At 43.2% G+C, this 57,671-nt stretch carries 44 protein-coding genes and 1 pseudogene (1 of these 45 running past the window's edge); 17 read left to right on the plus strand and 28 right to left on the minus strand.

Annotation, left to right across the window (positions count from 1 at the left end; genetic code table 11):
- Positions 1-29: 29 nt before the first annotated feature.
- Positions 30-263 (plus strand): annotated as a pseudogene (locus tag HY58_RS19490) (hypothetical protein); the annotation flags it as partial.
- A 50-nt stretch (positions 264-313) separates the two neighbouring features.
- On the opposite strand, the gene HY58_RS09610 reads toward HY58_RS19490, so the two are convergent.
- The 4 genes from HY58_RS09610 to HY58_RS09625 form a co-directional block, all read right to left on the minus strand.
- The gene (locus HY58_RS09610; protein ID WP_039131216.1) at positions 314-661 is read right to left on the minus strand and encodes a hypothetical protein; all 348 of its coding nucleotides are present in this window, start codon (positions 659-661) and stop codon (positions 314-316) included.
- A 2-nt stretch (positions 662-663) separates the two neighbouring features.
- Entirely contained in the window at positions 664-2,730 is a 2,067-nt protein-coding gene (locus HY58_RS18850) for an RHS repeat-associated core domain-containing protein (protein ID WP_052323998.1), read from the minus strand.
- A gap of 245 nt (positions 2,731-2,975) precedes the next feature.
- Positions 2,976-4,493, minus strand: coding sequence for a sulfatase (locus tag HY58_RS09620; protein WP_039131218.1), 1,518 nt, complete (start codon positions 4,491-4,493; stop codon positions 2,976-2,978).
- 623 nt (positions 4,494-5,116) lie between these two features.
- Positions 5,117-6,148, minus strand: a complete 1,032-nt coding sequence (locus HY58_RS09625; RefSeq protein WP_039131221.1) for an AI-2E family transporter — start codon at positions 6,146-6,148, stop codon at positions 5,117-5,119.
- A gap of 140 nt (positions 6,149-6,288) precedes the next feature.
- On the opposite strand from HY58_RS09625, the gene HY58_RS09630 reads away from it, so the two are divergent.
- The 4 genes from HY58_RS09630 to HY58_RS09645 all read left to right on the plus strand — a co-directional run bounded on the left by HY58_RS09630 (position 6,289) and on the right by HY58_RS09645 (position 9,723).
- On the plus strand, positions 6,289-6,969 hold the full coding sequence (locus HY58_RS09630; RefSeq protein WP_039131224.1) for a response regulator transcription factor: 681 nt from the start codon (positions 6,289-6,291) through the stop codon (positions 6,967-6,969).
- Positions 6,966-8,234 carry a HAMP domain-containing sensor histidine kinase gene (locus HY58_RS09635; RefSeq protein WP_039131226.1) on the plus strand — a complete coding sequence of 423 codons (1,269 nt, stop codon included), beginning with the start codon at positions 6,966-6,968 and terminating at the stop codon, positions 8,232-8,234. The genes HY58_RS09630 and HY58_RS09635 overlap by 4 nt, the downstream gene beginning before the upstream one ends.
- A 113-nt stretch (positions 8,235-8,347) precedes the next feature.
- Positions 8,348-8,809 (plus strand): PepSY-like domain-containing protein, encoded by a 462-nt coding sequence (locus tag HY58_RS09640; RefSeq protein WP_052323999.1) that lies wholly within the window; start codon positions 8,348-8,350, stop codon positions 8,807-8,809.
- A gap of 104 nt (positions 8,810-8,913) precedes the next feature.
- Positions 8,914-9,723 carry a phosphatase PAP2 family protein gene (locus tag HY58_RS09645; RefSeq protein ID WP_039131228.1) on the plus strand — a complete coding sequence of 270 codons (810 nt, stop codon included), beginning with the start codon at positions 8,914-8,916 and terminating at the stop codon, positions 9,721-9,723.
- Positions 9,724-9,871: 148 nt separating this feature from the next.
- Here HY58_RS09645 and HY58_RS09650 read toward each other — a convergent pair whose 3' ends face one another.
- From HY58_RS09650 to HY58_RS09670, 5 genes are all read right to left on the minus strand, one after another.
- Positions 9,872-10,963, minus strand: coding sequence for an efflux RND transporter periplasmic adaptor subunit (locus tag HY58_RS09650; RefSeq protein ID WP_039131231.1), 1,092 nt, complete (start codon positions 10,961-10,963; stop codon positions 9,872-9,874).
- A complete protein-coding gene (locus HY58_RS09655; RefSeq protein WP_039131233.1) occupies positions 10,963-14,169 on the minus strand; it encodes an efflux RND transporter permease subunit in 3,207 nt (1,068 codons plus the stop codon). The genes HY58_RS09650 and HY58_RS09655 overlap by 1 nt, the downstream gene beginning before the upstream one ends.
- Before the next feature lies 1 nt (position 14,170).
- Entirely contained in the window at positions 14,171-15,550 is a 1,380-nt protein-coding gene (locus HY58_RS09660; RefSeq protein WP_039131235.1) for a TolC family protein, read from the minus strand.
- Positions 15,551-15,637: 87 nt separating this feature from the next.
- A complete protein-coding gene (locus HY58_RS09665; protein WP_156123645.1) occupies positions 15,638-16,132 on the minus strand; it encodes a hypothetical protein in 495 nt (164 codons plus the stop codon).
- A 223-nt stretch (positions 16,133-16,355) separates the two neighbouring features.
- Entirely contained in the window at positions 16,356-17,282 is a 927-nt protein-coding gene (locus HY58_RS09670; RefSeq protein WP_216593791.1) for an MBL fold metallo-hydrolase, read from the minus strand.
- A gap of 349 nt (positions 17,283-17,631) precedes the next feature.
- On the opposite strand from HY58_RS09670, the gene HY58_RS09675 reads away from it, so the two are divergent.
- Together HY58_RS09675 and HY58_RS09680 are read left to right on the plus strand one after the other, a co-directional pair.
- Positions 17,632-18,021, plus strand: a complete 390-nt coding sequence (locus HY58_RS09675; RefSeq protein WP_039131241.1) for a hypothetical protein — start codon at positions 17,632-17,634, stop codon at positions 18,019-18,021.
- The gene (locus tag HY58_RS09680) at positions 18,018-19,022 is read left to right on the plus strand and encodes a sugar kinase (RefSeq protein ID WP_039131243.1); all 1,005 of its coding nucleotides are present in this window, start codon (positions 18,018-18,020) and stop codon (positions 19,020-19,022) included. The genes HY58_RS09675 and HY58_RS09680 overlap by 4 nt, the downstream gene beginning before the upstream one ends.
- A gap of 54 nt (positions 19,023-19,076) precedes the next feature.
- Here HY58_RS09680 and HY58_RS09685 read toward each other — a convergent pair whose 3' ends face one another.
- From HY58_RS09685 to HY58_RS09710, 6 genes are all read right to left on the minus strand, one after another.
- Entirely contained in the window at positions 19,077-19,589 is a 513-nt protein-coding gene (locus HY58_RS09685) for an SgcJ/EcaC family oxidoreductase (protein ID WP_039131246.1), read from the minus strand.
- Positions 19,590-19,999: 410 nt separating this feature from the next.
- Positions 20,000-21,241 (minus strand): dicarboxylate/amino acid:cation symporter, encoded by a 1,242-nt coding sequence (locus HY58_RS09690; RefSeq protein ID WP_039131248.1) that lies wholly within the window; start codon positions 21,239-21,241, stop codon positions 20,000-20,002.
- A gap of 66 nt (positions 21,242-21,307) precedes the next feature.
- Positions 21,308-22,762, minus strand: coding sequence for a trypsin-like peptidase domain-containing protein (locus HY58_RS09695; protein WP_039131251.1), 1,455 nt, complete (start codon positions 22,760-22,762; stop codon positions 21,308-21,310).
- A gap of 62 nt (positions 22,763-22,824) precedes the next feature.
- Entirely contained in the window at positions 22,825-23,820 is a 996-nt protein-coding gene (gene mgrA, locus HY58_RS09700; RefSeq protein ID WP_039131255.1) for an L-glyceraldehyde 3-phosphate reductase, read from the minus strand.
- 10 nt (positions 23,821-23,830) lie between these two features.
- Positions 23,831-25,249, minus strand: a complete 1,419-nt coding sequence (locus HY58_RS09705; protein ID WP_039131963.1) for a Gfo/Idh/MocA family protein — start codon at positions 25,247-25,249, stop codon at positions 23,831-23,833.
- Positions 25,250-25,311: 62 nt separating this feature from the next.
- Complete coding sequence (locus HY58_RS09710; RefSeq protein WP_039131257.1) at positions 25,312-25,500, minus strand: hypothetical protein; 189 nt, start codon at positions 25,498-25,500, stop codon at positions 25,312-25,314.
- A gap of 40 nt (positions 25,501-25,540) precedes the next feature.
- Here HY58_RS09710 and HY58_RS09715 point away from each other — a divergent pair, with 40 nt between their 5' ends.
- Both HY58_RS09715 and HY58_RS09720 read left to right on the plus strand, forming a co-directional pair.
- A complete protein-coding gene (locus HY58_RS09715; protein WP_039131260.1) occupies positions 25,541-26,332 on the plus strand; it encodes a HipA family kinase in 792 nt (263 codons plus the stop codon).
- Positions 26,310-26,693 (plus strand): DUF3037 domain-containing protein, encoded by a 384-nt coding sequence (locus HY58_RS09720; protein ID WP_039131262.1) that lies wholly within the window; start codon positions 26,310-26,312, stop codon positions 26,691-26,693. Before HY58_RS09715 ends, HY58_RS09720 begins: the two co-directional genes overlap by 23 nt.
- A gap of 4 nt (positions 26,694-26,697) precedes the next feature.
- Here HY58_RS09720 and HY58_RS09725 read toward each other — a convergent pair whose 3' ends face one another.
- Both HY58_RS09725 and HY58_RS09730 read right to left on the minus strand, forming a co-directional pair.
- The gene (locus HY58_RS09725) at positions 26,698-27,324 is read right to left on the minus strand and encodes a dienelactone hydrolase family protein (RefSeq protein WP_039131265.1); all 627 of its coding nucleotides are present in this window, start codon (positions 27,322-27,324) and stop codon (positions 26,698-26,700) included.
- Between the two features lie 11 nt (positions 27,325-27,335).
- The gene (locus HY58_RS09730) at positions 27,336-27,665 is read right to left on the minus strand and encodes a hypothetical protein (protein WP_039131267.1); all 330 of its coding nucleotides are present in this window, start codon (positions 27,663-27,665) and stop codon (positions 27,336-27,338) included.
- 208 nt (positions 27,666-27,873) lie between these two features.
- Here HY58_RS09730 and HY58_RS09735 point away from each other — a divergent pair, with 208 nt between their 5' ends.
- Both HY58_RS09735 and HY58_RS09740 read left to right on the plus strand, forming a co-directional pair.
- Complete coding sequence (locus HY58_RS09735; RefSeq protein WP_039131270.1) at positions 27,874-28,554, plus strand: type 1 glutamine amidotransferase domain-containing protein; 681 nt, start codon at positions 27,874-27,876, stop codon at positions 28,552-28,554.
- Between the two features lie 220 nt (positions 28,555-28,774).
- Positions 28,775-29,542, plus strand: coding sequence for a murein L,D-transpeptidase catalytic domain family protein (locus tag HY58_RS09740; RefSeq protein ID WP_052324000.1), 768 nt, complete (start codon positions 28,775-28,777; stop codon positions 29,540-29,542).
- A 3-nt stretch (positions 29,543-29,545) separates the two neighbouring features.
- On the opposite strand, the gene HY58_RS09745 is transcribed toward HY58_RS09740, so the two are convergent.
- From HY58_RS09745 to HY58_RS09765, 5 genes are all read right to left on the minus strand, one after another.
- On the minus strand, positions 29,546-31,054 hold the full coding sequence (locus tag HY58_RS09745) for a VCBS repeat-containing protein (protein WP_052324001.1): 1,509 nt from the start codon (positions 31,052-31,054) through the stop codon (positions 29,546-29,548).
- Positions 31,051-32,385, minus strand: coding sequence for a vanadium-dependent haloperoxidase (locus HY58_RS09750; protein WP_039131272.1), 1,335 nt, complete (start codon positions 32,383-32,385; stop codon positions 31,051-31,053). The genes HY58_RS09745 and HY58_RS09750 overlap by 4 nt, the downstream gene beginning before the upstream one ends.
- Before the next feature lie 12 nt (positions 32,386-32,397).
- Complete coding sequence (locus HY58_RS09755) at positions 32,398-35,967, minus strand: VCBS repeat-containing protein (protein ID WP_039131969.1); 3,570 nt, start codon at positions 35,965-35,967, stop codon at positions 32,398-32,400.
- Between the two features lie 120 nt (positions 35,968-36,087).
- The gene (locus HY58_RS09760) at positions 36,088-37,833 is read right to left on the minus strand and encodes a RagB/SusD family nutrient uptake outer membrane protein (protein WP_039131274.1); all 1,746 of its coding nucleotides are present in this window, start codon (positions 37,831-37,833) and stop codon (positions 36,088-36,090) included.
- Positions 37,834-37,864: 31 nt separating this feature from the next.
- Positions 37,865-41,059, minus strand: a complete 3,195-nt coding sequence (locus tag HY58_RS09765; protein WP_072037608.1) for a TonB-dependent receptor — start codon at positions 41,057-41,059, stop codon at positions 37,865-37,867.
- A 223-nt stretch (positions 41,060-41,282) separates the two neighbouring features.
- On the opposite strand from HY58_RS09765, the gene HY58_RS09770 reads away from it, so the two are divergent.
- The 4 genes from HY58_RS09770 to HY58_RS09785 are packed head-to-tail and all read left to right on the plus strand — an operon-like array spanning position 41,283 to position 47,365.
- Positions 41,283-42,257: a Gfo/Idh/MocA family protein gene (locus tag HY58_RS09770; protein ID WP_039131280.1), complete on the plus strand. Its 975-nt coding sequence runs from the start codon at positions 41,283-41,285 to the stop codon at positions 42,255-42,257.
- A 5-nt stretch (positions 42,258-42,262) separates the two neighbouring features.
- Entirely contained in the window at positions 42,263-43,672 is a 1,410-nt protein-coding gene (locus tag HY58_RS09775; RefSeq protein ID WP_052324005.1) for a sugar transferase, read from the plus strand.
- A gap of 26 nt (positions 43,673-43,698) precedes the next feature.
- Positions 43,699-46,425, plus strand: a complete 2,727-nt coding sequence (locus tag HY58_RS18855) for a M1 family metallopeptidase (protein WP_156123646.1) — start codon at positions 43,699-43,701, stop codon at positions 46,423-46,425.
- A gap of 1 nt (position 46,426) precedes the next feature.
- Positions 46,427-47,365: a GNAT family N-acetyltransferase gene (locus tag HY58_RS09785; RefSeq protein ID WP_156123647.1), complete on the plus strand. Its 939-nt coding sequence runs from the start codon at positions 46,427-46,429 to the stop codon at positions 47,363-47,365.
- On the opposite strand, the gene HY58_RS09790 is transcribed toward HY58_RS09785, so the two are convergent.
- A complete protein-coding gene (locus HY58_RS09790) occupies positions 47,360-48,040 on the minus strand; it encodes a 2-C-methyl-D-erythritol 4-phosphate cytidylyltransferase (protein ID WP_039131283.1) in 681 nt (226 codons plus the stop codon). The two genes, HY58_RS09785 and HY58_RS09790, sit on opposite strands and share 6 nt — an antisense overlap.
- Positions 48,041-48,073: 33 nt before the next feature.
- Between HY58_RS09790 and HY58_RS09795 the strand changes: the two genes are divergently transcribed.
- A complete protein-coding gene (locus HY58_RS09795; protein WP_039131285.1) occupies positions 48,074-48,646 on the plus strand; it encodes a DUF4230 domain-containing protein in 573 nt (190 codons plus the stop codon).
- Positions 48,643-49,272, plus strand: a complete 630-nt coding sequence (locus HY58_RS09800) for a DUF4230 domain-containing protein (RefSeq protein WP_039131287.1) — start codon at positions 48,643-48,645, stop codon at positions 49,270-49,272. The genes HY58_RS09795 and HY58_RS09800 overlap by 4 nt, the downstream gene beginning before the upstream one ends.
- Positions 49,273-49,276: 4 nt before the next feature.
- Here HY58_RS09800 and HY58_RS09805 read toward each other — a convergent pair whose 3' ends face one another.
- The 5 genes from HY58_RS09805 to HY58_RS09825 form a co-directional block, all read right to left on the minus strand.
- Positions 49,277-50,266 carry a bifunctional heptose 7-phosphate kinase/heptose 1-phosphate adenyltransferase gene (locus HY58_RS09805; protein ID WP_039131290.1) on the minus strand — a complete coding sequence of 330 codons (990 nt, stop codon included), beginning with the start codon at positions 50,264-50,266 and terminating at the stop codon, positions 49,277-49,279.
- On the minus strand, positions 50,266-51,729 hold the full coding sequence (locus tag HY58_RS09810; RefSeq protein ID WP_039131292.1) for an APC family permease: 1,464 nt from the start codon (positions 51,727-51,729) through the stop codon (positions 50,266-50,268). The genes HY58_RS09805 and HY58_RS09810 overlap by 1 nt, the downstream gene beginning before the upstream one ends.
- Positions 51,730-51,785: 56 nt before the next feature.
- Positions 51,786-52,376: an OmpH family outer membrane protein gene (locus HY58_RS09815; protein ID WP_039131295.1), complete on the minus strand. Its 591-nt coding sequence runs from the start codon at positions 52,374-52,376 to the stop codon at positions 51,786-51,788.
- A 157-nt stretch (positions 52,377-52,533) separates the two neighbouring features.
- Entirely contained in the window at positions 52,534-56,823 is a 4,290-nt protein-coding gene (gene rpoC, locus HY58_RS09820; protein WP_039131298.1) for a DNA-directed RNA polymerase subunit beta', read from the minus strand.
- A gap of 199 nt (positions 56,824-57,022) precedes the next feature.
- On the minus strand, positions 57,023-57,671 hold the end of the coding sequence (locus HY58_RS09825) for a hypothetical protein (RefSeq protein WP_039131973.1). Its footprint extends 908 nt past the window's final position; the window shows 649 of its 1,557 coding nt (coding positions 909-1,557); its start codon lies off the right edge, out of view — the gene reads right to left on this strand; the stop codon is at positions 57,023-57,025.

The raw sequence follows: 57,671 nt of genomic DNA on the forward strand, positions 1-57,671 counted from the left end.
AACTTTGACCGTAATATCCACTCTCCTTAACCACGCTGGAAAAGATTGCCAAAGCTCTTGGCGTGAAGCTCTCCGATTTGTTTGATACGGATGATAAAATGGCGGATGTAAATTCTATTGACGGCTCGCTGATGGAAAAAGTAAAAATGATTGAAGCCCTGAGCGAAGATGAAAAGAAAACCGTCTTTTCTATCGTGGATGCCTTTACTGGCAAGAAAAAATTAAAGGATGCTCTTGCTAATGTGCTGACAGATGCTAAATAAAAAACGCCAAGCTGTAAGCCTGGCGTTTTGCTATTTGAGTTCTTTGCAACTTATTTAAACGCTGTATAAATCAAGAAAACAATAAAGGCTACTGTAATAACGCTGTAAACGCCTGCCGTCCATAAAGCTATACTATTAGCATTATCTTCTTTAACTACTCCAAACAAAAACCGCTTATTGATGTAAAACATTAACAGCATTAATAATGCAGCTTCAACCAAAAGGATTATAGTTTGTGCTGTTGCTAATCCTCCTAAATCTTCTCTTAGCTTTCCATCACGCCATTTCAAACTATCAGGAATTACAAAGCTGTTTAGATATGTATTAGCAAAGAACAAAAATGCAATAGTTCCTATTTGATAAATGACATTGTATAATCCATATAAAATGTAACTCATAATTAATTCCCTCCCTTGTCTTTGTCTTCTCTCGGAAGCGGTCCTGCTGGTTTAGCAGTTCCAAGTTTATTAAATTCATCAAGGGTATATTGCTTTCCGCCCATTGTTACATTTTGGAAAACGCCTTTATAATTGATACCGATAATTAAATCAACCGTAGCTGCTTGCTTCTTATCTGCATTGACTAAATTCCCTGCACTACCGTAAGCTGCTGCACCTGCAAGCAATAATGTATTTCCGGCATTGTCTTGTATCAATCCTTCTGTTGCAGGGAATTGTTTACTTGATAAATCCAAAGCGACAAAAAGCTGATTGGTTTTTAAATTCTCTGTAATGGAAATTGCTGAACTTACTTCAATGTTGGGTGCTGCACCGGCAAAGAAAGGATTAGAACCCTCAAAGTTGGCAGATATACCAGCGGTTGCACTTCCAAATGAATTTTTACCGAATGATGCAGATGCCCCGCCTCTGTCCGTTGCGGTTAAACTCATCCCATTCCAAATAGTAGGGTCACTTGTTGGCGTACCCCATGAGAACATCTGTTTACTTGGGTCTACTGTGAAGTTTTGTTTTATCCTTGATGTGGCACTCATACTTGTTGAGAAACCTCTATTATCATCATGGAAGCCTGTACCCTTAAATGCCCCCGGTGGTGCAAATGCTCTTATGTGGAATGTATAAGGGAAGCGTCCGTCATCATCAATAAACATAATAGGGTTACAAGCAAACGCAGCGTATGGCGACCATGATGGAAGTTTATGTGCTAACGGGTCAACAGTGTGCCACCTTCCTATTTGAGGGTCATAGTTCCTTGCTCCAAAGTCATACATTTCCAGTCCGGTATTATCACTGAACTCATTTGATTGAAGTTCTTTACCACCAAACTTGTACTTATTTGTAAGTGAGCCTGCGCTTTTTGAACTAATGCCAGCCATAACTAAACCGTATGGGTAATAATGGGTTTCTTCCAGTATCGGCCCCGGCTTATGCACCACCTGCAAATTATCAAAGAACACATCGAGATTGCTCTCATTGCTAACATACACAAAGATATACCCATTTTTGGGCACGGTTATATTTTGCATTTGTGCCGCATCAATGTTCCAATGGTCTTTTACTACACCACTGCTGCCCACCCTGCTAAAGTTACCACCCACATACTTAAATTGTTCATCCAAGAATATATAGTTGATATAGGCTTTGGGTATAGTAGTGGTTTCGCCATTTGTTCCCCTGAAAAACGAAGCAGGAACCAAACCCACATTCCAACTCTCTAACTGAACTGCCGTAACTCCTTTTGCACCGATGGCATTGGCAGGCGCCCCTAACAGGTTTATCATTAAAGTCGTGAGATCGAGTAAAGTTGAATTCGCATTATTGACCGTGCCGGTATTTAAAAAATAAGATTTGCCAAAAATATCGATCTTATCGCCTGCCATTACTTTGATAATAAACTCCAACCCTGTTTTATTGGTTGTGGCATTAAGCTTGTACAACTTAGTGCTACCTGCTGTCTGCACAGGCGCAACCCCGGCCGGATAATTGGGATTGGGTGAGGCCGGAGGTATATTATTGTGATTATAATATAATTTAGTATTTGCCACTGTTTCTGTTGACCAGGATAATATCGATAATTCATCAAACACTTTGGTATTGTCGATATTATAAAATTGTTTCTCCCAATTTATCATACTATTGGCCTGAGCAGTACCTGTAGCGCTATACGAGCCTTCGAGTGTAGCCGCCGGATAGTAAATAGTTTTTTGTTCCTCCGTTAATAGCGTCCTTACATTTCCCAAATGATCTCTGAGCATGTAATCATATGTTAACCCGGTTAAGGTATTGGGGTTTGCTCCATTATCATACAATCCCCGTATCCTACCTTCTTCGTGTCCGATGAACTGTAATTTAACCTTGTTGCCTGCTGCATCATAGGTATAGGTTATCGTTCCTTTGCCGGTAACGGTTATAACTTGTGGCAGGTTCAGGTGATTGTAGGTAATGCTGCTGCCATCCTGAAAGTCGCCCAACTTGCCATTATCTGTAGTCGGCGTAACTCCATCAAACACTTTCAGCAATTTATTGCTGTTTGTATTATAGGTGTAGGTCAGTTGGTCGATAACAGATTTTTATTGATTGAAATTAGCAGGGTTTCAAAATGGTCAGTTAGTTAATGGTATTCAAATATGATCGTAAATCTTTTATTATCATATACTACATAATACTTATTTATTAACCTAAAATCCACATTCTAAAATCATATAAACTGCTCGCCATTCAACAGTTCTTCTTATAACTAATAATTCGATTTCCCTTATAATACATCGGGCAGCGCAACAGGTTTACCGTTGTTTTTAAATGACGGTAGTGGTGCATTCCATTTCCGCAATTTGTCTGACAACAACAGGGAAAGTTTTTTCACCAGCAACGGGTATTGCCCGGAAAGATCATTCTGTTCGCCAATATCGGAATGCAGGTTATATAGCTCTTTCGTTCCGGTTTTCATATTATAGATCATTTTCCAACTGCCCTGGCGAATGGCTGAATGGTAATTAACGCCGGGGGCTTCTTCCGGTATCCATTTATTGGGGAAATGCCATATCAAGGACCTTGCAGTATCTCTATAGGTACTAGTTTTCAAAACAGGCACAAAACTTCTCCCATCTATCGCTTGAATGGTTTTATATTTCTTAATACCTGCCATCTCCAGTATGGTTGGAAAAAAATCTTCAATGATCACATATTGATGAGCTACAGTTCCTGGTTTTACTTTGCCCGGCCATTTTACCAGCATAGGTTCACGGATTCCTCCCTCGTACACTGAACCCTTGCCTCCCATCAAAGGAAGGTTATGTGTGAAGGGTTGTCCGCTCCGGGGGGGCATACTGAATCCACCATTATCACTCATAAAAATGATGATAGTATTCTTATCAATTTTTTTCTCTTTTAAATAATTCATGATATCGCCAAGGCTTTTATCCATGCCTTCTATTAAAGCGGCATATTCTGCTTCTTTTTGAGGCAGCCCTGCATCAAGATATTTCTTAATAAATCGTTTATCGGCAGTATAGGGGACGTGCACGGCATAATGTGCCATGTATAAAAAAAACGGTTGTCTTTTTTTTACCGGAACACTTATTGCCTTTAATGCTTCAATGGTCAAAGCTTCCGTTAAAAAGGTGTCACTGCCATGATAAGCTTCTAAACCTGGAACACCCCATGGTTCAGTATGTTCACCTTTTTTATTACCATAGTTTTCTTCGCCCAAATAACTGCCAGGGCCTCCTGCAGCATGACCAGCAATATTAATATCGAAACCAATATTGATTGGGTCGGCAGCAGGTGTTTCCATGGCAGCGAAATGTGCTTTGCCGCAATGAATGTTATAATAGCCTGCGTCTTTCAACATTATGGGAAGCGCTGTAGCATTCACCGTTCTATCAATACCGGCAACCGGCGATAATCCATTTACATTCCAGGCTGGCGGCTGAAGAATACTATCAGGATAATCTACAGATTGATCTTTTCTTAAGGTCCAGTTGGTAACCGCATGATTAGCTGCATTCATTCCCGTCATTAAACTTACACGACTGGGGCTGCATACCGGTGTGGCATAGGCATTGGTAAATTTTATGCCATCCACCGCCAGCCTTTCCATGTTGGGCGTATGGTAACGCTTGTTGAGGTCTGTAACCTTTGTCCAGAATGGAACGGAACAATCCTGCCAACCCATATCATCAACCAGAAAAACAATGATATTGGGTCGTTGCTTTTGTGCAATACCGTTCAATACATAGAGACAAAGCAAAAGGAATAATATTATTTTTTTCATGATATAATTTAGGATCAGTAAAAAACCAGAATATTCATTAACAGATGCATTAATACATGCCTAATGCAACCTTAGATTTAATAGACATGATTTTGTTCCAGTTAAGTTCATTTTGCAAGAATACACAAAGAAAAATGAAGCGCCTCCCAACTTCCTCGGCAAATGACAAATTTCCGGAAAGCGAATAAGTATGCCCGTTGGTGCGTAGTGGTTCGACAATCGTTCGACAATCGTTCGAGCATCCTTCGAAGAGGGTCCGGAAGGGCCCGGCATTTCATCATCTTCATATTTAAAGGCAATTGAAACTCCTGATAATTTCTCATGTTCTGGATATTTGGTTATGTACAATTATACATCGCCAGGGCCAGGGTTTCCAAATCTAACTGGACTAACAGTCTTCTGGTATGGACGAACGCCGTTTTTGCTGCACGAAGCATCAGTTGGTGCTGTCAAGGAAGATCTTCCCACTTAGTCAATAAGCCCTTCCACTTGCTCATTGCTGCAACCTCCACGGCACATGCATCTTCGGCTTCTCATGCAGTTTTGCTTTAAGCAAATGGCCGGCTATGCTCAAACTCATAGCATCCTTAGGACTTACCCGATAGTTTCTGGAACGCCTTCTGTCATTCCTCTCCTGTTGTTATTTTTTCAAGTTTGTCCTTCACATATAATTCCTGTACCAGAACAATTATAGTAGCCAGTATTGGTGTGGCAATAAATAATCCCCCCATGCCTGCAAAGAAGCCGAGCATTACCTGCCATAAAAGCAATAAGGCCGGCGGAATGGACAACATTTTCTTTTGAATAAGCGGGGTTACCAAATAGCTTTCAATTATTTGAATTCCGAAATACAAGATGGTGACATACAATGCCATATTTGGTCCTTCCATAAGTGCTATCAATACAGCTGGCGCCAATGCCAGGTAGGGCCCGATATTAGGTACAAAGGCAAACAAGAATGCAATGAGTGCTAAGGCCCAGGGCAAAGGCATACCCAGAAGCATAAGGCCTACACCGGTAGCTACTCCTACCATGGCCATTGAAATGAATTTAGCGATAAGCCAGGAGCTAAGGGTGTGATAACATTTGATCAAGACTTCGTTCATGCGTTCTCTGCTGTCAACCGGAAATAGCAGGGTAAATCCTTCGCGGTAGGTTTTAGGATCAACTGCAAAGAAGATTCCGGCAACAACAATTATCGCAACATTTGCCACCATTCCGAGTGTTGTTGAAAAAGCATCCCCTATTCTTTTAAACGCATCTTTGCTACTCATTACCTTAGCAGGATCTTCAGGGATTTCATCAAGCAATGTTTTACCTAAATCATTCCCTTTCATCCTCTCTTTGAATAAATCTATTGACTCCGGTAACACTTGCCGCATTTCATCAACCTGCTTTGAGAGTGAGGGCCCCAAAAGCCAAACAACCAGTGCAATAAGGGCAGCCATAACTACTAAAACTATAGTAATTCCTATCTCATATTTTATTTTCCATCTCCTCTCCATCCCATTGGCTCCATAACTAATCAGAACAGCGAACAGAATACTCGCAAAAACCAGAAAAATGAAGTCGAGCGCATAGCCCACCAGAAAGAACGCTGACACCATTAATAAAATAATAAATACTCTTCCCGTAAATGTTCTCGTACCAAGCATATTAATCTCATTTTATTTATTGAAAATGATTTATTCAATTTAATCCGCGTATTGTTAAAATAACACCCATCAACAAAAGCTAAATCCTAAATCTTCAGTATCCCTTCAGTATCGTATATTTATTTTAATAAACATTTCACATGAAGATATTGATAGTTGAAGATGAGAACGAGCTTAGTAAAAGTATTGTAACATATCTAAAACAGGAAAATTACATATGTGAAATTGCGGCTGATGTAAAAACAGCTATTGATAAAACTGAGTCATACGATTATGATTGTATATTATTGGATATTACACTCCCTGATGGAAATGGACTTAATATATTGAAAGAATTAAAAGCCAATAACAAAACAGACGGAGTTATAATTATTTCAGCCAAAAACTCAATTGACGACCGTATAAGCGGTCTCAATCTTGGAGCTGATGATTACCTGTCAAAACCATTTCATCTTTCAGAATTAAGTGCAAGAATTGCAGCAATTATTCGCAGGCGCAGATTCGATGGTAAAAATATAATTGAGTTGAATGAGCTGATAATTGATATGCTTGCTAAAACAGTTTCTGTAAATACAATGGGTATCGATCTTACCCGAAAAGAGTACGATCTCCTTCTTTACCTGGTATCGAATAAAAACAGGGTTGTTTCAAAAAATGCCATTGCTGAACACCTTTCAGGGGAAGAAGCTGATGTTTTCGATAATTATGATTTTATTTATGCTCATCTGAAGAATTTAAAGAAAAAGCTTGTAAAAGCCGGTTGTACTGATTATATAAAATCAGTTTATGGAATGGGCTATAAGTTTAGTATTCAAATATGAAACTTCTTAGCAAATCACTCAGGGGATATTTAGTATATTCTATAATAGTTCTGCTGATATCAATTCCTGCATTCTACTATCAAATAAACGCTATCGTAGCAGAAGATGTAGATGAAGACCTGATGGCCCGAAGAGACAGTATGATTCCAAAAATGGAAAATGCGATTGCCAACAATTCATTGGAAATGTTGCTGGCTTTTGAACAGGACTTCCACCTTGAGTCTGTCCTATCCTTACAAAGAGATACACTCTATACCATTATGGAGTATAATGATGTTTCGAAGGAAAATACTCCGCACCGAATAATGGAAAGTTCCGTTATGATAAACGGGAAGCCTTACAGATTAAAGTTAAAAAATTCCCTGCTGGATAATGATAATATAATTGCCAGCATTGTTCTGGTACAGTCTGTACTTATGGTAATTATAATTGCAGGCATTTTGATAATCACTCATTATATGTCTAAAAGAGTCTGGCGACCATTTTACGCAACTTTAAGAAAGCTTCGTGAGTATAAAATTGAAACAGAAAAAAGCATTGAAATTGAAAAGACAGACGTAGATGAGTTTTCCGATTTAAATCAAACTATAAATAATTTAACCGATCGTAGTCACCGTGTTTATCTTTCACAAAAAGAATTTACAGAAAATGCCTCACATGAAATGCAAACGCCCCTGGCGGTTTTTCATAGCAAAGTTGAATTACTGATGCAAACTAGTCCACTCACCAATGAACAAGCCGAGTTGATTACGGCACTTTCACAGGCTGCCCAGCGTATGAAGCGGTTAAATAAAATGCTATTATTACTTGCAAAAATTGAAAATAATCAGTTTACAGAAATTGAAATCATCAATATTGACCTCACTTTGCAAAAAATCGTTAAACAATATGGAAACGCGTTAAGCCAGAAAAATATATCATTACATACAAGGATACTATCAGATAATTCGATTGAAGCTAATCAAATATTAATAGACATTCTGATGGGCAATTTACTTTCAAATGCTATAAGACACAACATGACAGGCGGAGAAATAAACATAATAATTGATAATTCCGGATTTGTTATAACTAATACTGGCAGAGTTGCAGCCCTTGATGCTTCCCGCTTATTTCAGCGTTTTCAAAAACAATCTACAGACCTTAACAGCCTGGGGCTTGGACTTGAAATGACTAAAAGAATATGTAATCTGTATAATGCAAAAATCCATTACTCATTTGATGATGGAAAGCATTCCTTCAGGGTAAATTTTAAAGACTTCTGAATAGGGTACATTTCATAGCATTTTATATTCTTTAACAAAGAAGCTGATAATTATTCAGAATTACTTCAGAATGTTATTGCAAGTTTATACAATTATTCAAAAAAAAATATACTATGAGAAAGAACGCAATTATTCTGATGGCAATGGTTTCTATTACCACCCCAAATTTTGCCCCTACAAAAGAAAAAATATCTGATCACGAAAAGTATGAAAAAAAAGAACAGGGCATACCCTGGGTTGTAAAACAGGCATTCAACAAGCAATATCCAACTGCAACTGCCCGATGGGAAAAAGAAGATGGGAAATATGAGGCAAACTTTAATTATCTCAACCATAAAATGAGTGTTTCATTTGAAGAAAATGGCAACCTGATTGAAAGCGAGGTTGAAATCAAGAATGCAGAATTGCCTTCCTCTGCCCTGAAATATATAGATGATCATTTTAAAGGCGCCACTATTAAAGAATCTGCAAAAATAACCAAAGTCAATGGTGAAATAAATTATGAAGCAGAGGTGAAAGGAAAAGATTTGATTTTTGATGCTTCTGGTAAATTCCTTAAAGAAATAGAAGATTAGATTTTCATATTAAATTAATAGATAAGGTTTTCTATTCTAATCAGCTATAATTCAGATTATTTTCAGTTTTTAGGTACAGGTTTACATAATACATTTTAATATTTATGCAAGTCACTAAATCCTTTATCCTATTATTCGGAATATTGATTTTCTTAACATCCTTTTTAAAGGCACAGGTAACTGATTCTGTTCTTATCCCAAATAAAATTACCATAAGCCTACAGCCAAAAATTCACTGGCAGCTTGCGGAACAAAATAAACCATTCAATATAAAACCCTATATCATTCCGGGCTTAATGGTAGCATATGGATTTTCAGCTATAGAAAATGATGGATTAAAGGAAATGAATGCAGAAATAAAAGATGAAATGTATGCTGAGCATCCTCACAACAAACTTCGTATAGATGATTACCTCCAATTTGCTCCGGCCGTAATTGTATTTGGAATTGATGCTACAGGCATAAAGGCTAAACATAATTTAAGGGATAGAACCATGTTATTCCTTATGTCAAATATTATAACAAATGCATCTGTTTTTTCTATAAAGAACCTTTCGCATCAGCTACGACCTGATGGCTCCGCCTACACCTCATTTCCGTCGGGACATACGGCTGAAGCCTTTGCTAATGCAGAATTTTTACGACAGGAATACAAAAATGTTTCTCCCTGGTATGGCGTGGCCGGATATGCGATAGCTGCCACAACTGGCTATTTAAGACTTTATAACAACAAACACTGGATCAGTGATGTAGTAGCGGGTGCAGGTGTAGGCATTGCATCAACCAGGCTCGCTTATTGGTTATATCCCAAAATACAACACATACTTTTTAAGGATACACCAATGAATACTTTGATATTGCCATCTTACCAAAATGGCAGTGTTGGCCTCGGAATGTTTCACCGTTTCCGGTGAAACTTAAAAAACAATGCTTTATTTTCCTGTTTTAACCATACTATATCCACAAGGCACTAGTATATTAGTGGCGCTGATCGGAGCCAATGATTTTAGGTTTGCCATGATTAATAAGATTTTACACCTTATCTGCCAGTTACACAAAGATTTATTTTCCGGTAATTTTCGTTCCGTCTTTAATTTCTTCCGAGCCTTTTAACAGGATGCGGTCTCCGGCACTAAGCTCTCCGAAAACTTCGGTGAGGCTGTCTTTTACCGCACCTGTTTGCACTGGCGTTCGTTTTGCTGCACCGTTTTCATTTTTAATAACAAACGCGCCGGCCTGTGACTGCAGCACACTAGCGGAAGGCACCCATAAAGTGGGCTGTGACCTCATCAACTGGATTTTCGCTTTGGCATACTGCCCGGAGCGAAGTTCACTGTCTGTATTGGGCAAATCGAATTCAGCAATCAACGAACGGGAAGCCTCATCCAGCGCACCGCTGTTGCGTGATAAAGTGGCCGTAAACGTTTTATCAGGAATATCCACCACAGTGAATTGCGCTTTTGTATCGGGTGGTAATGACCGGGCCTGCTTTTCCGGTATTGCCACCGTGAGGCGTAATTTGCTTTGTTGCGATAACTGGAATAGCGGCTCGCCATTCACGCTGCTTTCTCCAACCAGAGCCCCTTCTGATATGAACCGCCCGGTAATGATACCGCTAAACGGCGCTGTAATCCGCAGATAGTTTTGCATCTGGCCGGATGCCGATGCCTGAGAACGGCTGCTGTTGTAAGCAGCGCTGTCACCCAGGTATTGGGCATAGGCTTTTTCCAGCTCAATGGTAGCAACGGCGCCGTTTTTCTTTGCCGCTTCTTTCAGGCGATTATAGGCTTGTTTGCTAAACAAAAACTTTTGATATGAAGTGCCGGAAGAAGACCGTATAGCGGCGTATTGCTGGCCTACCTCCGGTGCCTCCAGTTGCGCCAATAGTTGCCCTTTGCGTACAAAGCTGCCACGGTCAACATATAGCTTTTTTACAAAACCTTTTACCTTGGAATAGATGTTTACCTGCTCAAACGGCTTTAGCTCGCCAGGAAGTGTGATGGTGAACTGTGGCTGTTGTTGCTGAACAGTTGCCAGCTTAAAAGACGACTGTTTTTTTTCGGTGACAGAAATTTTACTTTCCATTTTTTCATCGGAACAGCTTTGCATGATGATCAGGGGTGCAGCCAACAGGAAATAGATTTTTATTCGCATCAGATGTTGATTTTAGAAGGTTTTGAATAAGTTGAAAACTGTTCGCCGGCAAAACGGCTATTTAGGTCATCGGGGTCAAGCGATACACTTAGCAGGCTTGCATTTTTGCGAAAGGCAACAAAGAGGTGCGGCAACACCAGGAGGGTGGTTAAGGTGGACATGAGCAGGCCGCCAATTACAGCCTGGCCTAGTGGAGCCACCTGTTCACCACCTTCGCCGAAACCTGCGGCCATGGGCACCATACCGGCAATCATAGCCAGTGCAGTCATGATAATTGGGCGCAACCTTGAGGAGGCTGCGAGGTATGCCGAAATGCCTGCATCAAGCTTGTTCCTGAAGCGGCTTTTCTCAGCATGATCAACCATGAGGAAGGCATTGGAAACCGATACGCCGACTGACATGATGATGCCCATATACGACTGCAGGTTGAGGGTGCTGCCGAAGGCCAGCAGCATCCACAAACTTCCGGCAATCACCGCTGGCACCACAGTGAGCACCAAACCCGATACAGCAAAGGATTGATAGTAAGCCGCCAGCATCAAAAAGATGACGACGATTGCAATTGCCAGCCCCTTTTGCAAGCCATCCAGTGTATCGGACAACAATTGCAACTGTCCCGGAATAGAAGTGATTATGCCTTTAGGTTTTTCGCCTGCTTCTATCATTGCCTGTTGCACTGCCTTTGCGGCAGCACCCAAATCTTTATTGTGCAGATTAGCGGCTACGGTAACATAGCGGTTGGCCCCCTGGCGGTTCACTTGTGCCGGTTCAGTACCAAAGGAAAGGCGGGCAACGTCATCCAGAATAGGCCGCACCTGCCCGGATTTTAGCGTTAGCATTTTCAAGTCATCCAGTACCTGCATGCTTGCTTCCGGCACCTGCACCTGCACCTGGAAAACCAGACCCGATTTGGGATCACGCCAAAGCGATTTGTTGATAAAACGGGTGGACGAAGTGGCCACTGTAAGCGCCTGTGTTACATCCTGCATAGTGAGGCCAAATTGGGCGGCTCTATCCCGGTCCACATCAATTTGCACGGTGGGGTAATTCACCGGCTCTTCCACCCGGATGTCGCGGAAAAATAAATGCTTTTTCAGTGCTGCCTCGATTCTTTTTGCATACGCTTCGGCAGCAGGCAACTGCGGCGCTGACACCCGGATCTGCACCGGCGTATTGGTTCCCTGGCTTATGATCTTCTCCATCAGTTCTATGGGTTCAAATGAAATCTGCAACTCCGGCAATTGCTCTTTTACTCTTTTACGAATATTCTCTTTGAGGTGGTCTACAGAAGTGGAAAGAGCTTTTTTGTTGACAGATACCTGCAGTACTGCTTCCTGCGAACTACTGGTGAATAAGAATATGGGGTTGATGGCTGTACCCGAAGGCTGGGTCCCTACGAAAGCCGATGTAATACTAACACCGTAATCACCCGCTTCTTTTGCAATAATGTCGGTTACCTGATGCAGGTAATTTTCTGTTTTTTCAATGCGGCTGCCGGAAGGAGCAACGATACGCACCTGTAAATCACCCGCGCCGCTAGATGGCATAATATCCGTGCCGATCAATAAAAATCCAATACTTGTTAAGCCAATCACAATGGCCGCATACACGCCTACCACCCATTTGCGCCTTTGTTGAAGCCGGCGGGTAAGCAGCAGGTATCGTTTTTTGAACTTTTCAAAGCGGGTGAGCCGTGGCCTGTCATTTCCATCTACGTGATGCGTATGAAGCTTTATTTTCATCAGCCAGTTGGCCAGCACCGGTACAAATGTTTGGGAGAAAATGAATGAGGCAATCATAGAGAACCCGACGGCCAGCGACAGAGGCAGGAACATGTCCTTCGGTATACCCGTCATAATGAAAGAGGGAATAAGCACTGAAAGGATACACAATAGAATGAGCAGTTTGGGAATAGAAATTTCCAGCAACGCATCCAATATGGAACGTGATTTTGTTTTGCCCTTTTCAAAATGCTGGTGAATATTTTCAATCGTTACTGTAGCCTCATCTACCAAAATACCAATGGCCAGGGCAAGGCCGCTCAGCGTCATGATATTAATGGTTTGCCCAAATGCGTAGAGCAATAATACCGCTGATAGAATGGAGATGGGAATGGTAAGTACTACAATCAATGCACCACGTTTATCACCCAAAAAAAGCAGTACCATCAGGCCCGTAAGAATGGCGCCTAAGATGCCTTCATGTACCAGGTTGCTGATGGAGCGTTTGATATAAACTGACTGATCAAAAATATAATCAATCTTCACATCATCGGGCAGGCTCGCCTTTAGCTGCTGCATGGAGGCTTTTAAATTTTCCACCACTTTCAGCGTTGAGGCATCAGCTTTTTTTATCACGGGCAAATACACCGACCGCTTTCCATTAACAACTGCATAACCCGTCGTTATATCTGCGGCATCTTCCACAGTGGCAATGTCTTTAATGAACACCATTCCGTTTTCATTCACCCGAACCGGAAGGTTCAAAAACTCTTCAGGGCCTTTCGCCATAGAGTTAACAGGGCTCATGTAATTTTTATCACCCATCCTGATATTGCCAGCCGGTGAGGGGAGGTTGTTTTTTGCCACGGCTGTCATCACTTCTTCTACTGACAGGCCCAGAGACTGCATCAGGTCGGGATTAACCTTGATGACGATTGAACGGATATTGCCACCGAAAGGTGCAGGAGCGGTGATGCCAGGAATGGTGACAAACATGGGGCGGATGCGGGTAAGTACCAGGTTTTGAATTTCACCAATGGATCGCTTATCACTTTCAAAAACCAGTTGCCCAATAGGTAAAGAACTGCCGTCAAAACGAACCACCTGCGGAGGAACTGAACCCGGGGGCAAAAAGCCCATGGCACGGGAAACCTGGGTAGACACATCGGCTGCGGCTTGTGCCATATCAGCATCTGCGTAAAAACTAAGCTTCATAAGCGTAAAGCCCTGGATGCTTTTAAATTCAATATCCTTTACACCGCTGACAAAGACCAGAACTTTTTGAAATTCGTTAGCCATAAAACCGTCCATGTAAGAAGGTGTCAGGCCACCGTAGGGCATTGCTATGTAAATAGCGGGACTTTCAATTTTAGGAAAGATGTCAACATTAATTTTCCGAACCACCAGAAAAGAAAAATATCCAATAGCCAATACCACAACAATAATGGCAACCGGCTTGCGAAGCGCTAAGCGAATAATGTTCATTTTAGTTATGGTTTATAGCATTTAGAATAAAAGAAGGGTTACCCAAAGCTTCGCTTTGGTCAATGAGCTCATTCCACCACGAAGCAATAGAGGTTATGTAATTGCTTTCGGCATCCTGCAATGATTTTTGCAATTGCAGCAGTTCAATTAGATTTATTAAACCATTTTCGTAGCGTACCGTATACAGGTCATAAGCCTGTTGTGCGGAGGTATAAGCTAATCGCGCATCGGCTAACTTTTGCTGTTGCTGTTTCCATCTGGCAACTGCAGTAGCGTACAAGGTATTGAGTTGGAGTTGCCCCTCCTGGTAATTTGACTTGGCCGCCGCGAGTTCGCGGCTGGCAATCATTTGTTTTATCTTGTTTTGAAAAAGCGATGAAAGGTTCCAGGTAATACCTACGCCCACCAGATAACTGCCGGTATTGTTGCTCCAGAGTGCACCTATATTTTTATTAATGTTTCCATCGGCCTCAATGCCCGAGCCACGCACACCCGTACCGGCCAGCAAACCAACAGAAGGATAAACATCTTTTTTTACAGCTTCGAGTTGCGCATGAGAAACGCCAATTGCCGCCTTTAAATAATTGAGATAGGGATGCTGCTCAGATTTGTTTTCCATTATAGTTCTCTCAGATGTAAAACGCCTGTACAAGCTTGTGTCTATGGAAAAATCAGCAGTATCTTCTCCAATCAGTGAAGCCAGTTGCAGCAGCGAGGTTTCCAGCAACGCTTGCTGGTCGTTGATCTTGTTTTGAGATTGAAGTAAGGCTGACTTAATTAACAGCGTATCGGCACCGGGACGCAAACCTGCACCCGACTGACTTTCCAACAATTGAAGCAATCCTGATAGTCGTTTAACATCAGCCTTCAAAATGTTAAGAAGTGCGGCACTTTGCAGTACGGCAAAATATTTTCGGGTAGCCATTGATTGTACCCGGAATTCTTCAAGCGACAAAACAGCCCCGCTTAACCCTATTCCTGAATCAGCAACCGCAACCCTTTTCTGAATTCTCCCAAACTGCATAAAATCCCATTGCAGTAATGCCGATGTATAAAGATTTGGACCGATTGCAGATCCAACACCATTTTTGTTGCTGCCGCTGCTGTTGTAAATACCAGGTAAAGGGAAAAATGAGCCAGGTACAGTTTGGTAGGTACCATAGCTTTGTTGCCCCTGAACATGTATTTCGGGCAATGCCTGTTGCTGTACCAGTTTTTTATTTAGTTTTTGTTGCTCCAGCAATTCTTTTTTGGCAGACAGTGAAGGATATTGCAATGATTTCTGCAACACTTCTTCCAGTGAATACACTTTTTGTTGTGCCTGCATATACTTGGCAGCCAGGATAAAGACCGCTACAGACAACCATATTTTAGGTTTCATTTTTTTCTTTCAGTATAAATTAATAGACAAACCCGTTTCAGCTAAATGCTGAAGCCGTTACAGTTATATATTAAAGGGAAAGAAAAATCAAATCAGCAGGCGCTGTTGTTGAAGGAAGATGGGAAGAGCAGATAGGTGAAATAATTTGCAATCAGCAAAAACACTTGCGGTGCCGCATAGATAATAGTGAATGGCAAAGCCCTCACCAGCAGTAGCTGCTGGTAAGTTAAAAGAGGTGAGCAGATTTTGTTGGCTTGCCTTTTCGCTTACAATCACCTGTTCCGTTACTGTAGCACAGGCATCAGTGCTAATGCTGGTAGTCGATTTTATATGCCTGTTACTCTCTTGTTTTGACCCAGCCAAAGATGATGTTTTAAAGTTGGCCTGCAAAACCCGTTTTAGTGGACAGGAGACGCACAATAGCAATACAGCCATAACAAATATACCCGCAAGAGAAAACCTGCAGTGGGTGAAATATTTTTTATAACTGACTTTATTCATGGTTTGCAAAGAAATTGAAATAATTAAATTTAATAAAACGGCAGAGACAAATTTGTTGTTAAAAAAATTATTTACAGTCACACATGTAATGCAATAGTTTTTCCATAATATATTTCTATCCTCCAATCAGAAACTTCTTGTCAGAAAAACAACGGTCATCACTAAATGCTATGCTGAAAAATATATTCGGGATGAGGGTTGACAAGTTGTAAAGCGGCATGGAACTGTACTGGACTTGTCCAAAAGAAAAAAGGGTGAATTTTGCTGGCAATTGGAAAGTAAAACAGCAAATATCCCAGTCCATTTATTTTTGCTTAAGCTTCTTTAAAGTGAATGGCTCTCCAGGGGCAAGCACATATATACGTCCAGGGTTAACAATGCTCTTCCTGAGTTTTTCGGGATCTGCATTAAATGGACTAAAATCCGGTGAATCAACAGAACCCCAGTGATTTAACAATAATGGCGTATTAGGATACGCATTTGCAATTTTCACAGCCCCTTCAAAAGTAAAATGCCATTCACTATCGGAAAAATCAAAAAGGATCGCATCTGGTGCAGGGTAGTTTAAGTGTTCGGGCAGTAAACGGGAATCGCCCTGGGCCCAAATATTACCATCAGGTGTTTCAATCCAGAACCCACAGGCATCTTCATTTGCAAACCACCGGGTACTCATTCCAGGATAGTGATTTTGATAAGCATGATCAGCAGTCGTAAGTTTTACCCTGACCGGACCTACATTAAAACTATCACCAATATTGTGACCAACTGATGTAAATCCTTCACTTTTCATAAGTGAATCCACATAACGGGTTGAGTGGAAGACTTTAGTAACAGGTTTCAGATCCCTATTAGTTGGCACGCTGTAATGGTCATTATCGGCATGTGTTATAAGTACGGCGTCAAGTTTAGGTACATCTTTTGGTGCAATTGGAAACTTGATCATTACAGGCATATCAAATCCACCGAGTAAGGGATCAACCATTAATGTGGTTCCCCTGCTATTGATAAAATATCCTGCCATACCCAACCAGCGTAATGTAGTATGGTCGGAGGGGCCGAATGCTTTGGAATCAAAGGGTTTTGTTGCTGGTGCTTTAGCCTGGTACTTTTTAGCCTTACTTGTCTTTGCTGTGTCGGTCTGTGCCTGCAGCGTATTCATTGCTGAGAAGAAAAAAAAGGAAAATGTCGCAATGAAAATGATTCTTATGTATTTCTTCATATGACTGTTCATATATTCTGATTAAAGTGAAACACTAGTTGGATTTGCAACTAAGATATTACAAAGATCAGGCTGAATGCGGACATATGCTTATACGAAATACTGATTCTCTTACCATTTTTACTGTCCCGCGTTATTCATTCAAAAACTGATAGCATCAGGCGCAAAAAAATTCCATTCGTGACAGTCCACCTGGGTTTTACCTTACTCGCGAAAGGGTTTTTCCAGGGTTTCGACAGGGTTTTTAAGGACTCCCAAGGCACTCTCAAAGGACTCTGGCAAGGGTCCGTCTTTTTAATAATGCTTAAAATCACGAGTATTGCATAGCATTGTTAACTATCTTAAATAAAAAGATCAGAGGATGCCCATTAGTACACAGATTGCCTGGTTGTTTCTGTTAGCTATTCCAATTGCCTGTGTGGCCTGGACGGTTACGCATGAAGAAGTGTTTAAAGAACCCAGGGAATATTGCAAAAGAAAAAGTGATGCGTGTAAATCTCTTTTAGAAAGAAAATTCTTTTACCTCTTTACCTGCGAATACTGTTTCAGTCATTATGTTACCATTCTATTTCTGATCATTACTGAATACAAATTATTATTCACCGACTGGAGAGGCTACCTGATCGCCGGCTTTGCCCTTGTATGGATCGCCAATATTTATATGAGTATTTTCATCTGGTTGCGGCAGGATGTTAAGAAAGTAAAAACAGAAATCGAAGTGATGGAAAATGAAACAAAATCCGGGGAATGAAAAAAGTGTTTTGTTTCGGTGAATTGCTGATGCGGTTATCCCCTTCACCAAAAGGGAAATGGATCCATGACGCCTCCATGCCGGTTTATATTGGTGGGGCTGAACTCAATGTGGCGAATGCACTTGCCAAATGGAATATACCCGTGAAATATTTTACCGCCCTGCCGGATAATTTCCTGAGCAGGGAAATTGTGGAAGATCTCACCAACAAAAACATCGATTGTTCTGCTATCCACTATTCAGGCAACCGCATCGGAACCTATTATCTAACCCAGGGTGCCGATCTGAAAAATGCCGCACTGGTATATGACAGGGCTGGTTCCTCCTTCGCTGATCTAAAACCGGGAATGATCAATTGGGACAGCATCCTGGATGATTGCCAATGGTTTCATTTTTCAGCTATTAGTCCGGCCCTTAATGATAATATTGCGGCCCTCTGCAAAGAAGCCCTTGAAGTTGCCAGCGCAAAGCGACTCACCATTTCTGTGGACCTGAATTACCGCTCCAAATTATGGCAGTATGGAAAACGGCCGGTAGAAATCATGCCCGCATTAGTTAAACATGCTCATCTCATCATGGGAAATATCTGGTCGGCAGAATCATTACTGGGTATTGAATCTCCACTAAAGGGAAGTGATGGCGCAACCCGTTTTGCACTGATCAATACTGCAGAACAGAGTATGGTTGCTCTGCAGCAGCAATTCCCCCAGGCAAAAACATCGGCTTTAACTTTCAGGATGGATTCATCCTACTGGGCCATCATGCAACACGAGCAGGCGCAGTATATTTCAAAAGAATTTGCACTTGCCGGTGTGATCGAAAAGGCGGGCAGTGGCGACTGCTTTATGGCTGGCTTGATCTATGGAATGCTTTACGATAACGAGCCTGCACAAACGATAAATTTCGCTGCCGCTGCAGCCGCTGGAAAATTATATGAAAAAGGCGATGCTACTCATCAAAGCATCCAAGATGTAGCCAATCGTGTTCAGGAAACAGCATGAAACAGTTGAAGAAAAAACTGGCCAACCCAAGATGAGCTGGCCAATTCTACTTTATCATTTCGGCTTTGCATCATCATTATAGATATCCCTGATGCATACATATTTTCCATCGCGCTTTTCCCAGATGGCCATATACTTTCCTGTATTGATCACTTTTCCCGAGGCATCCTTTGTAGTTGATTTTCCAACTTCGGTGATATAGTTTCCTTCTCCAAATACTTCCACCACATCATAACTTACAGTAGCTCCCTTGGCTCTTTTGGCCAGACCTTCCCCAATATCTTTCCGGATGGCTTCCTTGCCCTGGATCATGGAATTATTATTCCTCAAACTGACCGCATCATCAGCATAGAAAGCAGCAATTGCATTGGTGTCGCGGGCATTGTCGGCCGCAGCCCAGGCTGTTTCAAGATTCTGGATATCTGTTTTAACGGATGCAAGATCAACCTTTGCAGGTTGCTCTACTTCTACCACCGCCTCCGTTTTATCGGCAGCCGTTTCGTTATTACATCCAATAACCAAACCCGATAAGGCGATGCAAACTGTCAGCAATTTTAATTGTTTCATTTTTTTTTGTTTTTAAGTGACTAAGCATGAAATATTTACATGAATAAAATCAGGTTATTGCCATCCATGCCCGAATGTCAAAAAATGCCAAACCATCAGGAATTTCCCCGGCTACGTAGAGAGCAATAAAATGGAAATACCGTAAAAGGTATTTTAGTCCGTTTACCAGTAGGGTATAAAACAAGAATGCTTAAAGAGGGTAAGAGGAATTAAAGATGTATTTTAAATATACTCAGGATTATTCAGTATTTACCAATTTTTATACTGGATTCCGGAAAATGGAGATTTTTTTAGGTGTAGCCCTTACTGGGACTGGCTTTCGAAGTATGTTTCGAATATGCTTCGAATATAGTTTGGCGACCGTGGCCCGGCTATAAGGCGGGGTAAAGATTGGATGGAAAACGCGGTTGCTAACCTATCTCCTTATTGGCAACTGTCATATCAATTTCATTCTCCCATTTTGCCACTACAATGGTTGCTACGGCATTGCCGATGATATTGGTGATGGCCCGGCCCTCGCTCATGAACCGGTCAATGCCGAGGATCAACGCAATGGAGGCAACAGGAATATGGCCCACCACCGGCAGGGTTGCCGCCAGTGTTATAAAGCCACTGCCGGTTACGCCTGCTGCCCCTTTGGAAGTGAGGAGCAATACCAGCAGCAATGTTACCTGCTGACCAATGTCCATAGGCGTATTGGTTGCCTGCGCTAAAAAAACGGCAGCCATGGTCAGGTAAATGGATGTGCCGTCGAGATTGAATGAATAACCTGTTGGAACCACGAGCCCCACTACCGGTTCTGAACAACCGATGTTCTCCAGTTTTTTTATTAGTCCGGGTAATGCCGATTCAGATGAAGAGGTACCAAGTACTATCAGTAATTCTTCTTTGATAAAAGCGAGTAAGCGGAAAAGATTAAAGCCTGCATATTTGAGGATGCCCCCCAATATGAAAATGATAAAAATGATGCAAGTGATATAGAATGCTATCATCAGTTGCCCAAGTGATGCCAGTGAACCAACTCCATATTTTCCTATGGTAAAGCTCATGGCGCCAAGTGCTCCCAGCGGAGCCAGCTTCATGATGATCTTCAGCAATGCGAATAGTCCATACTCCAGCGATTGTATTCCCTGTAACAATGGCCTTGCCCTGTCGCCGATCTTTGAAAGAGCGAGGCCCAGCAAAACAGAAAAGAACAGTACCTGCAGGAGGTCGCTGTTAGAAAGCGCATTCACAATATTGTCGGGGATGATATGCAGAATGAAATCCACCACCGACCGGCTCTTCCCTTCTTTTACATAGTCCTGGATAAGCGTGTTATCAAGCGAAGCGGCATCGATATTCATCCCCTTGCCTGGTTGGAGAATATTGATCACTACGAGTCCGATGATCAATGCCAGGGTTGTAACCACTTCAAAATAAAGGATAGCTTTCACGCCCACCCTTCCCACTTTCTTGGTATCCTGCATACCCGAGATACCGGTAACGATGGTACAGAATATCACAGGGGCGATCATCATCTTTATCAGCTTGATAAAGCCATCACCAAGGGGCTTGAGCGCTGTTGCAAGGGAGGGATAGAAATGTCCAAGCAATATACCGATCACTATGGCGATGATCACCTGAACATAGAGAACCTTGAGATACTTCATGCTTTGCAGATAGTTAGCTCTACAAGATAATAGCTCTGCTGCTAACGGTTAAATATTTTATGGGGATCAGGTTCCGAAGGAGAAACTGAATGCAACCCATGATCCGTCGGGAGCAATGCCGAGAATGCGCATGCGGGTATTGGGATTGGCAAGCATTGCCTCTTCAATATCTGCCGTGCTGTTCACTTCCCTGCCATTCACCTGGGCAATGATGGTACCGGCCGGGATGCCGAGTTTATCAAAAAAAGCATCCTTATCAACCCGGGTAACAACCACGCCGGCATTGAGTCCGAACCGTTCTTTTAGTACCCTTGATATGGGTGTGAAGGAAGCGCCGAGTTTGTTATAGATCTCCCTGAGCTTTTCATCATTAACACCAGCAGGTGCTTTTCTCTCGCCCTGCAATATCACTTTGATCTTTTGCTTATTACCATTTCGCAGGTAGGCCAGGTCAATCGTATCGCCGGGCCGGTGCCGGGCTATCTGCTCAGAGAATTCTGCCGAAGAAAATAGGTCATTGCCATTAACCTGCTGGATGATATCACCCTCTTCCAATCCCGCCCCTGCGGCGGCACTGCCTTCCATGATACCAGTTATCAATACCCCGGATACCGAGCCGGGCTTAATGCCCATTTGTTTCATCCACTGGCTCTCGTCGGCAGGCGCGGGAAATGCAACGCCCAGCACCCCACGCTTTACCACGCCAAATTCTGTGAGGTCGTCGAGTATCTTTTTTGCCAGGTTAACAGGTATTGCAAAGGCGTATCCGGCATAACTACCGGTGCGGGTAGCAATGGCTGTATTGATCCCTATTAATTCACCTTCCCTGTTTACAAGGGCACCGCCGCTATTACCCGTATTGATGGCCGCATCGGTCTGGATAAATGATTCCACGGCAGTACTGCCAAGGTGATCATTAGGCGATACTGAAGTATTTTCTATCACGCCAATGCTCCTTCCCTTGGCACTGATGATACCGGCGGTAATGGTTGTATTCAGTGAGAAAGGATATCCTATCGCCAGCACCCACTCACCTACTTCCACTTCATCGGAATTGCCCGATTTCACATAGGGAAGATCCCTGGCATCTACCTTGAGCAGGGCCAGATCGGTATCGGGATCTGTTCCTACAAGTTTTGCTTCAAATTCGCGGCGGTCAGGAAACACCACCAATATGCGCAATGCATTTTCCACCACATGTCCATTGGTGGCAATATAACCGTCGGGAGATACGCAAACGCCTGATCCGGATCCATTGCCCCAGGCTTTTTCGGCAGAGGGTGATCCGAGTATTGCATCCACTGAAAAACGTGGGGCTGCCGATGGACCAAGAACAGTTTTGATATGTACCACACCCGGAACTGCATTCCTTGATGCCTGAACAAAAGAGGGATATGAATCCTGCGCCGCAGGTTGGGCAAGCGGGGGTGGATTGTTTTTTTGTCCCAGCTTGTAGGAGAGCCAGGCAATCAATGCCATTGCCACCAGGATGACCGGAATAAAAACTGCATTTCTCTTCATGTTCCCAAAAATACTCAAAATCGGTTCCAACTAGCGATTTACCGGCCTGGCTAAGCCAAGCTTTAACGAAGTATATCATTGATCTGGCTGATCTCATCCGCTGAAAACTGGTAGTTTTCAAGGCAGCGTATTGAATCGTCGATCTGTTCGGGGCGGCTGGCACCTATCAATACGGAGGTGATCCTTGGATCTTTCGCAACCCAGGAGAGGGCCATCTGGGCCAGACTTTGTCCGCGCCTCCCCGCCAGTTCATTTAGTTTCGCCGCCTTTTGGATCAGCTCGTCGGTAATAGCGTTTTCTTCCATGGCGCCATTGCCAAGGTGGCGGGCCGCTCTTGAAGTTTCAGGTATGCCTTTGAGGTATTTATTGGTGAGTAGTCCCTGTGCAAGGGGTGAAAATGGAATACAGCCAATCTGTTCTTCTCCCAGCACATCGAGGAGGCCATCTTCTATCCACCGGTCAAACATATTGTATTTGGGCTGGTGGATGAGGCAGGGCGTTCCAAGCTGCTTCAGGATCTTTGCTGCTTTGCGGGTTTCCTCGGCGCTGTAACTGGAGATACCCACATAAAGGGCCTTGCCCTGGCGAACGATGAGGTCGAGCGCACCCATGGTTTCTTCCATTGGGGTGGAGGGATCGGGACGGTGGTGATAGAATATATCAACATAATCGAGCCCCATTCTTTTCAGGCTTTGGTCGAGGCTGGCAACCAGGTACTTCTTTGAGCCAAGATCGCCATAGGGCCCGGGCCACATAGGCCATCCGGCCTTGGAGGAAATGATGAGTTCGTCGCGGTGGTCACGAAAATCCGTTTTCAGTATCCTGCCAAAATTCTCTTCTGCTGAGCCTGGGGGCTGACCATAATTATTGGCGAGATCAAAATGGGTGATGCCAAGGTCAAATGCCCTTCTTAATATTGCCCTGCAATTTTCGATAGGGTCAATATCTCCGAAGTTATGCCAGAGTCCAAGAGAGAGCGCGGGAAGCTTTAAGCCACTGTTTCCACAACGGCGGTATTCCATGGAATCATACCGCGATGGAGAGGGAGTATAGGACATAGATAGTCAGTTATTTTTTTTGAGAGGGGTTTTTGATCTTCATGTTAACCGGATCCCAATGTATGATCTTCTGTTCAAAATAGCTATCGTTACAGGCAAGGCAGGGAGCCGCTGCCCTGAAGCCAAATACGCCATCTTCAACAACCGTTTTTCCTGTTCTTACGGCATCAAAGAAATTGGTGAAATGTTCCACATGATCATTATAACCGGGAGGAGCTTTATATTCTATATCGGGCTTGGTGGGTGTTTTCTGGTCTTCTGCGCTATAGCGATTATTATATGACTGTCTTAATCGTTCCTGCATGGCTTTAGGATAGGTTTCCAATGCATCCCATCCACCAATACCTGGAGCCTTTGGCATGAGGCTGTGGCGGATGATAAGACTATTACCTCTGATCTCCATTGCCCCTTCCTCCCCTATCATTTTTACTGACCCTGTATCACCACTTCCACTAATGAAATTCACACGCAGACTCATCTGGAAAGGATCATGTGCTTCGCTTTTTGGATAATCCATGATGGCCGCCATAACATCTGGCACATCCCGACCATCTTTCCAATGACTTAGCTGTCCGGAGGAAAAGATCTTTTCCGGTCCAAGCGATCCGGTGATCACATGAAGTTTTGATAAGAGGTGAACATAAAGATCGCCGGCCACACCAGTTCCGAAATCGCGGTAGTTACGCCACCAGAAAAACTTCTTCGCATCATAGGGGATCTTTTTAGTGCCGGCGATATATTTATCCCAGCTAACCGTTTCAGGGGATGCATCATCAGGCATGGTATATTGCCAGGCCCCGAGTGCACTCTGGCGGTCAAAAGAGGCTTCCACCATATTCAGTTTTCCTATGGCACCGGCCTTATATAATTCAGCGGCCTTGGCAGCAACAATACTACTCACCCCCTGGCTGCCGATCTGTAACACTTTACCGCTTGCCTTTTGCGCAGCTATCATGGGAAGTCCCTCGCTGATACGATGCACCATGGGTTTTTCGCAGTAAACAGCTTTACCGCTCTTTAGTGCATCAGTTGTTATTCTTGCATGCCAGTTATCACTGGTGGCAACAATAACGGCATCAATATCTTTCCTGCTGATGATATCGCGGTAATCGGAACTGACAATAAGTTTATCGCCATAGAGTTCTTTGGCGCGGGCAAGCCGACCCGTGTAGAGATCACAAACAGCAACCAGTTCAACGCCGGGAACCTTGAGTGCAGAGGCAAGGTTTCTGAATCCCATGATACCCATCCCGATCACGCCAATACGAATGGTATCATTAGGAGAAAAAGGTCGGTTAAAAGGAAGAATCCTTTCTTCTATGGGTTCATTGGCAAGAGAGCTAAAACCACTTGCAGCCAGCAATAAAGCGGAGCCGCTCATCGATTGAAGAAATTTCCGGCGGGAGGATTGCTTTTTATTTTCAGCCATAATTTTCCTTTGTGCTTTATCATTAAAGATAAGCACGCAGGGGAAAAAAGGCCAGGAAAAAATCATAGTCCTTTGTCCGGTGCCGGCACTTCAGCGGGAGGCTCATTATAAGGCTCCTCTTCAGGTATCATATCAGGCTCCTCTTCCGGAATCATGGGTTCTTCTTCAGGCTCCTCCGGTGGTGCAACTTCCGGGAACTTTTCAGGCCGCGGTAACTGGTCAGGTTCATCGGGCTGTATTCTCTTTGGCATAAACGGATTTTATATTGAAATTAAACTCTATTTTCCGATCATGAATCAGGAGAATCTCAGAACCGTTGCCGTAACGCGTTATGTCATGCCTTTGCGCGAAGGCGGGTCGCTGCCGGCCATTGCAGAAGCGGATGATGATTTTCTGTATGTGCTTAAGTTCCGCGGGGCGGGCCAGGGCGTGAAGGCACTTATTGCCGAACTGATCGGTGGAGAAATTGCAAGGGCATTGGGATTTAAAGTCCCGGAGATCGTGTTCGCAACACTCGATGAAGCATTCGGACGCACAGAGCCAGATGAAGAGATACAAGACCTGCTGAAAGCAAGCGTGGGACTAAACCTCGGCCTCCACTATCTTTCCGGTGCCATATCATTTGACCCGGCTGTGAATAATGTTGATCCATTGCTGGCATCGCGGATCGTATGGCTTGATTGCCTGCTGACCAATGTTGACCGAACGGCAAGAAATACCAATATGCTGATGTGGAATAAAGAGCTATGGTTGATAGATCATGGCGCTGCGCTTTACTTTCACCACTCCTGGCAAAACTGGGAACAACAATCGGTGAGGCCCTTCCAGCATATAAAAGATCATGTGCTGATATCTTACGCAACAGAACTGGAAAAAGTAAATAATGAATTCCGTTCCAAATTAAATCCGCCTCTCATTGAATCGATCATATCATTGCTACCGGAGGAATGGCTATTCGGTTGGTCAGATAGTGAAAGCCCGGCGGAGATACGCCGGGTGTATGCAGAATTTTTAAACAGGAGGATAGCTAACTCAGAAATTTTTGTAAAAGAAGCACAGCATGCAAGAGAATCATTTGTTTGAATATGCCATTGTTCGGGTAGTGCCAAAAGTGGAGAGGGAAGAATTCATCAACGTGGGTGTGATCCTCTATTGCCCTTCCAAAAAATTTCTTGGATGCCTCTTCACGCTGAATGAATCAAAGCTGAACATGATGAATTGCCAATTGGATATGGAGGAACTGAAACAACACCTGAATGCCTTTGAAAAAATCTGCATGGGGGCAAAAGATGGCGGTCCAATTGCGAGGCTTGATCTGCCATCAAGATTCCGTTGGCTCACGGCAACAAGAAGTACGGTATTGCAATCATCAAAAGTGCATCCGGGACTGTCACCCGACCCGGCCAGGATGCTGGATCATTTGCATAGGCAACTGGTACTGTGAAATGCTAAAGATATTTCGTGAACCATCTTGCTGCCAATGCTGAAACCTTTTCCATGGCACCTTCTTCTTCAAAGAGATGGGTAGCCTTATGAACGATCTCCAGTTTACAGGGGCAGTGCAAATTTTGGAGTGCTAATTCATTCAGATCGATCACCACTTCATCATTACCACCCACAATCAGTAGTACCGGTACATTTACTTTGTCAAGAATATTTATTGCGAGGTCGGGCCTTCCACCCCTGCACACAACCGTTTTGATGAGCGGGTTAGAAGCTGCTGCATATAATGCGGAAGCAGCGCCTGTACTTGCACCAAAAAAACCAAAATTCAATCCCCTTGCATAAGGCTGTTGAGCGAGCCATTGTGTAACAGCATCAAGTCGGCTGCTGAGCAATGGAATATTGAACCGGTTATCGCGATCCATGTCTTCTTCCGGAGTGAGCAGATCAAATAATAAAGTTCCAAAATGAAAACTGTTGAGAAAGGAAGCGACCATTGTATTCCGGGGACTGCGCCTGCTGCTTCCGCTTCCGTGTGAGAATATGACAATGCCTTTAGGATCATCAGGAATAAAAATATTACCTATCAGATGAAGATCACCAACAGGGATTATAATTTCTTCTGCTAACACTTCAGATGAATTTAGATTTCAATGGAAGTTGTAAGTTCATCGGGAAGTTCATTTTTCAGCAATGCCTGGTTTACTACTTTTGAATGCAGGTCGCCAATAACTTCCCTTGCCGCTTCTTCGAAAGAAGATGACACACGTCTTGAGAATAAATTATCAGAATAGATGGTGAGCCGGATCTCGCAGATCTTATTTTCAAGAGATGCAGGATCGTCAATACGGAAGTTGATCTCTGCCCGCGATATATTTTTATTAAGATTGGATAGATGCATTATCTCTTTCTCCAGTTCCAGGAGGAATTTCTCGTCCACTTTCTGGTAGGGACTATGAATTTCGATGGTCATATGGCTGGTATTACTATCTGATAAAACTAATTCCAGTTGCCTGAATGGATTATGACGATACTCATCATTTCAAATGATTGTATTCATTCCGGTAATATTATCCAAACATAAAGCATCAAGCTTTGTTGTTCGATTATTGCAATTCAACCTTATTGCAGATTTTCAGCCCATCTTGTTGAAAATTTTAACATAGTTAAAACGATTAATCATGAAAGTATTATTTGTATTGACCTCCCACAGTGAACTGGGTAATACCGGCAAAAAAACCGGCTTCTGGATTGAAGAATTCGCGGCTCCTTATTACACGTTGCAGGATGCGGGCGTTGAGATAGAACTTGCCTCGCCAAAGGGTGGACAACCTCCTATTGACCCTAAGAGTGATGAGCCCGAAAGCCAGACGCCTGCTACCATCCGCTTCAAGGAAGACAAACCATTACAGGAGAAGCTGGCAAATACAAAAAAGATAACAGAGGTTTCGGCCGATGATTTTGATGCGGTATTCTATCCGGGTGGTCATGGACCATTATGGGATCTTAGCACAGATGCGGATAGTATCAAACTGATCGAATCATTCTGGCGTGCAGGCAAGCCCGTTTCTGCGGTTTGTCACGCGCCTGCTGTGCTTTTGCATGTAAAAGAGAAAAATGGTGAGCCACTTGTAAAAGGAAAGCATGTTACAGGCTTTACCAATTCAGAAGAAGCCGCAGTGCAGCTTACGGATGTTGTGCCCTTCCTGCTGGAAGATGCATTAAAAGAGAAGGGGGGACTATATTCGAGTAAGGCCGACTGGGCTTCTCATATTGTAACGGATGGTTTACTGATAACTGGGCAGAACCCTGCTTCTTCAGAAGCAGTGGCGGAACAGTTAATGGTACTGTTAAATAAATAAAAAAATCTCAACAGAAATTACGGGATATGCTGTGTGAATGCTGATTTCATACAGTATATCCCGTATAAATATACCTGCATCAGGTAATTTTCGCCCCGATATGGGAAGCTCCAAAAAATATACAAAATCCATGCACGATTTTTGTTCTAATGGCAACCATCTGCTATACCTCATCGTCTAACAGCAGAATAAAATAAATCAGCTATTGAATAAGAATCCAATGAACTACCGTTATTCAGGCATATTCTTCGCCTTGTTTGCCACAGCAATCTTAAGCTTCGCAGGTATCAGAAGTGCATCTGGTGCAAGAGAAAGCAATCCGGGTTATATGATCAATAAGAATAGCATACCTGCAACAGATAGTAATATAACCGAATCGGCTACCGCAGAAATATCATCATCCATGATGATGTATGAGAGTCTGGGCCTTGCTGAAATTGGTCTTGGTATAGAAGCCTTTGAACTTGCGCTAAAAGGTTATGAAAAACTGAAAATGGCTGGTAAGCTGGAACGTGATCAATTGTTGACGATTGCAGATTTCAGTCAGCCCAGCACACAGAAAAGACTTTATATAATTGATTTCAACAAGCAGCAACTCCTTTTCAACACCTATGTTGCACATGGCCGCAATTCAGGCAAGGAGCAGGCTGTTCATTATTCCAACACGATGTCTTCCTATAAAAGCAGTCCGGGTTTTTATCTCACTGAAGAAACCTATTACGGAAGCAATGGATATTCCTTAAGATTAGAGGGACTGGAGAAAGGGATCAATGATAATGCTGACAAAAGAGCCATTGTAATGCATGGTGCAGATTATGTAAGCGAGCGGTTGATAAGAAGCCAGGGATTTCTTGGCAGAAGCCAGGGTTGTCCGGCAGTGCCTGTTAAGCTTGCAAGGCCCATCATAAATACTATAAAAGATGGCAGTTTACTCTTCATTTATGCGCCGGTGAATTTTTATGCGCAACGTTCCACACTGATAAACTAATTATCAATATTTGTTTTGAAGCATGATAAGGGAAGAAGCATTTCCTTTATCATGCTTCATTGCTTTTTGCTGCCTGATACCGGCTCCGAAATCAGCGTTTCCGATCACGATATCTGGCATAGCATCCCCATTAAAATCACCTGTATCCATTGAGATCCAGTTGCCTTCTGAAACTTCCCTGAATGAAAAGGGATTGAAAACATTTTGTCCGCTATTCATCCATAAGATGAATCCTTCTGCCGGAATGGATTCATGATCAGGGAAAAAAGATATGGATGCGATATCCAGGTCTCCATCTTTATCGAAATCAACCGCCATTGCTTTTCCGGCGCCGTTCATGGGAAGAAATAGTGCCTCTTCAAATTTATTCTGCTTATTGTTGAGATAAACCCTGATGCCATGATAGGCTTTGAGGATAGGGGGATAGTCACCATTATCACCATTGGTAGCGAGAATATCCGCATAACCATCCCCGTTCATATCCACCATTTCGAAATAATTAGACCCATAGGTGGGTGGAAAATGCAATAAACGTTCTTCCAGAAACTTTCCTCCACCCTGGTTCTTAAATAAAAATATCCCTTCGTCACCTTGAGCCATCATCGCAATAATATCTTTGAGGCCATCATTATTAATGTCGCGGATTTCTGTTCTGATAGCGCCTGGAAGTGGGCGGAGAATATGTTTCCTGAACCCGCCTTCATCCAGATTTTCAAACCAACTCAATTGGCCTGTGATATTACCAAATTCACAGATAACAATGTCTTCCCTGCCATCATTATTAAGATCTGCGTAGCTGGCATGAACCGGCCGTTGCAGGCTGTCTAAGAGGATGGTTGATTTTCCGGAATTTTTATCAATGGAAAGTAACTGTCCGATTTTGAGGTCAGAGGGTTGCAGTACGCCCATGGTGAGCACCATCAGTTTTTTCTCTTTTATTACGAGGTTTGATATACCTACCCCTACAGGAAAGGAGTCTACTGTAGTAAAAGTTGGATCTGAAACATAAAGTTGTTGGGAGAGACCATCACCAAAGAAGACACTCTTGCTTAAGGTATCGATCTTTACCATGGTGGTAACCGGCTGACTATTACTGAAAGCAGGGATAGTTGTATGGAAGCCCTCCATTCCGATATGTATAGAAGGGGATTTATTTTCTCTGGGCAAAGGTTCAGCGGGTGATTGAGCAAGGTAATAATGGGTGATCTTATTCCATTCTTCCAGCGTCATCAGATCTGTTTTACCGGTGCCCACATAATGATTCATACCAAGGTGGCGAAAGCCCACAAGCTCCCCCATTTTGGGTAAAACATAATTGGCCCAGGTGGTTTTGTTCAACCATTCAGCTTCGGGAACGAGGTGGCAGGAAACACAGTGTTTTTTGGCAAGTGCATGACCTTCCCGCGCCTGCCCGTCAACATATTTTCTTTGATCTTTACCGGTACAAAAGCTTAGCCAGGCGACAAAAATAAAAACAAGGGTGGATACAATTACAAGTTTCCGTGTGATCATTTAGACTGGTTGGTTTTCTGCAAGATATAATTACCCACCCATAGTCCCTGTTTTGTACCTTCTTCAACACCTGAGCGATAATGTATTCCTCCATAAACCCTGCTAATAGAAGCTTCAGTGGCAGCATCCAGGAAGGAGTTAAAATCTTTTTCCATGCCTATATATTCTTTATCACTGTCATCATGAAAGGAAAAATTATCGCCCAACAATCCGGTGAGGATGGTTGCTGCTGATGCCGATATTACACTATGTCCGCTGGGGTATTCGGGGAAGGGAGGTGTTTGCAGAAAGGGCACCCATTTCTCATCAATAATTTCATTGATGACTGTAACCGGACGAACAACTTCGGAATGAAATTTCTCTTCCCAGCAGGAGATGAAACCTTCCATTAATCCTACTGCGGTAAGTGCCAGTATCCTTGCGGTGAACACTTCATCTGCTTTTGCTTTTTTTGCTGCAATGGAAGCGATTCCCATCCAATGCCCGCCGGGAGTGATCTTTTTATTGGCAAACATCATATGACCGGTATGTTCTACAACAATTGGATTGTCGTCCCAGTAAGTGGCAATATCTTTTAATTGCTGTGTGAGGTTAGTACTGATAGTATATACTTCATTAACGCTCTTAAAGAATGCACTGGATGTATCTGTGCTATAGGCTGGTGGTGGCGGTAATTTATATTGGGAGGAGGAATCGAGTACAAATGTTTTCATATCACCCCAGCAAGGCTCTATGGCATCAGAATAATCCGGTGGTGTGGGTCGCCATTTTCCCGGGGCATGACTGCCGATATAACGTGCCTTACCCCTCGACTGCGGATAATTATCTTTTGCAGCACGCGCGAGTATGCGCTTCGCAATTTCTTCCCCGAAGGCTACAGATCGGTCAAAAGTTTCCTGGTCTAATTTATCATTGAAATTATCCAGCAGCTCATTTTCATAGATCTTCAGGGTATCGGTTGAGAAGGTCACTTTATAGGCCACTGAAAAAAAAGCTTTCGAAGCAGCCAGCAAGAAATCATAGTCTTTCCCTGTCTCGGGTTCCGGCATTTTTTCAAATCCATTCAATTTTTCTGTGAGGGATGGATTTCCTGGTTTGGCAAACCTCACCGCTTCATAAGAAGCGAGTGAAGTATAGGAATAGATACGGGCTGCTACTGGTGGCGAAAACACATCATAAATGATCAGGTCGGTCAATCTTTTCTGGTTCTGGTGAAGAACCTCCGGACCATCCAGATTCATGGAAGCTATCTTAGATTTTTCTTTGCATGCGGAGAAAAAAAATAAACTGATTATTAATAGTAAACTACATGCTTTAAACAAATGTTTCATTAACTCAAATTATTAAAAAGATATTACTCTGTTATTTCCTTTTGAATTCACCATCCTGATCTCCTTCAGATTGTTACCGGCATTAATGAACCGGCCTGATTGGGAGAGGAAGGAAGAACCATAATGTAATTCCAGTTTCTGTTTTCTGCCGTCGTTGTAAGTGAGCTCAGCATAGATATCATCCCGCTCCACAGGAATTGACTTAGGCGCATTCTTCCATTCAAAAATCTTAAGGGGTCCCCTGTTCTGGGCGGCGGCTAAAAGAGTGGATCCTCCCTGCTTCCTCAATTTCACCAGGCTCTTTCCATTTCCGGGAATATAAAATCCGGATCTACTGATCTGCATGGGTATAAATCCTCCTTTCCCATCCCCCTTCATATAAAGACCATTGAAGGCATCATACCTGCCTACTGAAACTTCCGTTCCATAATCATTTCCATTCATTACTATGTCAAGGAACCCATCGTTATCAAAGTCTTCTGCTACCATACCCTTGATGGGTGCTACCTGTGCTGCGGTTGGAAGTGCAACTATTTCAAATACTCCCTTGCCATTGTTCCGGAGAAAAGCAGACTCGAGGTAGTTGGCTTTAAGTACCAATGCCGTCTTCAGATCTTCCGGTTTAAATAATTTATCGATGGTTGCATCAGCAAAGAGGTTATAGTTCTGGAATTTTCCTCTAAGGCTGATGATCTGTTTGATAAGATCATCCCTGGTTTGTGCAGGATACTCTTTTAATTTACCATCCTTACCGGGAAGGTATAAAGTGGGGATGGCATCGAAGCTTTCATTGTTGTCAAAATCTTTTGCATAGATCCGCACGGGGTGTTTCTCGTTTGCACGATAAAAAGAATTCAATCCCATATTTCCCGCTATATAATCGGTGTCACCATCACCATCAAAATCGCCGCCGGTGATACTATTCCAGAATCCGGTTTTTTCGTTGATGCCTGAGAGTGATGAAACATCATTGAATGTACCCTGCTCATTTCTGAAAAATTTAATAGGCATCCATTCGCCTGCAAGAATGAGGTCGGTCCACCCATCATTATCAAAATCAGTAAAGAGTGCATCGCATACCAATCCAACATCTTTCAGCCCTGCTGCCACTTGATTGGTTACATCTGTGAAAGCAGGTTTACCATTTTTAGTATCATTGCGCCATATAAAACTGGATACGGGTTTTGGATAATTCCATGGCTCTACCCTACCCGCCACGAAAAGGTCGAGGTCACCGTCCTTATCGTAATCAATTGCCCGAACGCATGACTTACTGGTAAAATTTTGCGGGATGGCCGAGGTATCCATAGTGTATCCCCCCTTTCCATCATTCAGGTAAAATTTATCCTGGTAAAAACGGGAATTGGGTTCGTTCTCATAGCTGCCGCTGCTGGTGTAGAGATCAGGGTCTCCATCGCCATCGGCATCAAAAAGCAGCAGTCCCATATCCTCCCATGTTTTCGTACTGCCATCAACGCCGGGAATCAGCGGTGATGATGTGAACTTACCATCAGTACCCTGCAGTAATTTCATGGCGCTGTAAGAATAGGATCCGCCGGCAATGATATCATCGGTTCCATTTCCGTCTATATCGCCAACAGCCAATGCTGGTCCATATTCCGAGAGTTTATGTGGCAATAGTTTCTGGATATTGAAGTCTGTAAAATCATGCTCCTGGTGCGTATAAGAGAGGCCGGTTTCAGCAGTAATATCTTTAAAGGGTGATTGCGCTAATTGTTGCTCTATGTGAAACGATGATTGCCTTGCATCGGATTGTTTCAACTTGAGTAGTTGTTTGGTTGCTACGTTCTTCAATAATTGCGTGCTGCCATCCCACCACTTCACCCGCAAAGAATCAATCTGAGAAAATTCTCCTAACCCAAAATGGGCTATGTTTTGCATACTGGAAAGATAGCCCCGGTAAGGAGTATGTTCATACACCTGCATTTTCCCTTTGCCGTAATAGAGTTCCACCCATGCGCCAATGCCGTCGCGGTTCTGTGCAGTTCCTTCAAATTTTAGCTGGAGATAGTTATTGGATTTTTCATTGTCATGATCCGTTCTGTTTTCATAGACCATGGAAACCTGGTTGGTATTATTGATCACCAGATCCATATCACCATCATTATCTAGATCACCATAGGCAGCTCCACTGGAGAAGGTTGGCTCACCAAGTCCCCATTCTTCGCTTACTTCTGAAAAGGTACTGTTACCATTATTGCGGAAAGCATAGTTATGCAGTTTCACTTCCGGTATCTGTTCGAGCAACAGATCTTTTGGAGCGATATTACTTGCCGATACACGGTAGGTCATGAAATCACGGTCAGTAATATCTTTCGGATAACCATTGGTGATGATCATATCGCGGAAACCATCATTATCAAAATCCGTTACAAGAGGTGCCCAGCTCCAGTCTGTTTCTGCAACCCCTGCGAGGAATGCGATATCACTGAATACGGGATGATTCAGTTTATCATTGCTGTCAATTGCCATGCCCTGGTTGAGTTGGAGGGTATTCCTGACATATTGGTACTGGTAATTGAATTCTTCGTTATTGATATTGCTCTGGTAGTTATTTGCCGCCATCATCATTTTCTTGCGATAGTTGGATGCGGGTAACATATCTACTGCAATCACATCAACGAGTCCATCATTGTTGATATCCACTACGTCATTGCCCATGGCCGAATAGGAAGTATGTTTGAAGTACTCTGCTGCCTTATTGGTAAAAGTTCCATCCTGGTTATTGATCCACAGGAGATCATTTGAGAGGAAATCATTAGTTACATAAATATCCTTCCATCCGTCTTTATTTATGTCGGTTATGTTGAGTCCGAGGCCATACCCTTCAATAAGAATTCCGGCTTCGCGGGAAACATTTGTGAAAACGGGATGGCCTTTGAGTGAATCAAAATCGTTGCGGTAAAGCCTGTCGGTATTAGCGGCTGAGCCATCTGTTCTTTTCTTTTTGTACTGGTTGGGATAGCGATCCTCACCTACTTTATTGGTAAGGATATAAAGGTCAAGATCACCATCATTATCATAGTCAAAAAATGCCGCGTTGGTTGTATGCCCTGTATCCGCTACGTTATAGGCAATAGCTTCATCACTAAAAACAGGTTTGCCTTCTGCATCATTTCCTTTATTGATGAAGAGCATATTTGCCCTTAGTGATGCATCATTTTTAATGGATGCTCCAACATAGAGATCCATCAATCCGTCATTATTTATATCAACAGCAGCCACGCCTGTTGACCATCTGTCACCCGCCTGCAGTTTTGCGGTTTCCGTAACATCTTTAAAATGCATTTTACCCTCATTCAGGTAAAGCTTATTGCCTGTCATGTTGCCTGTAAAAAAGATATCCTGTAAACCATCATTGTTGTAATCTGCGATGGCCACTCCGCCCCCGTTATAAACATATTCAAGATCGAGAATATTGATTGAATCAGATTCTTGGATCGTATTCGTAAAATTAATTCCGGAGTCGTCGGGATCCAGTAAATGGAACACATTGTCTTTCCGGTTATTGCAGGATGCAAGGATCAGGATAGGGAGGAATAAAGAGATATAAAACTTCATTTTGTGGCAAGTTTTCGCATCGAATTTAACCATTAATAGCATGCAGCTTAATAGAAAAGGGCAGATGCTATCTGCCCTTTTCTTTGTGATTAAAGAACATGGTTCATATGAACTATTCTTTTAGTTATATCCAGGATTTTGCTGCAGTGTGGATGTTCCACCAGATGTATGCAGGTCTATCTGAGATTGAGGAATCGGGAAATATTCATTTTTTCCAGCCTGGAAAGTTGCTGATCCATAACCAGCGCTGAGTTTAGGCTTCTCATAGTTCAGGAATGCATTGAGTGTTTCAGCAGCAACACCCCAACGAACCAGGTCAAAGAAGCGATGGCCTTCCATGCCGAGTTCAAGTTTGCGTTCGAAACGAACAGCAGAGCGGGCAACCGCAGCATCCGTCCATGGGGTTAGATAAGTAGAGATCATATATTTTGCCTCTGTTGTTGGAACAAATGTTGCGGGCTTGGCTGCTCTGGCACGAACCATGTTAACATATTCGCGGGCTTTTTCCAATGAACCACCACCATCAATTTCTGCTTCTGCGGCCATGAGGAGTACATCTGCAAAACGAATGATCTTGTAGTTAATGGCAGTAAGACCACTTGCCCAGTTGGTACCGTCGGTAAGTTTACCAGCCTGGTTCTGATAGTAGGCGTTCTTCTTTGGTGCATAAGGGCCACCATTACCCTGGTCACGAATCCATGCTTTACCGGGATGAGGACCCCAGTCAAGATACGGGATACCCCTGCGACCAACGGTCCAGTCAAGTCTTGGATCGAGGTTTCCTTTATCAGTGGTAAATGCAGCTGTTGATTCCAGTCCCTGGTCATTTACAACCTGGTTGGCACCAATATTATAAGAACCATCCAGGAGGGGAAGACCTGTAGCATTGGTACGGAATGAATTCACGAATTCAAATGAAGGCTGGAAGAATCCGCAGCAACCGCCGGGACCACCATTATACGGGAAGTTCAGAATCTGGTCATAATTAGCATTGATACCACCGGATCCATCATTGATAGAGGCTTCATACGCAAAAACAGTCTCTGCTCTTACAGCAGGGTCGTTTTCCCTGTCGGCATTGAAGAGGTCATGGTAAGCAGGCGCCAGTGCATAGGGTGTTCCCGCAGAATTCTTACCATTGGTAATAACATCTGTCAGGATCGGACGTGCAGCAGTATAATCACCCTGGAATAACAAAGCTTTGGCATACATAACATGTGCAGCCCATTGGTTTACCCTTCCTATTGCATTGGGTTTTTCGAGGAGATTTTTGCGGGCTAAATCCAGATCTTCCATAATCCGTGGCCATGCATTATCTGTATTGGAAACTTTGGCGTTAGCTACTGAAACAGTTTCATCTACATAAGGAATATTATTCCACATTTTCTTGGCCTCAAAATGATAGAAGCCACGAAGGAACCTGGCTTCAGCCATTAACTGTGTTTTTTCAGCTGGCTGGATATCCGCATCTGTCAGGTTGTTGAGGATACGAATGGTGGCATTGGTTCTGGCTATACCTTCATATAAAGCACTCCATTTAATATTGAAATAGTTATTGGTTGGAAGAGCCGCGTATTGCTGGATAGGAACAATATTAGCCTGGTCACCGGCATCAGATCCTTTGTTGGCCTCACCACCAACAATACTGCCATAAACCCAGTTTGATCCGCCCCCTTCCCATCCGCTTCCTTTAAGGGAAGCATAAGACCCGATCAGGAATTGCTGGGCTCCTTTGTAGCTCTGCGCTTCCTGTTCCGTAAGCAATCCGGTAGTGGACTGGTTCAGGAAGTCCTTGTTACAGCCTACCAGGCTAATAACGGACGCCAGTGAAAAAATTGAAACGTATTTAATTCGCTTATTGAACATTGTAGTATTTTTTGAGGTTAACTGTATTCTTTTATAATCCAACACTTAAGCCGAATACAACCTGCTTGTTTACCGGATAGTTACCAATATCCACACCAAAGTTGGTATCAACACCACTTACTGCCGGGTCAGTTCCTGTATAATTCGTAATAGTGAAGAGGTTTGTACCCTGAAGGAAGACACGCAGTTTATCCAATCCTATTCTGTTCAGCATGGTTTTAGGCAAAGTATATCCAACTTTTATACTCCTCATCCTGAAATAACTGCCATCTTCAACATAATATGAATTCAACACACCATTTGTACTAAAGTTTGATACGTTTTCAAACCTTGGCACAGCAGTATTCCTGTTATCAGGAGTCCAGGCATCCAGTACTCTTGAAGACTTTCCAATTCCGGCGAATGATGGATAGAAGTCAGTGAACCATTTAGTGAAGTTCAGTACCTCGCCACCGGAAACGCCATAGAACAATGCCTCAAAATCAAAATTGCCATACATGAGGCGGGCATTGAAACCATACGTGAAGTCGGGGTTAGGGTTTCCAATATACGTTCTATCCTGGTCATTGATTCTGCCATCTGCATTTATATCTTCATAGATAAAACGTCCGGGAGCAGCACCATTCTGTTCAGGTAATTTGTCAACCTCTGCCTGGTCTGCAAATAAACCTATTACATTATAACCGTAGAATGCAGAAACAGGCTGTCCGACAGCATTACGAATATCGCCACCACCAATACGGTTGGTGAAGTTCACCTGGAAGAAATTAGTTCCCTCGGAAACTTTAGTGATTTCATTCTTATACTTGGTTATTATGGCATCCATCTCATAACGAAACTTGCTGGCTCTTCCTTTATAGGTCAGCATCAGGTCAACTCCACTGTTTTCCATGGAAGCGATGTTAACAAAAGGACGTGTTGCCTGTCCAACCGTTGCAGGAAGGTTATCGCGATAAAGCAGATCCTTAGTTTTACGCTTATACCAGTCGAAGATGATATCCAGTTTGTTCTCGAATAAAGTACCATCAAAACCGACGTTGATCGTTGTGTTCTCCTCCCATTTTGCATTGGGGTTACCGATACCGGAAAGTGCAAGTCCGGACAAAGTACTTGTATTGGCACCCCTGATATCATATCCAACAGAAGGACTGGAGGAGGCAGTATTAAAGAGGTTGTTAGGGCTGATACGGGAGTTACCCATTTTACCCCAACCACCACGGATCTTCAATTCAGTAAGCCAGTCATTACCATCCATAAAGGCTTCTTCTGTTATTCTCCAACCGGCAGAAATGGCAGGGAAAACACCATACCGATTGGCTTCACCAAATACAGAAGCACCATCACGCCTTAATGTACCACTGAAAAGGTAGCGGTCATCGTAAGTATAATCTACCTTACCAAATTGGCTGAAAAGTTTGGTTAACGGGTTACCGCCACTACCAACAGCACGGCCACTTGCATCAGTATTGGTAATTGTGAGATAAGTAGGGTTGATAGTGAATGGATTCAGACCACTTCCATTGAGACTACGGAAATATCCATCTGCAATGGCTTCAATACCTCCAATGAAGTTAATACTGTGGTTACCGATTTCCTGGCCATAACGGATGGTATTGGTCCAGGTCCAGCCTCCTCCATTACCTGCACCTTCACCAAAAGTATAGCTACCCACATTCTCAGAATTTTCATAAGTCCTGTAGTTCAGGAACCTGTTCTGGAAATTGAAGAATGAACCACCGAAACTTGATCTGGCTGTAAAGTGCTCAAGGAAATCCACTTCAGTATATAGGTTACCGAAAATCAATGAGCTATAACCCCTGTTATCTCTTGAACGTATACGACGGGCAAGAGGGTTGGTGGAGTTATTGAATCCACGGGCAGTTGTTCCGGCAAAGCCACCACCTTCATCATACAGCGGAATAAGCGGGTTAATAGTTAGGGCGAACATGATATCATTTTCACCAGCCGGACCGCCAATATTGGGGTTTTCGCGGAAGGTGAACTGGAAGTTCTCCCCAAAACGAATATTTGGTTTCACTTTAAATTCAGAGTTAAGGCGAAGGGAATACCTTTTCACATAGGTATTCAATACCGTTCCTTTCTCATCATAATAGGAGATACCAGCATAATACTTTGCATTTTCATTACCTCCCTGGAAACCAAGGGTATGGTTCTGCAAGCGTGCCGTTTCTGTTAAGGCATCATACCAGTCGGTACCGGATTTATTGGCACGGATAGCCTGGTAGATCGGACCTTTGTCAAAATTTACGTTGAACTTTGATGGGTCAAGGCGGGGGTCATTTGCTGATAATCCTGAAAGACCGAATTCATCCCCAACTTTCAGCCAGTCGGGCAGTACAGGCTTTGCACCGCTTCCATATTGCGGATGGGTCAATTCCTGCCCTGCTGCAGCAAGTGCAACCCATGTTAGATCTGCCTGCTGCTGCGGAGTCAGGAGGTCAATTCCATTTCCGGGAATGGCCCAGCCATAGCTGAGATCATAAGTTACCCTGAGGCCCTGGTTGGCCTTTCCTTTTTTAGTAGTAACCAGGATAACCCCTGCAGATGCCCTGGCACCATAGATGGATGCGGAAGCCGCATCTTTCAGTACTGTTGTGGACTCAATATCATTTCCGTTCAGGAAATCGATATTGGTGGTAGGAACACCATCCACTACATAAAGAGGATCGTTTCCGGTGAATGATCCGAATCCACGGATCCTCACCTGGCTCACCGTACCGGGCTGACCCGAAGTGATTACAGTCATTCCGGGTACCCTACCCTGGAACTGCTGCTCCACGTTACCGGTCTGCACAGCCGCGAGTTGCTCTCCCTTTACAGTGGAAACCGCTCCTACAATGTTTTTTCTTTGCTGGGTACTGTAACCTGTAACAACCACTTCACTTAATCCGGATATATCCTGGTCAAGTGTAATGGAGAGACTGGTCTGGTCACCAACAGTAATTTCCTTAGATGCATAGCCGATGTTTGAAACCACCAGTACATTGCTTCCTGCAGGGAGGGTAAGCGAAAAATTTCCCTGCTCATCAGTAACAACAGCCTGCCTTGTGCCTTTTACCATAACGGTGGCACCTACGATAGGCTGGTTGAGATTGTTGAGTAATTTTCCTGTGATTTGTTTTTGGGCGCTTGCATCAAATGCAAGGAAAAGTAACATAAACGCGAGTAGTCTAGCCATTAATGGCATAGTGATTCTCTTTGGCATTGGCAATCAGTTGTTGGTTTGTAAAATGCTTCTTGTTAAAAATGACAGACCCAATTTAACAATTATTTTTAATAACAATTTCTTTTTAATAAAATTTCCACCAAAATGTAAAGAATTGTGTATTAACACAATAACGAATGTTAGTTTGCATTGAGTCAGCACTTAACGCTTTATAATAATGCTATAGCCGGCTTGTTTATCTTTGACGGATTAATAATGAAGTATGCTTAAAATCGGAGTATTTGGGGTTGGCCACCTTGGGAAATTCCACCTTAACAACTGGCAGGAGATCAAGGATGTGGATTTGGTAGGTTTTTATGACCCTAATAATGAAAATGCTGAGGCTGTAGTTAAAAAATACCAGCTCAGGCGATTCACCGACCCGGTTGAGCTGCTTCAGCATTGCGACGCTGCCGACATTGTTGCCCCCACCAACTATCATTTTGAAATGTGCCAGCTGGCCATCAGGAATGGGAAGCATGTTTTCGTTGAAAAGCCCCTTGCCGATACCATGGAAGAGGCGCGGGAGCTTGTAAAGCTGGTAAAAGAATCAAACGTGAAGATGCAGGTGGGTCATGTTGAAAGATTCAATCCCGCTTACCTGGCCACCAGAAATCTCCGGCTCAACCCTATGTTCATAGAGGTTCACCGGTTAGCCCAGTTCAATCCCCGCGGTACAGAAGTAAGCGTGATCCTTGACCTGATGATACATGATATCGATATTATACTGAATATGGTGAAGAGTGAAGTGAAGCATATCTCGGCCAGCGGGGTAGCAGTTATGACCGATACGCCGGATATTGCCAACGTGCGCATCGAGTTCAACAATGGATGCGTGGCTAACCTTACCAGCAGCAGGATCTCCATGAAGAAAATGCGGAAGATGAGGGTATTCCAGAAGGATGCCTATGTGGGGATAGATTTCCTGAATAAGAAGACGGAGGTTATACGGTTGAAATCAGACGCTGATGAAAATGTGTTTGAATTTGATATTGATACCCCAAAAGGAAAGAAGACCATCGCTGTCGCCAATCCACAGATACCGGAGGTAAATGCCATTAAACTGGAACTGGAGCATTTCAGGGATGCCATCCTGAATAATACACCCACCATTGTTTCTGAAGTAGATGGTTTCAGGGCAATGGAAGTGGCACACCAGATCATCCATAAAATAAGGCATAATACCATTAACACCTGATCAATATGAATAGATCCAAACCCATTTCTCCGGCAGCGTACGCAATAAGCGACTACCTGGCTGCCGCAGTGGTTTGGTTTGTATTTTTCTTTATACGCAATAACCTGCTCGGGTTTCCGACCTTTAACAATGGCATGCCTCAATTCAATTCAGGCTTTCTTTTAGGATGGGCAATTCTTCCGGTTTGCTGGGTCATCTTTTATTTCCTTATCGGTAGCTATCGTTCGCTTTACAAGAAATCAAGACTTGGTGAATTTACGCTAACGCTGATCGCCAGCCTCATTGGATGTACCATTATATTCTTTGCTATCCTGCTGAATGATGATGATAAGTCTCTCTCCTATTACTATACAGTGTTTTTTTCTTTTGTGGCATTACAAACCCTGGCAACATTTGGAGGGCGGTGGATCCTTCTTCAGAAAGCAAAGAAGCAATTGCTACGTGGTGATATCCGTTTCAATTCAATATTGGTGGGAGATAACCAGACCGCGGGCAATATTTATAAAGCCACTGGCCAACAACTCAGAAAGTCAGGATATTATTATTCAGGCTACCTCGCGGAACAGCCAAATGGTTTAAGCAAAAAACTGACCTGGTTTGGAACACCTGACCAGATGGAAAAAATTATTGATGAACAAAGAATTGACCTGGTAGTATTAGCCCTGGAAAGCAATAAACAGGCGGAAACAGAACAGTTTCTCCGGCGATTAAGTGAAAAGGATGTTGAGATAAAATTATTACCGAGCACCATCAGTATTCTTTCTGGTTCAATAAGAACAGATGATGTATTCAGTCCGCTGTTAACAGATATCCATAATGGATTAATGCCCGCCTGGCAGCAGAATATTAAGAGGCTGCTTGATATCATCGTAGCGGTAATTGGCGGGATAATTTTATTGCCATTATTATTATATGTAGCGATAAGGGTGCGGATCTCCTCTCGCGGCCCGGTTATATACAGCCAGGAAAGGATAGGATTCAAGGGGAAACCATTTCACATACTTAAGTTCAGATCGATGGTTCAGGATGCTGAAAAAAATGGTCCGGCACTTTCCTCTGATACCGATATTCGAATTACGCCCTGGGGTAAAACCATGCGAAAATGGAGGCTTGATGAATTACCGCAGCTCATCAATATTCTCAAAGGAGAAATGAGTCTTGTTGGCCCAAGGCCGGAGCGAAAATTTTATATAGATCAGATTGTTGAACTTGACCCTTATTTCCGTTATCTGCTGAAAGTAAAACCGGGATTGACCTCATGGGGCATGGTGCAGTTTGGATATGCAGGCAACCTCGAAGAAATGTTGCAGCGTATGAAGTATGATCTTGTTTATATTGAGAACATATCACTGGCACTTGATTTTAAGATCATGTTCCATACAATACGAATAATATTCTCCGGTAAGGGAAAATAAAAGACCATTATTAACTGGATTTAATCATGATGGAAAAAACTTTCTGCTGTATTCTACTAACTTTTTTATTTCATTCACCACTCCTGTCCCAAACAAATTACTGGCAGCAAAAGGTTGATCAGAAAATCAAGGTTACGCTTAATGATAAAGATCACACGTTGGATGGGTTCCAGGAGATGAATTACCAGAACAACAGTAACGATACCATTCGGTACATATGGATGCATCTCTGGCCCAATGCTTACAAGAATGACCGAACAGCTTTCAGTGAGCAATTACTCCATAACAACAGAACAGATTTCTACTTTAGTGACGAATCAGCTAAGGGTTATATAAACAGGCTTCAATTTAAAGTAGATGGTATCACTGCTGCTATGGAAGATCACCCGGAACACCAGGATATCACTAAAATAATATTACCCTTTCCGCTGGCGCCAGGTCAGCGTGTTCTTATCACAACACCTTTTCATGTAAAGCTGCCACGCATCTTTTCGAGGAGCGGAAGGAAAAAAGGTTTCTATGCAATCACACAGTGGTATCCCAAACCGGCCGTTTATGATGCAAGTGGCTGGCATCCTATGCCCTACCTTGACCAGGGTGAATTTTATAGTGAATTCGGTCATCATGATATCACAATTACTGCTCCAGAGGGATATATCATTGCAGCAACAGGAAACGCAGAAGCCTCTGAGCAAAAGAATGAACAAAGATTCATCCAGGATAATATCCATGATTTCGCCTGGTTCGCTTCACGTGATTTTAAGGTAGTTCAAGACACCATGGTTACCAATGGTGGCAAAGAAATAAAATTGTGGAGCTACTATTTACCCAGGCAGGAAAAGGAATGGAAAAAAAGCATCTCCTATATGAAAGATGCTATCCGGACACGGAGTGAATGGATCGGCGATTATCCTTACGATGTAGTTAAAGTTGTGAGTGGGTACCAGGGAGAAGGCAGCGGTGGAATGGAGTATCCCACCATCACGGTTATCAATGAAACCAGTGACAGTATGTTGCTTGATATGGTCATCGCACATGAGATCGGACATAATTGGTTTTATGGAGCCATTGCAAATAATGAGAGAACAGCGCCATGGCTTGATGAAGGATTGAATACGTATTACGATAACCGTTACAGGAAAATGAAATACGGGAAATCAAAAACCGGGGAGAATTTTATGGCGGATCGTTTCGGGGAATTCCCGGAGCGATCATTGATCAGGGCGCTTGAAAGCATTAGGAGAAGCCAGCCAATAACAACCAGCTCCGACAGTTTCAATAGTGCCAATTATGGATTGATGGCTTATTATAAAGCAGCCTGGTGGCTGGAAGAACTGGAAAAGAAAACAGGCACTCCACTTTTTGACAGTATCATCCGGACATGGTATTCGACATATAAATTCAGGCATGCAGGCGCTGCAGAATTTCAACAGCATATCATGAAAATGGCAGGCGGAGACAGTAATCATTTGTCTGCACTCAGCAGTACCGAAACATTAGAAATTAGCGGCAAAAAGACGACCAGGGTGGCATTGATATTTAATAATAAAGAAACAGATAAATTCAGGTATATAAATATTGCTCCTCTTGCGGGTTACAATCATTATGATGGAATAATGCCAGGCATAACGTTTCATAACTATCAATTTCCATTACCGCGATGGAGATTTCTGGCAGCCCCTATGTATGGAACAGGTAGTAAAACCATAACGGGGTTAGCACATCTCTCCTACAACTGGTATCCTTCCGGCTTATTGCATTCAATAAGCGTTGGATTGAATGCAGCAAGGTTCACTGGTAATAATTATGAGGAGGAAGGCGAAAAAATAAGCCTTCATTATAACAAGTTGTCACCCTTTGTGAAACTGTCCCTTAAAGAAAGATCCGCATTATCTAAGAAAGAAACATGGATACGAATGCGTTCCTTTTTCTTCAGGGAAGATGCACTTAGTTTCAATACCATAATTGACGGAACAGATACAACTTATACCACTGGTAAATTATCTGCAGGAAGAAGTCTTCAGCAACTAACAATCTATTCCGCTGATCACCGTGCATTATATCCATATGAAATGGATCTGAATATTGATGTAAATAACCAGTTTACGCGTATCGCATTTACCGGGCAATATTTCTTCAATTATGGTTCAAAGAATAAAAGATTAAGTACAAGATTCTTTGCCGGAAAATTTATTTACCATGGTGCGGCTACCACAGCCAAACAATTGGAGACAGAGAGATATCATCTTAATTTAACGGGGGCCAATGGCTACGAGGATTATACCTATTCCAATTATTTTGCGGGCCGCAATGAATACAGTGGGTGGCGGGGCCAGCAGATAATGATTCGTGATGGTGGATTTAAAATGCGAACGGATCTGTTAAGCAGCAAGATCGGAAAAACAGATGATTGGCTTGCTGCTATTAATCTGAATGCGGATATTCCTGATAGTTATAATCCCCTGTCTCTGTTGCCAGTGAAGATACCATTGAAAATATTTGCTGATATTGGCAGTTATGCAGAAGCCTGGAATGAAGAAAATGAATATGGCAGGATATTGTTTGATGCAGGATTACAGGTGAGCCTGTTTTCGGATATAGTGAATATCTATTTACCTTTTATCATGAGTAAACCATTCCGGAATTATAACCAATCGATACTGGGAGATAAGAAGTTCGGCAAATCAATATCATTCAGTATTGATATCCAGAAGGTGAGTGGTAGAAAAATGCTTGCAAAACTGGGATTATAATATGGCTGAAGCAGGCAACATAAAACTTGTTAAGCGCAAACAGCTGGATACAGTTAAATGGGAGCAATGCATATCATTTGCATCCAATGGTCTTATTTATGCAAGGCATTATTACCTTGATATTATGTGTAACCGATGGGATGCATTGGTTATGGGCGATTATGAAGCGGTGATGCCGTTGCCCTGGAAATCAAAGATGGGCATACGGTATATGTATCAACCACCTTTTGTTCAGCAGGCTGGTGTGTTTTACCTGAAAGAAGATAAAGATGTTGTTGGAGCTTTTCTGCTTAGGGCAAAGGAACTGTTTCCGTTTGGTGAGATCAACCTGAATTTTAGAAACAATATTCCGAATGCGTCTTCCCGCAACAATTTTATTCTTGATCTTCATAAGCCGTATGAGCACTTGCGAATAAATTATCGGAACGATCTATTAAGAAACCTGGGTCACCAGGAAACTGATGATCTGAAATATACAATTCCGGAGAATTATCACAGTATTGCTATTATGTACCAGCAATTATATGCAGGCAGAATGTCATATGGAAAGCAGGCTTATGAAGATCTTCACAGGTTATGCAGTAAACTGGCAGAAAGCGGTCAACTTATTGCAAGGATAGCTACATTGAATGGAAACATGGTTGCGGGTTGTATTTGTTTCAGGGATGAAAAACGCATTTACCTTATTGCATCGGCAACTCCGGAAGAAGGCAGAAAACTGTCGGCCAACCATTTCCTGATTGACGCTATCATAAAGGAATTTGCAGATACTGATCTTATACTTGATTTTGAAGGTTCGGATCTGCCCGGAGTGGCGCATTTCTACCAGAATTTCGGGGCAATGAACCAGCCCTATTATTTCACCGGATGGAACCGGCTTACCTGGCCATTAAGTATGCTCAAACCATCTTATGACCAATTTGCGGTTACTGATCTATAAACCCATCTCCCTTTCTTCCAGTACTTTTTCTGCGATCAGCAGATCGAGGGGCCGGGTGATCTTTATATTGGTGCTTTCGCCTTCAATCAGGTTTATCTTCACGCCCAAACGCTCCACCACGCTCGCTTCGTCAGTAAAGGATTCATGAAAATCCTGCTCAAAAGCATTGATGATAATGTCTGAGAAGAAAGTTTGCGGTGTCTGTATGATCCTTACTTTATTGCGGTCGATCTGTTCGTTGCCGTTAACGGTATCAATCCTGATAGTATCAACAGCGGTTGTTGCAGGTATGGCATTGCCTTTGTCAACAGCCGCATCATAACAGCGTCTTATCAATTGGGGGGTTAGTAAACATCTGACACCGTCGTGAACAAAAACTATGGAATGTTTTTTAATATGCTGAAGACCGTTTCGCACAGAATGAAAACGTGTTTCACCCCCAACAGTCATCCATATCCTGTCAGGATCATAGGTTGATCTTAGTATATCCTGCCCGGTTTGAATGTGCTGTTCGGGCAATACCAGTATTATCTGCATATCCGCAAACGAATCCAGGAAAGCATTGAGGGTATACCAGAGAAGAGGTTTATCCCGAACAAGGAGGAATTGTTTGGGTATAGTTGTACCCATCCGCAATCCGGAGCCACCAGCAACAACAACTGCATATTTTTCCATACACTCAAAATACGAAATCCGTAATTTGCAAATATGGGTAAAATTAGGCACTATGTGCTTCCCGTTTTCCTTTTGCTGATGCTTGCATGTTCTCCGAAACAGGACCCGCTTGAAAAAGTTTTATCGATCCGGGAAATGGGAGAACTCGCCACCACAGAATTTACGGTTACACGCATCGTTAAAGCCAGTGATGATAAAACCTGGTATAAGATCGGTGAAAGAAAAATACTCATGAGTGTTGAAGCCAGCGTAAAAGCGGGTATTGATCTCCGGTCTGTTGATGCTGATAATATTACCATCAATGGAAAATCCATTCGTATATTATTGCCACCACCCAAGCTGATATCATTAAAACTGCCTCCGGAAAAAATAAAGGTGGAATACCAGGAAGTGGGATTGCTGCGACAGGATTTCACCAATGCTGAACGCGATGCATTACTTGCCCAGGCGGAAGCGCAGATAAGCCGCGATATTGAAGCAACAGGAATTTTCCAGACAACGGAGAATAATACCCGATTTGTGTTGACAAGATTTCTACAACAATTGGGTTATGAAAATATTGATATCAGTTTCAATCACTCCTTCTTAAATCAGGAAAACCGATGAACAGGCTGCTCTTTAAAATAATTATCTACGCAGCTATCCTCACCGGAGTGTATTTTATTGCTGTAAGGGCTCAATGGATCCCTTCCATAAAAGAGTTATTCCGGCCTTCCCCAATTGTGATAGATGAATCACCCCTGTTACTAAAAGAAATAAAACAGATCAATGAACTGGTAAGCATAACCGCTTTTGATGAAGTAGTAATAAGTTCTGTGAAACCGGCGCCATTAGGAAGTTTGAGGCAACTGATCCGCATTAGTTCGCCGCTGGGAGCATTGTCAATGCAAAGAATAGTATTGATCGTTAAGGGGAAAATTATTGCGGGTACCGATCTGTCTAAATTAACGGATGGCAAGGTGTTTATACAGGAAGATTCTGTATCCATTACCTTACCCGGATCTGTTTACCTTGATATAATTGTAAATCCCTCCACCACGGAAACTTTCCTTGAAGAGGGTGTGTGGACCCAAGCAGAAGTTAACGCCCTGAAACAAAAAGCGATTGATAAATTAAGGGATCGTGCCGACCAGCAGGAATTATTAAAGAAGGCCGATGCGCAATCACTCAGGGTGATGCATGATTTTCTATGGGCCCTCGGATATCGCCGCATCAGGGTGGTAACAGAATAAAGGTTTATTTATTAATGAGAAGCTTACATTCAGCAAGGAGCTTTTCCTTGTTAATGGCGGCAGTTCCAACTTCTTCACAAACAAGTCCACCTGCTATATTGGCAACTTCAGAGAACAGTCCGATATCTCCGGTAAGCGCATAAACAAGGGATGCAACAGCAATAACCGTATCGCCTGCACCAGACACATCCGCGATATTTCTACGGTGTGAAGGTATGATGGCCGCATTGCCATTAGTCTGGTAGAAGACGCCCTCTTCAGACAGGGTGATAAATGATATCCGATGTTCAAGCACTTCCTGCAATCTTGTATGCACCTGCTTCATAGACTCCAGGCTGAGTTTTTCTAGCGAAAGATTCAATCCCTCTTTTACTTCTTTTAGGTTAGGCTTGAAAATATCGACTCCCTTATAAGCGAAGAAATTCTTTTTCTTGGGGTCAACCGTTGTGATAACGCCATGTTGACGGCATAGATGAATGATCCTGGTAATAAGGCTCTCCGTTAAAACACCTTTGTTATAGTCTTCAAAGATCATCACAGCAGGTTTTTCACTGGTGATGTAATCGCTAACGCGGTCAAATATCGCGGATTCAACCTCGAGGTCAATGTCGGCGATGGTCTCACTGTCGAGCCGCATCATTTGCTGATTTCGGCTAATGATCCGGATCTTGTTAGTTGTTTTGCGGGTATGGCTGAAGATAATATAAGATGTATCAATGCCCTGGTCGGTAAGAAGTTTATCCAGCACCTGGCCATCTTCATCTTCGCCTAGAACCGAGAAGATATTCACTTTGGCCCCCAGTGATACAAGGTTCAATGCTACGTTGCCGGCACCGCCAATTCTTAATTCGCGTTCATCAAGTGCAACTATTGGCACGGGAGCTTCGGGAGAGATGCGTTCCACCTTTCCCCACCAGTAGGTATCGAGCATCACATCGCCAATGACACCTACCTTTATATCTGAAAAGCTCTCAAATAGTTTATTGAAATCCATTAAATCGATTTGTCAATATGTTTTTTTCCGGCTACTGCCATATAATACACAGGTATGCCTATCAGGACAATCACCAGTCCAAAAGAGGCAAATTTAGGCTTAAAGAATAATAATGCGATACACATGGCGGTTGCCAGAAATATATAGATAGCCGGCAGAATCGGGTAACCGAATGCCTTATATGGACGTGGGATATCAGGTCTCATTTTTCGAAGTCTGAAAATGCCTGCTATAGTGAGGATATAAAATATAAGAACAACGAATACAACATAATCAAGCAGGTCGCCATATTTACCACTGAGGCAGAGAATACAGGCCCACAAACATTGAATCCAGAGGCCCCGCTCCGGCACACCGTTTCTATTCAGGTTTGCAGCCCTACGGAAGAACAGGCCATCTTTGGCCATTGTATAATAAACTCTTGCGCCTGAAAGAATGAGTCCGTTATTACATCCAAAAGTTGATACCATTATCATGATGGCGATCACGATGGTGCCGGCTTCGCCAAATATATTCTGCGAGGCAGCTACTGCCACCCGATCGTTCTCTGCAAATGCGATCTCATTCAATGGAAGAACAGCAGTATACATGAGATTAGCACTCACATAAATTATGGTTACTATCAAAGTACCCAGGAACAGGCTTAAGCCAATATTTCTTTCAGGTCTTTTGATTTCACCTGCAATGAAGGTCACATTGTTCCAGGCATCACTGCTGAATATTGAACCTACCATGGCGGCTGCCAGGGCACCAATTATCGCAAATAAAGTGGGGTATGCTGTTTTTTGGATGGTCTCCCCTACAAACACGAGGTCATCTCCTCCCTGGGTTCTTTCGAGTTTACCAAAGCTCCAGGCGTCGGCCCAGTTTGCATCCCAGATGCCAGCTTTAGCGCCAAGGAGAAAACCAAAAACGATGAGTCCGAACAGAGCCAGTAACTTGGCCAATGTAAAAGTAGTCTGAATCAGCTTACCTTCTTTAACACCACGGGTATTGATATAGGTTAGTAACACAACCAGTATGATGGAGACCAGCTGGGCCGCGGATATCTGGATATAATTCAGGTCGAGTACAATATTCTTTTCACTTAAACTGGGAAATATATAGGCAGCAAATTTCGAAAAGGCCACCCCCACTGCGGCGATGGTACCTGTTTGAATAACGGCAAAAAAACTCCAGCCATAAAGAAAGCCGATGAGGGGATTATATGCTTCTTTGAGATACACGTACTGGCCTCCTGCCTTGGGGTACATGGCGCTTAATTCACCATAGCTGAGGGCCGCTGTGAGGGTCATAAATCCTGTGAGTAACCATACAAAGATCAGCCAGCCTGCGCTGCCTACATTGCGGGTAATATCGGAGGCAACAATAAAGATCCCGGATCCGATCATAGAACCAGCCACCACCATGGTAGCATCCAATAATCCCAATGTCGGTTTAAAATTAGTAGCCGATTGACTCATATAAAGCGGTTAGGGCCGGAAGATAGTTAAAAGAGCGATCTCTCCATCCCTCCAAATCATTTCTTCTTATACGCTTCATTCAGCCCCTGGATAAGCTGGTCGGTAATATTGTAAATAGTGTCTTTGTAGAACATGAGTTCAGGCTCATAAGAAATGATATAGGAATATCCCTTCGTTTTATTGAACTCTCTGAGGTAATCCTCGATCTTATTTTTGATGTTCTTTTTATAGTCCATCTTCAAAGTTTCCAGTTGTTGCTCCAGCGTAAGGCGACGTTGCTGGTAATTCTGCTGCATCTGCGCATACTCCCGTTGAACTGCATCTGCTTCTGACTGGCTCATGCTGGAACCTTTCTGCTGCCATTCGCTGATTTTTTTCTGGTAGCTGCGTTCAAGAGAAGCAAGTTCCTTATTCATAGATTCTTCTTTCACCTTTAACTGCGCAAGGGCATCTTTGAAGAATTCATATTTCCCCTGTAAAGAATCAATATCGAAGTAGGCAATACTAAACTCCGGTTTTTCTTCAGGCTTTACGCCTTCCTTACCTGTAACCACAGCGGGTTTACTGTTTCCGGAAAAATGTTTAATAAGAAGAAATCCACTAATCAGGGTCGCGATCACACTCAGAACTAAAGAAAGTTGCTTCATGAAATTTAGTTTGATAGGGGCAAATTAAGTGGTTTAATCAGAATGAAGTAAAAGCCACCTTAATTCTTGAGAAATTTAACTAAAAGAAAGGTGTCTGACATTTGCCAGACACCTGAAAATATTGGCGCCTGGCATTTTGCCAGGCACCTGTTAAAAATTATTCTTCTTCGTCGAAATTCATGGCTTCGCGGGTAGTTTGTAACAATTCATATTCTTCCTTGCTACCAACGATCATGTTTTCAAAATCACGCAGACCAGTACCTGCCGGAATCTGGTGACCGGTGATCACGTTCTCCTTCAATCCCATCATATCATCGGTCTTACCGTTGATAGCCGCGGTACTAAGTACCTTGGTTGTTTCCTGGAATGAGGCGGCAGAGATCCAGCTTTGTACACCCAGTGATGCCTTGGTGATACCAAGCAACAACGGATGAGAAGTAGCTGATTGTGCATCGCGGTACTCTACGAGTTTTTTATCGGCCCTGCGGAGGATAGAATTCTCTTCACGCAAGTCACGAAGGTTCACGATTTGTCCGGCACGCATCCTGCTGCTATCGCCAGGCTCTGTAACAACTTTCTTGTCATAGATCCAGTCGTTCTCTTCGATGAAATCAAACTTATCAACGGTATCATCTTCCAGGAATTTGGTATCTCCCGGATCAACGATAGAAACCTTCTTCATCATCTGGCGTACAATAACCTCGATGTGTTTATCATTGATACGTACACCCTGCAAACGGTATACTTCCTGGATCTCATTCACCACGTACTCCTGTACAGCAAACGGACCTTTGATATTAAGGATATCACTTGGGGCGATCTGACCATCAGATAATGCAACTCCAGCTTTTACGAAGTCACCATCCTGGGCGAGGATCTGGCGTGTAAGCGGAACAAGGTATTTCTTGGTAACGCCATCACGTGCTTCCACAATGATTTCGCGGTTACCACGCTTAATTGCTCCAAATGCAACCACACCATCAATTTCAGAAACGATGGCCGGGTTACCCGGGTTACGCGCTTCAAAGAGTTCTGTTACCCTTGGAAGACCACCGGTGATATCACGGAGTTTTCCGAGTACACGTGGGATCTTCACCACCACTTGTCCGGCCTTCACTGTTTCACCTTCTTCCATGATCACATGTGATCCAACCGGAAGGTTATATTGTTTTACCTCTTTTCCTTCAACAAGAATGGAAGGAATTTTGGTTTTGTCTTTTGATTCAATTACCACTTTCTCGCGGTGACCAGTTTGTTCGTCTGCCTCTTCACGGTAAGTGAATCCTTCAAGTACATGTTCAAATTTGATAGTACCCGGAATTTCCGCGATGATAACGTTGTTATAAGGATCCCATGTACAGATCACATCACCCTTCTTCACTTTCTGACCATCTTTAACGGTGAGTGTTGCACCATATGGAATGTTAACTACGTTCAGCAGTCGGTCATTCTCTACATCCATGTTCCTGATTTCACCGGTACGACCGATAACAACCTGAACTTTTTCACCTTCCTGGTTTTCGGTAGTAACAGTACGCAATCCGTCGAACTGCATTGTACCATCAAATTTGGCGAGGAGTGAAGATTCTACTGAAGCAGATCCGGCCACACCACCCACGTGGAATGTACGAAGGGTAAGCTGTGTACCTGGTTCACCGATCGACTGTGCGGCAATGATACCAACGGCATCACCATTCTGTGCAGTATAACCTGTTGCCAGGTTCTTACCATAACATTTTACACAAACACCACGCTTACTTTCACAGGTAAGTACTGAGCGTATTTCAACTGTTTCAATACCTGATTCTTCAATACGCAATGCAGTACTTGCACTGATCTCTTCTCCTGCTGTAACGATCAGTTCATCATTAAGAGGATCATATATATTATGCAGAGAATTTCTTCCTTCAATCCTGTCTTTCAGTGGCTCAATGATATCTTCATTGTCCTTAAGGGCAGTTGTTGCGATACCACGAAGTGTTCCGCAATCTTCTTCTGTGATCACTACATCCTGTGCCACATCCACCAGACGACGGGTAAGGTAACCGGCATCCGCTGTTTTAAGGGCGGTATCGGCAAGACCTTTACGGGCACCGTGGGTAGAGATGAAGTAGTCAAGTACGTTCAGGCCTCCCTTAAAGTTGGAGAGGATCGGGTTCTCAATGATCTCTGATCCTGTAGAACCACTTTTACGTGGTTTGGCCATGAGTCCGCGGATACCAGCGAGCTGCTTTACCTGCTGCTTGCTACCACGTGCTCCTGAATCAAGCATCATGAATACAGAGTTAAAGCCCTGCTTATCATTCTGCATTTCACGTATAAGGGTTTCCGTGATACGTGTATCTACCCGGCTCCAAATGTCAACGATCTGGTTGTAACGTTCGTTGTTGGTGATAAGACCCATATTGTAGTTATCCCAAACCTCATCAACTTCCGTTTTGGCCATATCAAGCAACTTGCCCTTGATCTCCGGAATGATAAGATCCTGCGGATTAAATGACAAACCTCCACGGAAGGCCATCCTGAATCCGAGCGTTTTGATATCATCCAGGAACTTAGCAGTCTTGGGAACGTTTGTAATATTGATGATGTCACCAATGATATCTCTCAGGCTCTTTTTAGTAAGAAGGGCATTAATGAATCCAACTTCTGCAGGTACGTGCTGGTTGAAGAGTACGCGGCCAACAGTTGTTTCAATACGCTTCTTTTCCAGCTTGCCATTTGTGCGAACATTTGTTCTCACGTTGATTGGAGCATGTAGGTCGATCCTGTCTTCGTTGTAAGCAATAATTACTTCTTCAGGAGAATAGAAGGTCATACCCTCTCCACGTACTTTTTCCGTTTCAGTAGATTTCCTTCCCTTGGTAATATAGTAGAGTCCAAGTACCATGTCCTGAGAAGGAAGTGTAATTGGCGTACCGTTCTGCGGGTTAAGGATGTTGTGAGCTGAAAGCATCAGAAGTTGAGCTTCCAGAACTGCAGCATTGCTTAGTGGTACGTGAACGGCCATCTGGTCACCGTCAAAGTCGGCGTTGAAGGCTGTAGTAACCAGTGGGTGTAACTGAATGGCTTTACCTTCAATCAGTTTAGGCTGGAAGGCCTGGATTGAGAGACGGTGCAGTGTTGGGGCACGGTTAAGCATCACCGGGTGACCTTTCAGGATATTTTCAAGAATATCCCAGATAACGGGTTCCTTTTTATCAACCAGTTTTCGGGCGCTCTTAACTGTTTTTACTATTCCTCTTTCAATAAGCTTCCGGATAACGAATGGCTTGAACAACTCGGCCGCCATGTCTTTCGGTAATCCGCACTCATGCATTTTCAATTCAGGGCCAACCACAATTACAGAACGACCAGAATAGTCAACACGCTTACCAAGAAGGTTCTGACGGAAACGACCCTGTTTACCTTTCAGTACATCGGATAATGATTTCAGTGCGCGACCGCCTTCTGCTTTAACAGCATTTGATTTCCGGCTGTTATCGAACAATGAATCAATAGCTTCCTGCAGCATCCGCTTTTCGTTACGCAAGATCACTTCTGGTGCTTTGATTTCCAGAAGGCGCTTGAGACGGTTATTACGGATGATCACCCTGCGGTAGAGGTCATTAAGGTCAGAAGACGCAAAACGGCCACCATCAAGGGGAACAAGGGGACGAAGTTCAGGAGGAATAACAGGAATATATTGCATAACCATCCATTCCGGACGGTTTGTAATTCTGCTATTGGCATCGCGGAATGCTTCAACCACACTGAGACGTTTCAAGGCATCAGCTTTACGCTGTTGTGAAGTTTCAGTAGCAGCGGCATTACGGAGGTCATAACTTAACTGGTCTAGATCAATACGGGAAAGCAGGTCATGAACCGCTTCCGCACCCATCTTTGCTATGAATTTGTTAGGATCCTCGTCTGGCAGGTACTGGTTATCTTTTGGCAGCGTTTCCAGCATATCGAGGTATTCTTCTTCAGTAAGAAGATCACCAACATTCTGACCTTTATCAGTGCGGATACCCGGCTGGATCACCACAAATCTTTCGTAATAGACAATACTCTCGAGTTTCTTTGAACTCATTCCGAGCAGGTATCCGATCTTGTTAGGAAGACTTTTGAAATACCAGATATGCACTACAGGAACCACAAGTTTGATGTGGCCCATGCGCTCGCGGCGAACCTTCTTTTCTGTTACTTCAACACCACAACGATCACATACTATACCCTTATAACGGATGCGCTTGTATTTACCACAGGCACATTCGTAATCCTTCACAGGTCCGAAGATCCTTTCACAGAAAAGACCATCGCGCTCGGGCTTGTAGGTACGGTAGTTAATGGTTTCAGGCTTCAACACTTCACCGTAACTCTTCTCCAGGATCGAATCGGGTGATGCCAGTCCAATCGTGATTTTCGAGAAATTAGACTTGGGACGATTTTCTTTTTTGATAGCCATAGATATACTGCAGATTGTGTTTTATGGATCCTACCTCGCGGGTTTAACCGGTACTACATACAAATTCCTGCTCGTTTTCACCTCTTGAGATGCCAACGAAACAGGTTGATTACCAATACTTTATATAGAATATACCTAGCTTTCCCAACTTAAATAGTTGGCAAAGATAATAAAATACACCGATTGAAAAAAAATAGACTCAAACAATGCGCTTTTGGCGGGCAAGCAGGGCCTTTTGGCGGATAACTTCCTGTACGGGCATCCCGTTAACCTTACTTTCAAGCCAACTGATTACATCCAGGTATGAAAAGGTGCGGGTTTCACGGGGGTCATTTTCATAGGGTTTTATAATTTCCAGCAGTTTACTAAAAGCTGCCTTCTCAGAGCCGGCAGAAAGGCCGAAAGATTTCCTCAGAAAGCGGAACATTTCCTCCTCAACAACACTCAGGCTTCCCATTTTAGCCATGAAGCGGTAAACCGATTTGATCTGGTACTCCAGCAGATCAGTATTATTCAACTCATAATGTGCTATTAAATGCAGGAGCCTTGCGTAGCACTGGAGGTCGGTCCTGAGATCAACTTTCCAGTTTATGATCTTTTGCAGATAGTCGATGGCCCTTGAATTATTTCCACTACCGAAATAAAGACAGGCTATCTTATAATAGAATACCAGTACGCGGTGGCGGTCAAGCTGAAGTGAATATTCCTCCAGCTTTTCCTCCAGGTAAGGCACGAGGGAGAGACCTTCGGTAAAGGTGCCGCGAAGAAAATGCTGATTGAGCCGTCCCAACTGGAGATAAACAAAGGCCTGTATCCGGTTATTATCATTTTGCTGAACCACTTCCTCC

It is taken from the genome of Flavihumibacter sp. ZG627 (genome assembly GCF_000814325.1).
Classification (GTDB): domain Bacteria; phylum Bacteroidota; class Bacteroidia; order Chitinophagales; family Chitinophagaceae; genus Flavihumibacter.

What these genes read in the sequence shown, in the direction of transcription:
- HY58_RS09660 (WP_039131235.1), bottom strand. Translation starts at nt 15,550, where the DNA reads ATGAAACCTAAAATATGGTTGTCTGTAGCGGTCTTTATCCTGGCTGCC.
- HY58_RS09800 (WP_039131287.1), top strand. Translation starts at nt 48,643, where the DNA reads ATGAACAGGCTGCTCTTTAAAATAATTATCTACGCAGCTATCCTCACC.
- HY58_RS09795 (WP_039131285.1), top strand. Translation starts at nt 48,074, where the DNA reads ATGGGTAAAATTAGGCACTATGTGCTTCCCGTTTTCCTTTTGCTGATG.
- HY58_RS09730 (WP_039131267.1), bottom strand. Translation starts at nt 27,665, where the DNA reads ATGACCATCGAAATTCATAGTCCCTACCAGAAAGTGGACGAGAAATTC.
- HY58_RS09790 (WP_039131283.1), bottom strand. Translation starts at nt 48,040, where the DNA reads ATGGAAAAATATGCAGTTGTTGTTGCTGGTGGCTCCGGATTGCGGATG.
- HY58_RS09805 (WP_039131290.1), bottom strand. Translation starts at nt 50,266, where the DNA reads ATGGATTTCAATAAACTATTTGAGAGCTTTTCAGATATAAAGGTAGGT.
- HY58_RS09610 (WP_039131216.1), bottom strand. Translation starts at nt 661, where the DNA reads ATGAGTTACATTTTATATGGATTATACAATGTCATTTATCAAATAGGA.
- HY58_RS09645 (WP_039131228.1), top strand. Translation starts at nt 8,914, where the DNA reads ATGCAAGTCACTAAATCCTTTATCCTATTATTCGGAATATTGATTTTC.
- HY58_RS09745 (WP_052324001.1), bottom strand. Translation starts at nt 31,054, where the DNA reads ATGATCACACGGAAACTTGTAATTGTATCCACCCTTGTTTTTATTTTT.
- HY58_RS09715 (WP_039131260.1), top strand. Translation starts at nt 25,541, where the DNA reads ATGAATCAGGAGAATCTCAGAACCGTTGCCGTAACGCGTTATGTCATG.
- HY58_RS09640 (WP_052323999.1), top strand. Translation starts at nt 8,348, where the DNA reads ATGAGAAAGAACGCAATTATTCTGATGGCAATGGTTTCTATTACCACC.
- HY58_RS09810 (WP_039131292.1), bottom strand. Translation starts at nt 51,729, where the DNA reads ATGAGTCAATCGGCTACTAATTTTAAACCGACATTGGGATTATTGGAT.
- HY58_RS09750 (WP_039131272.1), bottom strand. Translation starts at nt 32,385, where the DNA reads ATGAAACATTTGTTTAAAGCATGTAGTTTACTATTAATAATCAGTTTA.
- HY58_RS09705 (WP_039131963.1), bottom strand. Translation starts at nt 25,249, where the DNA reads ATGGCTGAAAATAAAAAGCAATCCTCCCGCCGGAAATTTCTTCAATCG.
- HY58_RS09765 (WP_072037608.1), bottom strand. Translation starts at nt 41,059, where the DNA reads ATGCCAAAGAGAATCACTATGCCATTAATGGCTAGACTACTCGCGTTT.
- HY58_RS09625 (WP_039131221.1), bottom strand. Translation starts at nt 6,148, where the DNA reads ATGCTTGGTACGAGAACATTTACGGGAAGAGTATTTATTATTTTATTA.
- HY58_RS09675 (WP_039131241.1), top strand. Translation starts at nt 17,632, where the DNA reads ATGCCCATTAGTACACAGATTGCCTGGTTGTTTCTGTTAGCTATTCCA.
- HY58_RS09680 (WP_039131243.1), top strand. Translation starts at nt 18,018, where the DNA reads ATGAAAAAAGTGTTTTGTTTCGGTGAATTGCTGATGCGGTTATCCCCT.
- HY58_RS09735 (WP_039131270.1), top strand. Translation starts at nt 27,874, where the DNA reads ATGAAAGTATTATTTGTATTGACCTCCCACAGTGAACTGGGTAATACC.
- HY58_RS09635 (WP_039131226.1), top strand. Translation starts at nt 6,966, where the DNA reads ATGAAACTTCTTAGCAAATCACTCAGGGGATATTTAGTATATTCTATA.
- HY58_RS09695 (WP_039131251.1), bottom strand. Translation starts at nt 22,762, where the DNA reads ATGAAGAGAAATGCAGTTTTTATTCCGGTCATCCTGGTGGCAATGGCA.
- rpoC (WP_039131298.1), bottom strand. Translation starts at nt 56,823, where the DNA reads ATGGCTATCAAAAAAGAAAATCGTCCCAAGTCTAATTTCTCGAAAATC.
- HY58_RS09710 (WP_039131257.1), bottom strand. Translation starts at nt 25,500, where the DNA reads ATGCCAAAGAGAATACAGCCCGATGAACCTGACCAGTTACCGCGGCCT.
- HY58_RS09630 (WP_039131224.1), top strand. Translation starts at nt 6,289, where the DNA reads ATGAAGATATTGATAGTTGAAGATGAGAACGAGCTTAGTAAAAGTATT.
- HY58_RS09685 (WP_039131246.1), bottom strand. Translation starts at nt 19,589, where the DNA reads ATGAAACAATTAAAATTGCTGACAGTTTGCATCGCCTTATCGGGTTTG.
- HY58_RS09650 (WP_039131231.1), bottom strand. Translation starts at nt 10,963, where the DNA reads ATGCGAATAAAAATCTATTTCCTGTTGGCTGCACCCCTGATCATCATG.
- HY58_RS18855 (WP_156123646.1), top strand. Translation starts at nt 43,699, where the DNA reads ATGATGGAAAAAACTTTCTGCTGTATTCTACTAACTTTTTTATTTCAT.
- HY58_RS09620 (WP_039131218.1), bottom strand. Translation starts at nt 4,493, where the DNA reads ATGAAAAAAATAATATTATTCCTTTTGCTTTGTCTCTATGTATTGAAC.
- HY58_RS09770 (WP_039131280.1), top strand. Translation starts at nt 41,283, where the DNA reads ATGCTTAAAATCGGAGTATTTGGGGTTGGCCACCTTGGGAAATTCCAC.
- HY58_RS09815 (WP_039131295.1), bottom strand. Translation starts at nt 52,376, where the DNA reads ATGAAGCAACTTTCTTTAGTTCTGAGTGTGATCGCGACCCTGATTAGT.
- HY58_RS09720 (WP_039131262.1), top strand. Translation starts at nt 26,310, where the DNA reads ATGCAAGAGAATCATTTGTTTGAATATGCCATTGTTCGGGTAGTGCCA.
- HY58_RS09775 (WP_052324005.1), top strand. Translation starts at nt 42,263, where the DNA reads ATGAATAGATCCAAACCCATTTCTCCGGCAGCGTACGCAATAAGCGAC.
- HY58_RS09740 (WP_052324000.1), top strand. Translation starts at nt 28,775, where the DNA reads ATGAACTACCGTTATTCAGGCATATTCTTCGCCTTGTTTGCCACAGCA.
- HY58_RS09755 (WP_039131969.1), bottom strand. Translation starts at nt 35,967, where the DNA reads ATGAAGTTTTATATCTCTTTATTCCTCCCTATCCTGATCCTTGCATCC.
- HY58_RS09760 (WP_039131274.1), bottom strand. Translation starts at nt 37,833, where the DNA reads ATGTTCAATAAGCGAATTAAATACGTTTCAATTTTTTCACTGGCGTCC.
- mgrA (WP_039131255.1), bottom strand. Translation starts at nt 23,820, where the DNA reads ATGTCCTATACTCCCTCTCCATCGCGGTATGATTCCATGGAATACCGC.
- HY58_RS09690 (WP_039131248.1), bottom strand. Translation starts at nt 21,241, where the DNA reads ATGAAGTATCTCAAGGTTCTCTATGTTCAGGTGATCATCGCCATAGTG.
- HY58_RS09655 (WP_039131233.1), bottom strand. Translation starts at nt 14,169, where the DNA reads ATGAACATTATTCGCTTAGCGCTTCGCAAGCCGGTTGCCATTATTGTT.
- HY58_RS09670 (WP_216593791.1), bottom strand. Translation starts at nt 17,282, where the DNA reads ATGAACAGTCATATGAAGAAATACATAAGAATCATTTTCATTGCGACA.
- HY58_RS09785 (WP_156123647.1), top strand. Translation starts at nt 46,427, where the DNA reads ATGGCTGAAGCAGGCAACATAAAACTTGTTAAGCGCAAACAGCTGGAT.